The organism is Gemmata sp. SH-PL17 (assembly GCF_001610855.1).
GTDB classification, from domain to species: Bacteria; Planctomycetota; Planctomycetia; order Gemmatales; family Gemmataceae; genus Gemmata; species Gemmata massiliana.
Genome location: NZ_CP011271.1, coordinates 461,372 through 518,347, shown reverse-complemented (window position 1 = coordinate 518,347; position 56,976 = coordinate 461,372). Strand labels below are relative to the sequence as shown.

General features: G+C 63.7%; 53 protein-coding genes (2 of these 53 only partly in view). 30 read left to right on the top strand and 23 right to left on the bottom strand.

All coding sequences use genetic code 11. From position 1 onward, the window contains the following. Positions 1-147: the 3' portion of a hypothetical protein gene (locus tag VT84_RS37950; protein WP_157469100.1), read on the top strand. Its footprint begins 570 nt before the window's first position; 147 of the gene's 717 nt are visible here — the last part of the coding sequence; the start codon falls outside the window, past its left edge; its stop codon occupies positions 145-147. Positions 148-353: 206 nt separating this feature from the next. Here VT84_RS37950 and VT84_RS02070 read toward each other — a convergent pair whose 3' ends face one another. Continuing rightward, the gene (locus VT84_RS02070) at positions 354-1,115 is read right to left on the bottom strand and encodes a class I SAM-dependent methyltransferase (protein ID WP_082838316.1); all 762 of its coding nucleotides are present in this window, start codon (positions 1,113-1,115) and stop codon (positions 354-356) included. A gap of 186 nt (positions 1,116-1,301) precedes the next feature. Here VT84_RS02070 and VT84_RS02065 point away from each other — a divergent pair, with 186 nt between their 5' ends. From VT84_RS02065 to VT84_RS02025, 8 genes are all read left to right on the top strand, one after another. Then, complete coding sequence (locus tag VT84_RS02065) at positions 1,302-1,601, top strand: hypothetical protein (RefSeq protein WP_052561108.1); 300 nt, start codon at positions 1,302-1,304, stop codon at positions 1,599-1,601. An 83-nt stretch (positions 1,602-1,684) separates the two neighbouring features. Next, positions 1,685-2,239 carry a hypothetical protein gene (locus VT84_RS02060; protein WP_157469098.1) on the top strand — a complete coding sequence of 185 codons (555 nt, stop codon included), beginning with the start codon at positions 1,685-1,687 and terminating at the stop codon, positions 2,237-2,239. 124 nt (positions 2,240-2,363) lie between these two features. Further along, entirely contained in the window at positions 2,364-3,329 is a 966-nt protein-coding gene (locus tag VT84_RS02055; RefSeq protein WP_082838314.1) for a DUF1559 domain-containing protein, read from the top strand. A 179-nt stretch (positions 3,330-3,508) separates the two neighbouring features. After that, entirely contained in the window at positions 3,509-4,105 is a 597-nt protein-coding gene (locus VT84_RS02050; protein ID WP_052561105.1) for an RNA polymerase sigma factor, read from the top strand. A 22-nt stretch (positions 4,106-4,127) separates the two neighbouring features. Continuing rightward, on the top strand, positions 4,128-4,934 hold the full coding sequence (locus VT84_RS02045) for a hypothetical protein (RefSeq protein ID WP_082838313.1): 807 nt from the start codon (positions 4,128-4,130) through the stop codon (positions 4,932-4,934). 1 nt (position 4,935) lies between these two features. Continuing rightward, a complete protein-coding gene (locus VT84_RS02040; RefSeq protein ID WP_082838312.1) occupies positions 4,936-5,472 on the top strand; it encodes a hypothetical protein in 537 nt (178 codons plus the stop codon). 118 nt (positions 5,473-5,590) lie between these two features. Continuing rightward, positions 5,591-6,760 (top strand): hypothetical protein, encoded by a 1,170-nt coding sequence (locus VT84_RS40415; protein WP_239465413.1) that lies wholly within the window; start codon positions 5,591-5,593, stop codon positions 6,758-6,760. 214 nt (positions 6,761-6,974) lie between these two features. After that, positions 6,975-7,514, top strand: a complete 540-nt coding sequence (locus VT84_RS02025) for a TIGR03067 domain-containing protein (protein ID WP_082838311.1) — start codon at positions 6,975-6,977, stop codon at positions 7,512-7,514. Between the two features lie 160 nt (positions 7,515-7,674). On the opposite strand, the gene VT84_RS02020 is transcribed toward VT84_RS02025, so the two are convergent. Together VT84_RS02020 and VT84_RS02015 are read right to left on the bottom strand one after the other, a co-directional pair. After that, the gene (locus tag VT84_RS02020; RefSeq protein ID WP_082838310.1) at positions 7,675-9,687 is read right to left on the bottom strand and encodes a preprotein translocase subunit SecA; all 2,013 of its coding nucleotides are present in this window, start codon (positions 9,685-9,687) and stop codon (positions 7,675-7,677) included. 624 nt (positions 9,688-10,311) lie between these two features. Beyond that, positions 10,312-10,812, bottom strand: coding sequence for a DUF2203 domain-containing protein (locus tag VT84_RS02015; RefSeq protein WP_052561100.1), 501 nt, complete (start codon positions 10,810-10,812; stop codon positions 10,312-10,314). Positions 10,813-11,371: 559 nt separating this feature from the next. Between VT84_RS02015 and VT84_RS02010 the strand changes: the two genes are divergently transcribed. Both VT84_RS02010 and VT84_RS02005 read left to right on the top strand, forming a co-directional pair. Continuing rightward, entirely contained in the window at positions 11,372-11,839 is a 468-nt protein-coding gene (locus VT84_RS02010; protein WP_052561099.1) for a PRC-barrel domain-containing protein, read from the top strand. Positions 11,840-12,115: 276 nt separating this feature from the next. After that, on the top strand, positions 12,116-13,951 hold the full coding sequence (locus tag VT84_RS02005; RefSeq protein ID WP_162271562.1) for a DUF4394 domain-containing protein: 1,836 nt from the start codon (positions 12,116-12,118) through the stop codon (positions 13,949-13,951). A gap of 133 nt (positions 13,952-14,084) precedes the next feature. On the opposite strand, the gene VT84_RS02000 is transcribed toward VT84_RS02005, so the two are convergent. Together VT84_RS02000 and VT84_RS01995 are read right to left on the bottom strand one after the other, a co-directional pair. Next, a complete protein-coding gene (locus tag VT84_RS02000) occupies positions 14,085-14,699 on the bottom strand; it encodes a metallophosphoesterase family protein (protein WP_082838308.1) in 615 nt (204 codons plus the stop codon). 249 nt (positions 14,700-14,948) lie between these two features. Then, positions 14,949-16,268, bottom strand: a complete 1,320-nt coding sequence (locus VT84_RS01995) for a hypothetical protein (RefSeq protein WP_082838307.1) — start codon at positions 16,266-16,268, stop codon at positions 14,949-14,951. Positions 16,269-16,427: 159 nt separating this feature from the next. Between VT84_RS01995 and VT84_RS01990 the strand changes: the two genes are divergently transcribed. After that, on the top strand, positions 16,428-17,354 hold the full coding sequence (locus VT84_RS01990) for a sugar phosphate isomerase/epimerase family protein (protein WP_082838306.1): 927 nt from the start codon (positions 16,428-16,430) through the stop codon (positions 17,352-17,354). A gap of 112 nt (positions 17,355-17,466) precedes the next feature. Here the strand turns inward: VT84_RS01990 and VT84_RS01985 are convergent, their stop codons facing one another. Together VT84_RS01985 and VT84_RS01980 are read right to left on the bottom strand one after the other, a co-directional pair. Further along, a complete protein-coding gene (locus VT84_RS01985; protein WP_052561095.1) occupies positions 17,467-17,757 on the bottom strand; it encodes a YciI family protein in 291 nt (96 codons plus the stop codon). Further along, positions 17,754-18,383, bottom strand: coding sequence for a DUF6580 family putative transport protein (locus tag VT84_RS01980; protein ID WP_082838305.1), 630 nt, complete (start codon positions 18,381-18,383; stop codon positions 17,754-17,756). The genes VT84_RS01985 and VT84_RS01980 overlap by 4 nt, the downstream gene beginning before the upstream one ends. 124 nt (positions 18,384-18,507) lie before the next feature. Between VT84_RS01980 and VT84_RS01975 the strand changes: the two genes are divergently transcribed. The 3 genes from VT84_RS01975 to VT84_RS01965 are packed head-to-tail and all read left to right on the top strand — an operon-like array spanning position 18,508 to position 21,874. Further along, positions 18,508-19,731, top strand: coding sequence for a DUF697 domain-containing protein (locus VT84_RS01975; protein ID WP_082838304.1), 1,224 nt, complete (start codon positions 18,508-18,510; stop codon positions 19,729-19,731). Between the two features lie 47 nt (positions 19,732-19,778). Beyond that, positions 19,779-21,128 carry an AAA family ATPase gene (locus VT84_RS01970; protein ID WP_082838303.1) on the top strand — a complete coding sequence of 450 codons (1,350 nt, stop codon included), beginning with the start codon at positions 19,779-19,781 and terminating at the stop codon, positions 21,126-21,128. After that, positions 21,125-21,874, top strand: a complete 750-nt coding sequence (locus tag VT84_RS01965) for a hypothetical protein (RefSeq protein ID WP_082838302.1) — start codon at positions 21,125-21,127, stop codon at positions 21,872-21,874. The genes VT84_RS01970 and VT84_RS01965 overlap by 4 nt, the downstream gene beginning before the upstream one ends. A 2-nt stretch (positions 21,875-21,876) precedes the next feature. Here the strand turns inward: VT84_RS01965 and VT84_RS40410 are convergent, their stop codons facing one another. From VT84_RS40410 to VT84_RS01945, 3 genes are all read right to left on the bottom strand, one after another. Beyond that, complete coding sequence (locus VT84_RS40410; RefSeq protein ID WP_239465642.1) at positions 21,877-23,046, bottom strand: hypothetical protein; 1,170 nt, start codon at positions 23,044-23,046, stop codon at positions 21,877-21,879. An 81-nt stretch (positions 23,047-23,127) separates the two neighbouring features. Next, entirely contained in the window at positions 23,128-23,676 is a 549-nt protein-coding gene (gene pyrE, locus VT84_RS01950; RefSeq protein WP_082838301.1) for an orotate phosphoribosyltransferase, read from the bottom strand. Between the two features lie 26 nt (positions 23,677-23,702). Next, entirely contained in the window at positions 23,703-24,050 is a 348-nt protein-coding gene (locus tag VT84_RS01945) for a 4a-hydroxytetrahydrobiopterin dehydratase (protein ID WP_082838300.1), read from the bottom strand. Between the two features lie 82 nt (positions 24,051-24,132). Between VT84_RS01945 and VT84_RS01940 the strand changes: the two genes are divergently transcribed. Both VT84_RS01940 and VT84_RS01935 read left to right on the top strand, forming a co-directional pair. Further along, entirely contained in the window at positions 24,133-25,338 is a 1,206-nt protein-coding gene (locus VT84_RS01940) for a DUF6807 family protein (RefSeq protein WP_082838299.1), read from the top strand. Between the two features lie 105 nt (positions 25,339-25,443). Then, positions 25,444-26,127, top strand: a complete 684-nt coding sequence (locus VT84_RS01935; protein ID WP_082843202.1) for a 5-oxoprolinase subunit B family protein — start codon at positions 25,444-25,446, stop codon at positions 26,125-26,127. Between the two features lie 55 nt (positions 26,128-26,182). On the opposite strand, the gene VT84_RS01930 is transcribed toward VT84_RS01935, so the two are convergent. Next, complete coding sequence (locus VT84_RS01930; protein ID WP_082838298.1) at positions 26,183-27,586, bottom strand: ABC transporter permease; 1,404 nt, start codon at positions 27,584-27,586, stop codon at positions 26,183-26,185. Between the two features lie 3 nt (positions 27,587-27,589). Further along, entirely contained in the window at positions 27,590-28,561 is a 972-nt protein-coding gene (locus VT84_RS01925; protein WP_082838297.1) for an ABC transporter ATP-binding protein, read from the bottom strand. A 138-nt stretch (positions 28,562-28,699) separates the two neighbouring features. On the opposite strand from VT84_RS01925, the gene VT84_RS01920 reads away from it, so the two are divergent. The 6 genes from VT84_RS01920 to VT84_RS01900 all read left to right on the top strand — a co-directional run bounded on the left by VT84_RS01920 (position 28,700) and on the right by VT84_RS01900 (position 32,525). Then, complete coding sequence (locus VT84_RS01920) at positions 28,700-29,056, top strand: 2Fe-2S iron-sulfur cluster-binding protein (protein ID WP_052561086.1); 357 nt, start codon at positions 28,700-28,702, stop codon at positions 29,054-29,056. 221 nt (positions 29,057-29,277) lie between these two features. After that, positions 29,278-29,730 carry an IS200/IS605 family transposase gene (gene tnpA / locus VT84_RS01915; protein WP_082838296.1) on the top strand — a complete coding sequence of 151 codons (453 nt, stop codon included), beginning with the start codon at positions 29,278-29,280 and terminating at the stop codon, positions 29,728-29,730. A 313-nt stretch (positions 29,731-30,043) separates the two neighbouring features. Beyond that, the gene (locus VT84_RS01910) at positions 30,044-31,048 is read left to right on the top strand and encodes an ABC transporter ATP-binding protein (protein WP_052561085.1); all 1,005 of its coding nucleotides are present in this window, start codon (positions 30,044-30,046) and stop codon (positions 31,046-31,048) included. A gap of 129 nt (positions 31,049-31,177) precedes the next feature. After that, positions 31,178-31,963 (top strand): ABC transporter permease, encoded by a 786-nt coding sequence (locus VT84_RS01905; protein ID WP_232069918.1) that lies wholly within the window; start codon positions 31,178-31,180, stop codon positions 31,961-31,963. Positions 31,964-31,975: 12 nt separating this feature from the next. Then, a complete protein-coding gene (locus VT84_RS39420) occupies positions 31,976-32,197 on the top strand; it encodes a hypothetical protein (protein WP_162271561.1) in 222 nt (73 codons plus the stop codon). Further along, positions 32,184-32,525 (top strand): type II toxin-antitoxin system PemK/MazF family toxin, encoded by a 342-nt coding sequence (locus tag VT84_RS01900; RefSeq protein ID WP_162271560.1) that lies wholly within the window; start codon positions 32,184-32,186, stop codon positions 32,523-32,525. Before VT84_RS39420 ends, VT84_RS01900 begins: the two co-directional genes overlap by 14 nt. Before the next feature lie 11 nt (positions 32,526-32,536). On the opposite strand, the gene VT84_RS01895 is transcribed toward VT84_RS01900, so the two are convergent. After that, positions 32,537-33,088, bottom strand: coding sequence for a hypothetical protein (locus tag VT84_RS01895; protein WP_052561081.1), 552 nt, complete (start codon positions 33,086-33,088; stop codon positions 32,537-32,539). Positions 33,089-33,243: 155 nt separating this feature from the next. Then, positions 33,244-34,914, bottom strand: a complete 1,671-nt coding sequence (locus tag VT84_RS01890; protein ID WP_082838294.1) for an amidase — start codon at positions 34,912-34,914, stop codon at positions 33,244-33,246. 203 nt (positions 34,915-35,117) lie between these two features. On the opposite strand from VT84_RS01890, the gene VT84_RS01885 reads away from it, so the two are divergent. Continuing rightward, positions 35,118-36,083, top strand: a complete 966-nt coding sequence (locus tag VT84_RS01885) for a hypothetical protein (RefSeq protein WP_157469096.1) — start codon at positions 35,118-35,120, stop codon at positions 36,081-36,083. A 101-nt stretch (positions 36,084-36,184) separates the two neighbouring features. Here VT84_RS01885 and VT84_RS01880 read toward each other — a convergent pair whose 3' ends face one another. After that, on the bottom strand, positions 36,185-37,081 hold the full coding sequence (locus VT84_RS01880; RefSeq protein ID WP_082838292.1) for a DUF1559 domain-containing protein: 897 nt from the start codon (positions 37,079-37,081) through the stop codon (positions 36,185-36,187). A 214-nt stretch (positions 37,082-37,295) separates the two neighbouring features. Between VT84_RS01880 and VT84_RS01875 the strand changes: the two genes are divergently transcribed. Next, a complete protein-coding gene (locus tag VT84_RS01875; RefSeq protein WP_082838291.1) occupies positions 37,296-38,180 on the top strand; it encodes a sugar phosphate isomerase/epimerase family protein in 885 nt (294 codons plus the stop codon). Positions 38,181-38,512: 332 nt separating this feature from the next. Here the strand turns inward: VT84_RS01875 and VT84_RS01870 are convergent, their stop codons facing one another. After that, entirely contained in the window at positions 38,513-39,892 is a 1,380-nt protein-coding gene (locus tag VT84_RS01870; RefSeq protein ID WP_082838290.1) for an alkaline phosphatase family protein, read from the bottom strand. Between the two features lie 57 nt (positions 39,893-39,949). Here VT84_RS01870 and VT84_RS01865 point away from each other — a divergent pair, with 57 nt between their 5' ends. Genes VT84_RS01865 through VT84_RS01850 form a run of 4 tightly spaced genes read left to right on the top strand, consistent with a single transcriptional unit; the run spans position 39,950 to position 43,609 of the window. Further along, a complete protein-coding gene (locus VT84_RS01865; protein WP_052561074.1) occupies positions 39,950-40,912 on the top strand; it encodes an aldo/keto reductase in 963 nt (320 codons plus the stop codon). 17 nt (positions 40,913-40,929) lie between these two features. After that, positions 40,930-41,211, top strand: a complete 282-nt coding sequence (locus VT84_RS01860) for a type II toxin-antitoxin system Phd/YefM family antitoxin (RefSeq protein WP_052561073.1) — start codon at positions 40,930-40,932, stop codon at positions 41,209-41,211. Beyond that, positions 41,208-41,660 (top strand): type II toxin-antitoxin system VapC family toxin, encoded by a 453-nt coding sequence (locus VT84_RS01855; RefSeq protein ID WP_052561072.1) that lies wholly within the window; start codon positions 41,208-41,210, stop codon positions 41,658-41,660. The genes VT84_RS01860 and VT84_RS01855 overlap by 4 nt, the downstream gene beginning before the upstream one ends. A gap of 20 nt (positions 41,661-41,680) precedes the next feature. Beyond that, the gene (locus tag VT84_RS01850) at positions 41,681-43,609 is read left to right on the top strand and encodes a CocE/NonD family hydrolase (RefSeq protein ID WP_052561071.1); all 1,929 of its coding nucleotides are present in this window, start codon (positions 41,681-41,683) and stop codon (positions 43,607-43,609) included. 300 nt (positions 43,610-43,909) lie between these two features. Here the strand turns inward: VT84_RS01850 and VT84_RS01845 are convergent, their stop codons facing one another. The 3 genes from VT84_RS01845 to VT84_RS01835 all read right to left on the bottom strand — a co-directional run bounded on the left by VT84_RS01845 (position 43,910) and on the right by VT84_RS01835 (position 49,475). Continuing rightward, complete coding sequence (locus VT84_RS01845) at positions 43,910-45,316, bottom strand: DUF1501 domain-containing protein (RefSeq protein WP_052561070.1); 1,407 nt, start codon at positions 45,314-45,316, stop codon at positions 43,910-43,912. 218 nt (positions 45,317-45,534) lie between these two features. After that, positions 45,535-48,519 (bottom strand): DUF1553 domain-containing protein, encoded by a 2,985-nt coding sequence (locus VT84_RS01840; RefSeq protein ID WP_082838289.1) that lies wholly within the window; start codon positions 48,517-48,519, stop codon positions 45,535-45,537. Between the two features lie 50 nt (positions 48,520-48,569). Continuing rightward, positions 48,570-49,475, bottom strand: a complete 906-nt coding sequence (locus VT84_RS01835; RefSeq protein ID WP_082838288.1) for a hypothetical protein — start codon at positions 49,473-49,475, stop codon at positions 48,570-48,572. A gap of 245 nt (positions 49,476-49,720) precedes the next feature. On the opposite strand from VT84_RS01835, the gene VT84_RS01830 reads away from it, so the two are divergent. Next, positions 49,721-52,222, top strand: a complete 2,502-nt coding sequence (locus VT84_RS01830; protein ID WP_082838287.1) for a zinc-dependent metalloprotease — start codon at positions 49,721-49,723, stop codon at positions 52,220-52,222. Positions 52,223-52,299: 77 nt separating this feature from the next. Here VT84_RS01830 and VT84_RS01825 read toward each other — a convergent pair whose 3' ends face one another. From VT84_RS01825 to VT84_RS01810, 4 genes are all read right to left on the bottom strand, one after another. Then, positions 52,300-53,529 (bottom strand): serpin family protein, encoded by a 1,230-nt coding sequence (locus VT84_RS01825; protein ID WP_082838286.1) that lies wholly within the window; start codon positions 53,527-53,529, stop codon positions 52,300-52,302. A gap of 108 nt (positions 53,530-53,637) precedes the next feature. After that, positions 53,638-54,807: a hypothetical protein gene (locus tag VT84_RS01820; RefSeq protein ID WP_082838285.1), complete on the bottom strand. Its 1,170-nt coding sequence runs from the start codon at positions 54,805-54,807 to the stop codon at positions 53,638-53,640. Positions 54,808-54,876: 69 nt separating this feature from the next. Continuing rightward, positions 54,877-56,031: a hypothetical protein gene (locus tag VT84_RS01815; RefSeq protein ID WP_082838284.1), complete on the bottom strand. Its 1,155-nt coding sequence runs from the start codon at positions 56,029-56,031 to the stop codon at positions 54,877-54,879. Between the two features lie 24 nt (positions 56,032-56,055). Further along, positions 56,056-56,976, bottom strand: the 3' portion of a protein-coding gene (locus tag VT84_RS01810; protein WP_082838283.1) for a hypothetical protein. The gene runs 381 nt beyond the window's last position; the window shows 921 of its 1,302 coding nt (coding positions 382-1,302); the start codon falls outside the window, past its right edge; its stop codon occupies positions 56,056-56,058.

Here is a 56,976-nt window from a genome sequence, read left to right as displayed (position 1 = left end):
CGATTTGCAACTGACACTGGGTTCTGGCATACCGAAATTGATAAAATATGTGCTGCAAAATTGCAGGCAGATAAAAGCCTTTTACAAAAGGCGCATCAAGATTTAGCGAGCAAGAAAGCTTCAAAAAAGCCCGAGACCCCTCAATGACGCTATTCCTTTTCATTCATGCTTGACTGGTGCGCAGACAAGCTCGCGTCCCAGTCAAGCCTTCCAGCGCCGATGAGAAATTGCGGTTAGTTTCTGCCCGACTGATTACATCTCTCGATTTCTATCCATTTGTTCAAATCCACATCCATCACCTCAAAACCTTATCGTTGATAGCCAGGTACAGCGCATTACCACCGACATCCTGTCTACTTCTTCGGTTCTTTCTTGGTGAAGATCACGACGTGCTGCCACGGCAGCGTGCCCACCGTCTTCGTGTGCGCCATCTCCGGGAACGGGGTCATTTCCTTCAGCACCTGGCGCTCGCTCATCTTGTGGACGAGTTTGATCGCGACCTTGTCGTCTTCCAGCCGGAACTCGACGAACACGAGCCGCCCGCCCGGTTTCAGCGCCTCGACCAGCTTCTCCGCCATCTCGAACGGGTGCTCGAACTCGTGGTACACGTCCACCATCAGGATGAGGTCGACCTTCCCCGCCGGGAGCTTCGGGTCCGTTGCGGTCCCCTTCACCGTCTCGATGTTGGTCACTTTTTGTTTCTTCGCCTTCGCGGTCACCAGGTCGAGCATCTCCTGCTGAATGTCCGACGCGATCACTTTCCCCTTTTCGCCGACGAGCGGGGCGATCATGAACGTGTGATACCCGCTCCCCGCGCCCACGTCCGCGACCACCATGCCCTCTTTGATCTCCAGCGACTTGATGAGCTTCTCCGGGTCTTCTTCCTTGATGCGCTCCTTGCGCTCCAGCCACCCCGCGGCGCCGTACCCCATTACGTGCGCGATCTCGCGCCCCATGTAGAACTTCCCGATCCCGTCCCGGTCGTGCTCCTCGCGGTACTCGTACTTGGGCTTCTCCCGCTTCGGGGCCGCTTTCGGGGGATCTTCGGCCCCGGGTGCCGTGCCCCAGCCGCACGCGAGCGCCACAACGACCCCGACCGCCAGTACGCGCTTCATGTTATGCGCCTCCGGTGAAGTTCACGGACCCCGGACCCATCGTAACCGCCGGGAGAAAAATTCGCGCGAGGGTATTGACAACGCCGCATGTAAACGCATTTTCAATACTGAACAAATAAACAAAATACCAAAGACACCGGGAACGGCCCGGGCGTTAGTGCGGGACGAACTCGGAGGTGACACGCCATGCCACACTGGTCGAGCTACACCTCGTACTCACTGTACTTCGACGGGGGCGATATGACCGAGGACGATACGGAATTCCTGCTCGCGGTCGCGTCGTTCCAGAAGCGGTTCGGGCGCCGGTACCCCACGTGGCTCGAAATCCTACACATCGCCCGGTGCCTGGGCTACCGCAAGGTCGCGGGCGCGATCCCCATCGAGCAACCGCTCCCCTCCAAGAGTGAACCCGACGGACCAAACCGAAAGCGGGTGCATGCGCAGGAAAGTGCGGGAAACTCTGGCGTTGTCGACGGTGCGGCGTAGAATGCGGCTACCTCCCGCCCGCTCAACCCATGCGCGTATTTCGCCAATTCCGGTCACGCTCACTCCGCCACCTGGTGGCGGTCGTGGCCCTTTTAGCGCAATTCGTCGCAGCGGCCGGTGCTCCAGTTCCGTCGAGCCGCGTGCGCGTTAATCAGGGCGCACCGTTCCCCTGTCAGGATCACCCTTGCGGGTGCGCGACCAGCGAACAGTGCTGGGCCGGCGATTGCTGCTGCTTCACGCTCGAACAGAAGCTCGCGTGGGCCGACGCGCGCGAAATCGTCCCACCGGCCCACGTCCGCCCGATGGTCGAAGAGCGCAAGCAAGCGGACAAGGCTTGCTGCACGAAAACGGCAGCAGACCCATGCTGCTCCCACGCGGACACAACATCTAACACGTGCCACGAACACGCGCAGCCCCAAAAGATCGCACCGAGCGTGCGGTGGGTCGCCGGGATGTTCGCTCAGAAATGCCGTGGGGAAGGCCCGGGCGGGTTGCTCAAGCTCGAACTGGTCGTCGTGCCCGAGCAAAACGCCGCGCCGCGTTCCGCGTTCGACCCCGTTGACTCTGTGACGCACTCGAATTCTCGCGTAACAGCCATTTCACTCTGCCCGCCGACTCCCCCTCCACGACTGGTCTGACACTTCTTTACGCACGCCAACCGTACTCCGACTAACGAGAGTTGCGGGCGCGCTCCTACCTAATCACCGTTTCCGCGCTGGCCCGAGCCAGTGTCGATTCACTCACATACTGTGCGAGACACCAATGACCAAGCGCCATGCTTTTACTCTGATTGAATTGCTCGTTGTGATCGCGATCATCGCGATTCTAATCGGGTTACTCCTGCCCGCCGTGCAGAAAGTGCGAGAGGCCGCAGCCCGGATGAAGTGCTCGAACAACCTCAAACAACTCGGACTCGCGATGCACAATCACGAGAGCGCGATGGGGGTGTTCCCACAAGGGCGTAACGCTTATCCGCAGGTCGTATCGGCCCCGGCCCGCCTGCTCGCTTACGTCGAGCAAGAGAACCTCCAGCGGCTCATCGACCCGAACGGCACGCTCGCGGCCGGTAGCCAAAACGACCTCGCGGGGAAGAACCGCGTTGGGCTGCTCGTGTGCCCCAGCGATCCGCAGAACGGCCAGGTGCCCGGTAGCACCTACTTCGGCACCAACTACGTCGCGTGCAACGGGACCGGGGTGACTTTCGACACGGCCGGGAACATCACCGGGTACCTGAAAATCGGCGACGGGAACGGTGTCTTCGCCCAAAGGCCCACGCGGATCGGGGACATCACCGACGGCACCTCGAACACGGTCGCGTTCAGCGAGAGCCTGCTCGGTAACGCCTCGGCGGTGAGCAGCCTCCCGAGCGACCCGCAAACGATCCGATCGGTGGTGCTGGAAGTGTCCGGCGGGGATGACCCGACTCCGGCCAATTGCGACGGCGGGAAGGGCGTGTGGAACCCGCGCCGCAGCGAACAGTGGATCAACGGGCACTACGGCAACACGCTTTACAATCACTACTATCCGCCCAACCCGGTCGGGAAGTGGGATTGCGGCAACGGCAGCCACAACAAGGGTTTGGCGGCCGCACGCAGCAACCACACCGGCGGTGTAAGTACTCTCCTCTGCGATGGTTCCGTGCGATTCGTGCGAGATTCCGTGGCGATCGATACGTGGCGTGCGCTCGCCACGCGCAACGGGGGCGAGATCGTTCCGGGCGATTTCTAGTCGTTCTTCGGTCCAAACGCGAATTCCGCCCGCGGCCGCCAACGGACCGCGGGCGGCGGTGTTATATTCCCTGAACGGGAGTGGCTGTAACGTGCTTCTGGTGCTGGACAACCGGCGGCACGGGCGATTATGGTGGATTCACCGGTCGCCCCACCACCCCGCACTGCCGGACGAGCCGCGTGACCCGTGAACCAGAGCCACCCCTCCCCGACGAGGAGGCCGAATGGATACGGGCCGCCCAAACCGGCGACCGGTCCGCGTTCGCGCGGCTGATCGACTGTTATTGGGACCGCCTGTACCGCTGGCTCTACCACCTGACCCGGGACCGCCACACGGCCGAGGATCTGACGCAGGAAACGTTCCTGCGGGCGCTCGCGGCGGTGAAGTCGTTCCGGCCCGGGAGCAACTTCCGGGCGTGGGTGTTCCGCATCGGTCACAACAACTTTGTGAACCAGAAGCGGGCCGAACGGCGCACCAAGCACCAGCTCCCGGACGACTCGGCGGCGCCGGGGGAGGGGAGCGTGGAGGCCAACACGGAGAACCGCGAGGTTCTGGAAGTGGTGGGCCAGGCCGTCGCCGACCTGCCCTCCGACTTCCGCTCGGCGATCCTGCTCCGCGTTCACGAGGGGTTGTCATTCCGCGAGATCGCGAAGGTGCTCAACACCACGGAAGAAACGGCCCGGTGGCGCGTGTTCAAGGCCCGACAGAAACTGATGAAGGTACTTTCGCCGGAACTGCTCCCGCCCGGCGCGGTTTCAGAGGAAGCAAAAGAGTGACGCTCACTCTCGTGGTGACGAAATGAACTGCCAGGTTGTTCAGAACCAGATCCTCGACTTGCCGAACCCGCGGGAACTGACCGCGGTGATGCTCGCGCACGTCGCGGAGTGCGCCGCGTGCCAGGCGTGGGCACAACGGGCCGCGCGCCTGGAATCACTGATCGAACAACTGCCCGTTCCGCCCGCGCCGGCCGAGAAAAAAGAAGCCCTGATCGGCGAACTCTTGGCCGCGGACCCGGTCATCCGGCCGATGGTGGTGCCCGCGTCGCGCCCCGGTCTCGCCACAATCGCGGGGCAGTTCCTCCTGCGCAACGCGACCTACGTGGGTGGTCTGGCCGCCGCGGTACTGGTTGTCGTGGGTATCGCGTGGTACGCAAATAAGCCGGGTCCGCATGTAGTAGTCGCTACTCCCGAGGAACGACACCCGCTCGTGGAGAAACTGGTCGCCCGCGACATCGCACTCGCTCGCGCCGAAACACCCGCGAAGCGCCTCGAAGCACTCGGGGGCATGGCCGACGATCTGGCGAGCGAAACACGCGGGATGGCCCGGATCGCGTCGTCCGCTGAGTTGAAAGAACTCGCGCGCCAGTACGACCGAGTTGTGAAGGATGGAATGGTGCGGCGCGCACAGGAACTTCCCGCTTTGATGCCTCGGTCTGAGAAACAAAAGCTGTTGGACACACTCGCGACGAAGCTCGAAACGGACGCGAGCGAAGCGGACAAGTTGTCGCGCGAGGCCCCGCAGGACGCCCAACCCACACTCAAGCGGATCGCAGATACGGCCCGCGAAGGCGCGCGCGAACTCGCGCTCGCTCGCGAAGGAAAATGACATGACCCGCTGGGTTTACATCCTGACTGCGTTCTTCGCACTCGCCGCCTGGGTCGGCGCACAGGGGCCGGTGCCCGCACCGGCGCTCTCGCCGGCCGATCAACTGCGGTTGCTCAAAACGAACACGACGCTGATCGACAACCTCGTCGACCACGGGGTCGCCCTGTCCAGCGCCGATACCGTGGACAAGCGGGCCGAGCGGTGCCGCAATGCGTCCAAGGCCCTCGCGAACGCGATTCAGGATGCCGCGGACAAGCAGGAAGCCGAGCGCGTGGCGGTGCTGACCGATCTGTTCCGCGAGGTCGTGCGAGACGGTCTGCTACCGACCCTCAAGGACGGCAAGCAAACCGTTCCGCCCGAATCTCCCGCGGCCAAGAAGTTGCGCGAAGTGCGCGATGCCTCCGCCCAAGACATCGCTGAACTGAAAGCGGCCCTCCCCAAGACAGGTAAAGTCGCCGAGAGCACGCGGATCAAGGATGCGTTCAAGCAACTCGACGAGGTCGCCGAAGTGCTCTACGAGCTGCGTGCAAAACGCTAGTCCCGTTTCAGTTTCCTTGTAGCGAGCCGCGACCGCAACAGTAGTTTCAAGGGTCATGGCAGTGTCGCATGGGAGTTCCTAAGTTCAAGGTTCTCAAGCACTTGAACGGGAAGCTCCCATGCGACGTGGTTATTCTACGATTACCCCGGCGGTGATCCATGCGTTGGCCCGGCGAACGTTGGCCCGGGCACTCGATTGGCCCGACTACAAGCCGTCGATCACGGGCACCCAGTTGGTTGATCTGGTGCTGCGGATCGCGAGCACCACACGAACCCTGTTCGCGGTGGCGACCCGGTACTTCCACTTCTCGCACGAGACCGCGCGACAGGCCGTTCGTGCGAACCTGGGCTCTCGGGACCAACTCACGGCCCGGTTGGTGGATGCGCTCCACCAGGTGGCGACGTTCACCCGTCGGGACCGGAGGCGCCGGTGGACGTGTGCCATCGACGTGCATTACGTGCCGTTCTACGGGGACCGCTCCACCCCGGGGATCATCGGCGGACCCAAGAAGGCCGGAACCTCGTTCTTCCACGCCTACGCCACGTGCGTTCTGATTCATAAGCGCCGGCGGTACACGGTCGGGCTGATGAGCGTGGCGAAAGGAACCAAGCCGCACCAGCAGGTGAGCATCCTTCTGGATCAGGTGGCGGCTCGCGGGCTCCAGGTCCGCGGGGTGGTGCTGGACGCCGGGTTCGACAGCGGGGAAACGCTGCTGCTGTTGCAGCAACGGGATCTGTACTACGCGGTGCCGATCCGCAAGAAGGGGAAAGGCACGAACCGGCGCAACGAGTGCGACGCGCAACCGTCGGGTACGATCGCCACGATGGGATGGGTGACCGAGAAGAGCCGCCGGGCGGTATCGACTCGGGTGCTCGTGTGGCGCCGCCCGGGCGAATCGCACGCCCGGGTGTACGCATTTTCCGGGTGGGGCAAGGGAACGGCCGTGTCCGAGGCGACGCGCGCGTGGCTCGGGCGGCGCCGGTACCGGGAGCGGTTCGGGATCGAAACCAGCTACCGGCAGAAGAACCAGGCCCGCGGGTGGACCACCAGCACCAACCCCGAGTACCGGTTGCTCTTGGAAGGGGTCGCGCTGGTGTTGCGACAGGTGTGGGTGTGCTTGGCACTCCAAATCGCCCGCGCCCGGAAACGGAACCCGAGTGCGTGGGTGCGCGAACTCCCGTTGGTCGAGATGCTCGACTGGCTCACACTACGGATCCGCTCGCGATACCCGCGCACACGATGTATCACACTGACCCACAATACACTTACACGCACGGCTACGCCTTGAAACTACTGGCAAGGGAGCGGGAGGCACCCCCGTTATCGTCGCGGTTCCACACACAGGTAGCCCCGCTCCCTTGCGGTCGCGGCTCGTTTGGTCGCTACGTGGATCTCGAAACGAGACTAACGAACCTGCTTCGGTACCAACCCGCCTGCCGCACTTTTCTGCGCCTGACCGCACGCCGCTCGACCACGTTCCGCGTTCGACACGGAGGCTCGCGATGAAGCTCCGAGTCGTTTGGGCCGCGGCTCTTATTGCGTGTGCGGTAGCTCCTGCCCCAGCCGACGAGAAAGACGACAAAGTCAAAGCGGCGGCGGCAAAAGCAGGAGCGGCCAAAATCGAAGCAGAGAAGCTCGAAGGGACGTGGACCGCAACGGTCGGGACGCGCGACGGTGAGGCACTCACGAAGGACGAACTCGCGAGGCTGTCGCTGGCTCTCGTCGGGCCGAAGGCAAAGCAGTTCATCGGTAACACGACTTCGCTGGCCGCGTATCTTCCTGAAGGCTCAGTGAACGCGGCGAACGTCAACTGGAGCGTCACCCCGGACACATCGCCGCGCGAAATCGACTTCGCGCGGAACTACGGCGCCCGAACGTCGTACTACCCCGGCATCTACGAACTCAAGGCCGACGAACTCACGCTCTGCGTCGACTTCACACCCAGTCCCGACGGCCCACCGAGGCGCAAGCGCCCGACCAAGTTCGAGGCGCCCAAAGGCTCGCCGTACACGCTCCTCACGTTCAAACGCGCGAAACAGTAGCGGCCCAGGCACTTCTGCCTGGGCCACCGGTTGTTGTTGAGAAGCAGCCCAATCCAGTTTCGATGTGAATTACGAGCCGCTACCGGTTCCGGTGATTTCGTCACGCGGATGTTGCGCTTCCCGCTCCCTCGCGGTCGCGGCTCGTTCACGGGCATCTACCCTAATCGACATACGCATCCGCGCCCAAGTCCTGGAGCATCTCCTGGCGCTGTTTGTCGTAGTTCATCAGGTCGAGGCGCTGGCGGTAGTGGCGCGCTTCCAGGCGCCGCTGGGCCTGAGTGAACAGCGGGGCGAACGAGTTCCAGTCGCGGTCGCCGCCGGCCTTACCGAGCGCTTCCAGTTCGCGCTGCTTCGCGTGCCCCAGACCTTCAAGTAGCTGGTCTTCCAGAGAGAGCATGAACTGCGAACTCCCGGGGTCGCCCTGGCGCCCGGCGCGCCCGATGAGCTGACGGTCGATGCGCTCGGCCTCGTGGCGCTCCGTGCCGATCACGTGCAGCCCGCCGTTTGCGGCCACGCCCGCCCCCAACTTGATGTCGGTCCCGCGCCCGGCCATGTTCGTGGCCACCGTGACCATACCCAGTTGCCCGGCGCCCGCGACCACGTCCGCCTCGCGCTCGTTCTGCTCGGCGTTCAGCACCTGGTGCGGTACGGCCGCGGCGGTTAGTTTCGCGCTGAGCTTCTTCGACGCCTCCACCGTCCGCGTACCGATCAGCACCGGGCGCCCGACCGCGAGCATCTCCTGCGTCTTCTTCACCACCGCGTCGAACTTCGCGTCCTCGGTAGGGTACACGGAGTCCGGGAGCACCTCGCGGCGGTTCGGCTTGTTCGTCGGTACCTTCGTCGTCCAGCGCCGGTACACCTTCCGCATCTCCCAGAAGTTCGGGAGCAGCGTCCCGGACATCCCCGCGAGCTTCTCGTACAGCCGGTAGAAGTTTTGGAACGTGACCTGGGCCGCGTGCGAACTGGGCATGTTGATCGCCACCTTCTCCTTCGCCTCGACCGCCTGGTGCAGCCCGTCGCGCCAGTGGCGGTCGGGCATCGGGCGCCCGGTGCCCTCGTCGATGATGACGATCTTGTTCTCGCTGCTCACCATGTAGTGCTGGTCGCGCGCGAAGCGGTGGTAGGCGTGCAGCCCGCGCTCGACGGCCTCGAGCAGCTTGTCCATCGCCTTCGCGTGCTTGCCGGTCGGCGGGTTCGAGTACCGGACGAGGTGCTTGCCCGCGTCGGTCAGTTCGATCTTGTCCTTCTTCGCGTTCATGAGGAAGTGTTCGTCGCGCCGCATGTCGCGCGCGAGTTCGTCGGCCCACTTGAACACCACCTGCTCCTCGGCTTCGGCCAGCCGGGTGGGGTTCGCGATGATGAGCGGCGTTTTCGCCTCGTCCACGAAGATGCTGTCGGCCTCGTCCACGATGGCGTAGTGCAGCCCGCGCTGCACGCGCGGGTCCAGGCGCCCCCCGCCCCCGCCGGTCCACGCGGCCCAGAACGGCGCGGTCGTGGCCTGCCCGCCGCGCAGCTTCAGCCGGTCGCGGAGGAAGTCGAACCCGAACTCGGCCGCGGTTCCGTAAGTCACATCGGCCTTGTACGCGGTAATGCGGTCGTTCTCGTCCATCTTCTGTTGGAGCACGCCGACCGTCATCCCGAGTTTCTGGTACACCGGGCCGATCCACTCCGCGTCGCGCTTGGCGAGGTAGTCGTTGACCGTGGTGACGTGGACGCCCTTCCCCGAAAGCGCGTTAAGATACGCGGGCGCACTGGCGGACACGGTCTTCCCCTCGCCCGTCGCGAGTTCGACGAGGCCGCCGAAGTGCATCACCGTGCCGGCCGCGAGTTGCACGTCGAACGGGCGGATGTTGAGCGTGCGCTGGATCGCGATCGACGCGAGCGCGAACGCTTCCGGTAGCAGCTTGTCGAGATCCCATTTCCCGCGCGCCTTGCCCCGCAGCGCCATGCTCATTTCGACGAGTTGCGTGTCGCTCACGTCCGCGTGAAGTTTCTCGAAGTACCGCACCTTCGGCACGAGGAGCGCGGCCCGCGAGAGCCGGCGCTTCCAGGGCAGCCCGACGCGCGCCACGGTCGTGTTCACGGGCCACGTGCCGAGGCGCCCGGGGGTGTTCTCGATCTTGCGCGGCGCTTCCGCGTGTCCGTGTGCGGCGGGCGGAATAGCGGTACTCATTCTCGGCCCCTCGAGGTCGGAAACGTCCCTAATCACCTTAGCGGGCGGCGCGGCAGAACGCTACCACCGTGGCGCTTGATGTTCGAGCCGGGTTCGGGGCGCGAAGAAGTGACGAAACGAAAATAACGCGGGGCGAGCCGAAGCTCGCCCCGCGTACCAAGCATACTTACGGGTCCCGTCCATCCCTTAGGTAGCCTGGCTGCCTAAACCGTTCCCCCCTCGGAACGGTAAAAGCCAACTTTTAAAGGCCACCGACTCGCACTAAAACTGCGGGTCGGCTGTCTCCGTCGCGTCGTCGTTTCGGGCGGCGTCTCGGAGACAACCAAGTAATAGAGCATGCGCCGAGCCGGTGCAAACGACTGAAGGTAAAAAATACAAAATGTCCGTTGTTCGCGGTGGGCCTGAAAAGCACAACCGCTACCGCACGAAATCGGCACAGGCGCAAAGCCCGAATTGCGCCCGCGACTGAAGTGTAGGACGAAAATCCTGTGCTACAGAAAATGTCCCACCGGGCGAAGATGACAAACACCCTTCCGGCAACCACGGTCCGAGATCCGAGCACGCGGTAAAACGCAAAAAGCCGCGACCAAATGGTCGCGGCTTTTGATGTGCGGGGCTCGCACGTTATGGTTGGCTGCCGCGGTAACGAGTCGTCGTCACGGCGCCCGCTTTATCCCAGTCGGCCGGGATCGGCCGGCGCGATTCTTCGTCGGAGTAGTGCCAGTGGCGAAGGGCCTCTTCGCCCAAGAGCCACGAGAACGCGGCCGTGCGGCCGTTGACCTTCGTTGGGAAATCCACTTCCCCGGCCTCGTCGTCCACGAGCGCGATACCGAGGTTGTTCAGCTCGGAGACGGCGGTGGTCCAGGCTTTTTCGGCCGCGGCGATCTCGTCGATCACCTGGTACCGGCGCTGGCGCTCCTGCCACACGAGGTCACGGCGCTGCCGTTCGAGGCGCTCTTGTTCGGGAACGAGGCGGTTAATCGCGCGGCGGGCGTTTTGAACGTCCGTCACGATGCTCCGGACGAGGGGAAGCATCTGACGAGCGGTCGTGAGGTCCAGGGTGACCTCTTTCTTACGAGGCTTTCCCGCCGATCCGTTGCTCGCGCGGTTGGGCGTGTTGCTCATTGGTGGCTCCCGGAGTGAGTGAGGGGGGAGCGGTCGCCCCTCTGTCACCATTCTAGGAGCGCCCGCGCCGAAATAATGTCGGACGGACGCGGAATTGGGACAGAAGGTTCGACCACACGCCCCTGGTGTTAAGTTCGATGGTCCTGGCCACAAATCGATGCGAAGCCGATGGATTTCTGATTGATACCTTTCCGCGCCCAACAAAAGAAGGTCAGTCGCGTCTCGGGCCGCTCCCAACCTGCCCGGCGCGGCGAACTTCACCGGCTGGGTAAATGGCCCACTGTGGGCCACTCGCATCGGGATAACCGATCGGTGGCGAGGGGATTACCGATCCGTTCGTCAGAGGAAGTGTCTAACCACAGTGCCCTTTGAGGGTTCCGTTGAATCGATGGACTGAGCGCTGCATTTGATTAGCGCGAATCACTTTTCGGGGCACTTCGGCAGCGATCAAAACATTTCCGGGGCACCGGAATTGCAACGGCTGGCGGCACCGAGCGCCACTCGCTCTCGCAAGCGAGCCGCTCGGCCTTCCATTCGCCCGTCACGGAGAGATGCACTCATGATTAAGTACACCATGCGCTCGGCTTTTGCCCTTCTCCTCACCGCCAGCGCTCTGCCCGTTATCGCCGCCGACCCGCCGCGCGTCGTCACCGCGGCCCCGCCCGTGGTCGCAGCCGGCGGCCAGATCCGCGCGAAACAGGTGCTCGGCACGAAGATCCTGATCGCCGGGAACACCGCGATCGGTACCGTGGAGGATCTGGTATTCGACGACGCCGGGAACCTCGAATACTTGGTCGTCTCGACCGATAATAACAAGCTCGTGAGCGTGCCGTGGGACGCCGCGAAGTGGGATCTGGAAAAGAAAGTTGGGACTATTGGGATCACCGTCGAACAGTACAAGACGATCCCGACGTTCACGACCACAACGTACCCCAGTTTCTACACGCCGACGTACCGTACTGAAACGTACAAGTTCTACGGACTGACCCCGCGCGAGCTGCGCCGCATCGAGCGCCGACTCCCGTAATTTCGTGCGGTACCAGCGGACCGGTGCGCGGGGACGAGCACCCGCGTTCCCGGTCCGCGGTCTTTTGTCCACACCTCAACTACCGTCCGTCTCCCGCCCCGCGTTGTGGCGCGACGCTGCAACAGTTCAGAACAAAAACGGATGTCGGATAAATGGGCAGATTGGAACGATTGGGGAAACCTTTTCGTTGACACTGCTTAGGAGACCGGCTATCACGACTGACGGTTCGTCGCCCACCATTCAATGCCTGACACCTTGATTTGGAGTGCCGTACCGATGCTGAAGCGTCTCCTCTCTCGCCTGCGCCGAATTGACGCTCCGAGTCGCCCCGCGCCGAAAGCGTTCACGCGGTGCCTGAATCTCGAAGCCCTGGAAGCGCGCGAAGTGCCCGCGATCCTTTACGGGTTGACCGGGGCCAACACGTTACTGCGGCTCGATAGCGCGACCCCGACCGCGACCACCACGGTCACGATCACCGGGTTGGGAGCCAACCAACAACTCGTCGGCATCGACTTCCGCCCGCGCACCGGCCAACTGTACGGCAGCGCGGTCGTCGACGCGAGCGCCAACAACTCGATCATCTTCACCTACCGCATCAACCCGCTGACCGGGGCCGCGACCCTTGTGGGCCAAACGGCCGCTGCAGTTCCCAACGCCGGTGACGTCGCGGGCGGGTACGACTTCAACCCGACCGTGGACCGCATCCGTTACGTGAACGTGAGCGACGAGAACGCGCGCCTGAACCCGAACAACGGTACCCTCGCGGGGGACGACACCGACCTGACTTCGGGGGGCATGCAAGACATCATCGGTGCGGCCTACGACCGCAACACCGACCGCCAGAACAACGCGGGCGACACGAACACACTGCCCACGACGCTGTTCCTCATCAACCGCGCGACCAGTTCGCTGGCGCGCTTGGGGGACATCAACGGCACCCCCGCCAGCCCCAACGGTGGGGTGGTCACCGACATCGGCGCGCTGGGCGTGACGCTCGACGCCGGGGCCGACGGCGGGTTCGACATTTTTGAGAGCACGCTCAACGGCGGTTTGGGAACGGCGTTCGCCGCCCTGACCGTGAGCGGCGTGACGGGGCTGTACAGCATCGACCTGACCACCGGCGCCGCGACGCTCGTGGGCAACATCGGTACGGGGGCCACGCAGCTCACGAGCCTGGCCGCGGTCCCGGACGGCGTGGTGGTGGTCGGCTCGGGCCTCGGCGCCAACGGCGACGTGCGCATCCTCGACTCCACGACCGGGGCGGTCCGGACCACGATCATCCCGTTCGCCGGGTACCAGGGCGGGGTGCGGGTGGCGACCGGCGACGTGAACCGCGACGGCATTCCGGACGCGGTGGTGAGCGCGGTCGCCCCGCAGGGACACGTGAAGGTGTTCGACGGGGTGACCGGGAACCTGCTGCAGAGCTTCTTCGCGTTCGCCGGCTTCAACGGCACGGTGAACGTCACCACCGGCGACGTGAACCGGGACGGGTACGCCGACATCATCGCGGTCGCCAACGGGGTGAACGGGCACGTGAAGGTGTTCAGCGGGCTCGACGGCTCGCTGCTCGGCAGCTTCCTCGCGTACCAGGGCTTCCTCGGGAACGTGACCGTATCGGCCGCGGACTTCAACAACGACGGGATCGACGAGATCGTGACCGCCGCCGCGGTGAACGGGCACGTGAAGGTGTTCAACGTCGACGGGACCGCGTTCTCCTCGGCAGGTCTGCCGAACTTCGCCAGCAGCTTCTTCGCGTTCACCCCCTACGCGGGTGACGTGAACGTGGCGGCCGGCGACGCGAACGGCGACGGCATCGCCGACATCGTCCTGAGCAGCGGGTCCGGCACGCGCGGCAACGTGCGCGTGTTCAACGGGTCGAACAACACGCTCATCAGCAGCTTCTTCGCCTACGGCAGCGGCGTGACGAGCGGCGCGTTCGTGGCACTGGCCGACGCGAACGGCGACGGGCTGCTCGACATCCGCGTGACGCCGGGCTTCGGTCAACAGGCCAACGTCACGACGTTCGACTCGGTCGGCGCGTCGATCGGGACGACGTTCTCGGCGTTCGCCGGCTTCCTGGGCGGCGCGACGATCGGCGGCGCGCGGTTCTAATCGCCGATTGTGAAGTGGGTTCGGTTAACGCACTCGCCGTCTGCCAATCGCGCGGACGGCGAGTGCCTACAGCGAATGAATCCCGTCTGCGATAAACGGGCAACACATCGGAAGCGAACGCAAAAAAGCCCGCTCAACTCGAAGCGGGCGGCGGGATCGGTGCGTCGGGTAGCACGCTCGGCGGCATAACGATCGAACCGGTGCCGTCGTCGAGGGCCGCGGTCGCCGCGTGCGGTGTGGCGGCGTGGCCGCCCGGCGGTTTCGTCGGGATGATGATGGGTTTGATTTCACCGGTAGCCAAATCCAGTACGATGCACGTCTTCGGGTTCGCGCGGAACAGTGCTCCGGGGTTCGCCACGAGCGTGCGCCCGGTGCGGTGCTGTTCGCGCACGTGGGTGTGACCGTAGAACACGTAATCGAAGTAGTCGGCGTTCTCCAGTTGGCGCAACTGGTGGCGCTCGTGGCTGTGGACCCACGCGATCCGCTTGTCGGTCAGCGTGAGCGCGCCGAACGAATCGTAGTGCGTGCCGCCCGCGTCCTTGATCGCTGCTGCCAGCCTCACCTTGTCCTTGTCCCAGTTGCCGAACACGAAGTGCGTCGGGACGGGCTTGAACGCGCGAACGGTTTCCGGCGACTCGATGTCGCCGCAATGCAGGATCAGTTCGACCTCCTGCTCCAGCAAGAGGCGAACGGCTTCCGCGACCGCCTCCTGGCGGTCGTGGGTGTCACTGACGACCCCGATCCGCATAGTTCCCCCGTTACGCCCCAATTCGACGCCCACCAACTCACATTCACTACCTTAACAAACCGGAAGAGGGTCGGGTATATCGGGTGTGTCGGGTATCGTGAGGTCGGGTGCCGCAAATCGCGGTATTTCGGGATCGGACCAGCAACAATCGTTTGAATTATCGGCCAGCGCACGCGCAATCGTAACCCCGTGCGCCCCTTACGCATTCGCCTCGCCCGATTCACCCGAATCTTCCTTACAACCGGAGCGTCACTTCTTCGGGAGTACGAGCGCGTTGACGAGATCCCGGTCGCGGGCGCCGACGGCCTTCACCTTGTCCGGCTTCATCGCGAACGTGACAGCCACTTGATCGCCCTGCGGACCGGCGACCAGGTGGAAGTTTTGAATCGCGGGCAGCTCTTCCATCTTCCCCTCCGCCGAGATGCGGTACACCCAGCGCCCGTCCGGCGCCGCGGTCTCGGCGTCTTCGAGCACGCGCAACACAGTCCACCCCGGCGAGCTACCTACGGCCTTCTTGAACTCATCGGCCGGGGTATGTTTGCCCGGGTCCGCTTTCTTCCAGACCATGAAGGTAGCTTGCGAGATGAACTCACCTTTATCGAGCAGCCGCATGATGAGGTGGTGCTCGGTTTGACCGGTGACGTGCCAGTCGCGGGGATAAACAAGTTCGTAGCGTTTCTTCGGGTCCGTGTACCGGAGCAGCCCCATTGATGCGGGCACGTCGCCCTTCGGCACGACCGCGAGCGCCGTGTCGCTCAATTCCTTCGGCGCCTCGGCCAGCGCCGCCCGCTTGATGGCAATCGTCGCTTCGACCTGCGAAGCGGGCGCGACCGGCCCCTGCTCCCGGTCGTCCTTCTGCTTCCACGTCAGCGCGGTCACGCACTTGGCGGCGACATCGTATGTACCGTTCGCGGTTATCGTTAGCGTGACCTTCGCGCCGCTCTCGATCCCCTCCGCGGTCCCCTCAATGGTGAACGTCGCCTGCCCGTTCGCGGCGGCCGTGAGCTTCCCGGTCAGGCCGGTCTTGTCGCTCTTGATGAGTCCGTCGAACTGGCACGCGGCCTGAACCGCGGCGGGCGACACGGCCCACGTGTCCCCAACGTTCACGGCCTTGTTCGGGAGCAGCCCGGGAATGCACTGCGGGTTGAAGTGTTCCGTCACGAGGTCGAGTTCGTCGCGCGTGAGTGGCCCGGTCGGACTGAAGCAGAACGCGCCATCGGAGTTGCGCAGCGCCACGACCAGAGCACGATCGTTCGGCAGCGCGCGGTCCGCCTTTTCTCCGCCCACAACGGCAGACGCCGCGGCGCTGTCGTAGTAACGTGCGGACCGGGCCGGCAGCCCGTCGGCGGCCGCGAGCGTCCGTTCCGCGAACAGGTGCCGCGCCTTCGCGTCGAGCCGGACCGCTTCCTTCGCGCCTTCCTGGGTAACGATCAATTTGCCCGTCAGATCGAGTTCGACGGTATACCGGAAGCACTCGCCCGCGGCCGGCGCTTCGCCCAGAGTGACCTGTGCATTGGCGACCGGCGTTATTGCGACAAGGGCAAGCAGTGTAGCGGCGGCGCGACTCATTCGGCGTCTCCGTGTGTATCGGGAGGCAATGAGCGGCGGTGCATACGTTGAGAGGGGCCACACGGTCAAGACGAAGAAGCACCCACTTGCACAATTCGTTTCGCGTAACAAAACTGAGGTCACCTCGATCGCCCGCCTGTTCCCAAACTGGAGCGCTCCATGTTGACCGATCGCCGCCGGTTCCTCGCCGCGTCCGCCGCACTTGCCGTCGTTCCGACCGCCGACGCACGGGCGGCCGAACCCCCAAAGGCCCGGCCCATCCGCATCGGGATCTCGACGTACTCCTTCTGGCAGTTCAAGAACAACAAGCTGCGCGACGTCGAAACGTGTATCGATCTGGCCGGGGAGATGGGGTTCGACGCGGTCGAGGTGTTGCACCGCCAGATGACGGATGAATCGCCCGCCGCGCTCCAGAAAATCAAGCGCCGCGCGTTCCTCAACGGGATGGGGCTGTGCGGGTTCTCGATCCACCAGGGGTTCGTGTACTCGGACAAGGCCGAGCGCCAGAAGAACATCGATCACACGATCAAGTGCCTAGAAATGTGCTACGCGATGGGCATCCCGACGATGCGCTTAAACACCGGGCGCTGGGGGACCACGAAGAGCTTCGACGACCTGATGAAGAACCGCGGCATCGAGCCGAACCTGCCCGGGTTCACCGACGACGACGGGTTCAAGTGGGTGATCGAGTCGATCCAGAGTTGCCTCAAGACCGCGGAGAAGTGCGGGGTGGTGATGGGGTTGGAGAACCACTGGGGACTCGGGCGCACGCCCGAAGGGGTTCTCAAGATCGTGGACGCGGTCAATTCGCCGTGGTTGCAGGTGACGATGGACACGGGGAACTTCCTCGAAGACCCCTACGACCGGCTGGAGAAGATGGCGCCGAAAACGGTTCTGGTGCAGGCGAAGACGTACTACGGCGGCGGGCTGTGGTACACCCTCGATCTCGACAACGAGCGGATCGCCAAGATGCTCCGCAAGCACAAGTACAACGGGTTCGTGTCGCTGGAGTTCGAGGGCAAGGAAGACCCGCACACGGGCGTCCCCAAGAGCCTCGCCGCGCTCCGTAAAGCGTTCGCCGTGTGAGGGACGTCGGGCGCAGTCCCAAACGCGGCCCGGCGGTGCGCTTCTTTCGCGAAGCGCACCGCCGGGCCGCGTGGTGAACAGAAATTGGTAGCTACAATTCGATCTCGCGTTCTCACGCCTTCGGCGCGAGATTCGCGTTGAAGAACACCATCTTCCACGGGCGGACGGTCCACTTCAGGAACACGCCGGCCGCGTGGAACGGGTCGGCCTTCATTAGTGCCTCAACCCCTTCCGGCGAATCGGCTTCGTAAATGATGAGCGCGCCGTACCCGTCTTCCGTCGGGCCGGATGCGAAGAGCTGGTTCTTCTCCATGAGGCTCGTCAGGTACGCCCGGTGTGCGGGACGGTGCGATTCGACGAGCGCCTTGTCCTGGCTGTACTCGATCAGGGCTGCGTATTTCACCAGTTGTTCTCCGTGGCACCAACTTGTTCGGGGGCGGCGTTCACGCGCTCCGCGGGGAAGTACACCCGGCTCAGCACCACGTGGGCGCTGAAGAACGCCACGCTGAACGCGACGTCGCCGACGAACGTGCCGCGATAGAACGGAATCGCCGAAACGTAGCAATCAACGAGTCCGGCGAACGAATGCTCGTAATGGGGCAGCGCTTTTTCCAGCCAGCTCACGAAGTTGCTGGCGAAAAAGAACAGCAGCCCGGACCCGAGCGCCACCGTCACGACGCGGCTGATCGACTCGGACCGGCGGAGGAACGCCCAGCCCATCACCACGTACCCGGTGAAGTACACCCACGAGAGGGGGTACGGTTGCCACCAGGCCGCGGTGAAATAGAGGCACAGGTCTTTGAGTGCGATTGCCAGTGCGGTCACCCCGACGCCGGGCCAGAAGCCCAGGCGCCCCGCAGCGAACAGGGCGAGTGCCCCGATCACCGAGGCGTTCCACATGCTGTATTCCGTGGGCAACTGAGCGAACGTCAGCGTGAGCAGCGCGGTGAGTGCCAGTCCCACCCCGGCGAGCGCGAGCGTCATCGGCTTGAAGTACGGCGAAACGGGTTGCGGGGCGGGCTCGGCCATGTGCGTTCTCCGATACGATTGTCGGCTTCAATGTAGGTACGGCGCGGTTCAGACGCAAGTCGGGTACAATGGCCCCTCGGCGCGAACCGCCCGCGGGCACGGTCATTGAGGGAGGGTTCTGTTCATGACGTCCGATGACGACGACTTCCGGATCGGCGTGCCGGGCTTGGGGCGCGCGGCCGTGGCACCAGCCCTTTCTCCCCCTCCCGCGGTCCGTCAGGAAGCAGATACCGCGGCCCCGGAACTGCGCCCGGGCGAAACGGAACTGGGCCGCCCGCCACAAGTCCCGTCCGACCTCGCGCCGCTCTCAACACACGATCTCGCCGCGCTGAAACTACTCGACGACGAACAGGCCGCACGCGACATCGCGGAAGCCGAACTACTTCTCGCCTCTGACCCGACCGGTCTCGGGTGGCTGGGCTGGTTCGGGTCGCCGCTCGCGTTCGCGTTTCTGCTCGGGATGACCGGCGTGATCGGGATCTTCCTGTTCAACCAAACCGCGTCGCTGCTCCAGGCGCTCGCGGCCCAGCCGGAATGGGCACAGTACGTCGGGTACACCGGCCTCGGACTGTTCGGCGCGTGCGTGCTGTATTCGTTCGTTCGGCTGATGGTACGGTACGTTCGGCTCCGCGAGAACCGCCAACTGCGCGTGAAGGGCATCAAAGAACTCTCGAACCGCACGCGGCTCCGGTGGCTCGCCGCGGCCAAGTCCACGGAAGCACGAAACCAGATCGAGATGTACCTCCAAACGTACCCAATTGATTCTGAAAAAGATCGCCGCGCACTCGCGAAGCTCGGCATCACGGACGAAGCGATAGCTCGACTGAAGTCGGTGCGCACGGAACTGCTCGATCACGACCGGTTCGCGTCCACGGAGCAATGGTTCGCTCGGTTCCGCGATGCCTTTCAGAGCGTGATCGACGAAGCCGCGGACGGGCGCACGAAATACTGGGCGAGCCGCATCTGGGTAGTAACGGCCGTGGCCCCGAACACGGTCATCGACTCGGGCGCGACCCTGTTCTACACGTTCTCGATGCTCTCGGACCTGTGCCAGCTTTACAACCTGCGCGCCGGGCGTGCGGGTACCGCGGTGCTGATGGGGCGCACGTTCTTCAATGCGTACTTGGCGGGCCAGGGGACCGAGTGGGAGAAGCTCGCGGAAGACCAATACGACCAACTGTTCAATGAAGCGATGAACGCGGTCGGCGTGGGCGTGAGTGCGAACGTGGTCGGGAAGATCGTGGGCAAGGTCGGCGCGAAGGTGACGACGGGCTACCTGAACCGCGTGCTGCTCATCCGCCTTGGCCGCTACGCGACGCGGCTCCTGCGCCCGGTGACGAAGGATTAACACAAACAGCGTGGTACAATGCGGGCTGACCCGATCCGGAGCGCACTGTGTACCTGAAGAAGATCCGCCTCCAGAACATCAAGTGTTTCGAGGACGTGACGCTGGAGTTCCCGCACACCGATGGGGACTACAGCGGATGGAACGTCATTTTGGGTGAGAACGGGTTTGGGAAAAGTAGCATCGTGCGCACGATTGCAGAAATGGCGATGAGCCTGCACGCAACAAGTTGGCTGTACGACGATGAGTGGGTTGCTCACTTGAGCGACCACGGGAAAATGAAAGCCACGTTTCGAGAAACACGGTTCGACGATCCCGATTTGCGAGGCGCGGGATCTGAACGACATCCTGGACATCCTACGGGGGAGCACAAGCAGCTCTGGATGGATGTCGCAATCGAACGCTTGAAAGCTGAATTGGATTTAACCACGCGCCGAGCAAAGAAACACAACACACCCGGATGGTTAGTATGCGGATACGGGCCATTTCGTAGGCTCGAACGGCAACCGCAGACGTTTCAGGTGAAGCCTTACCAGCTTCCGTTCGTCACAATGCTCAGCGACGCAGCCGGTATCACGGAACCGATTTCGTGGCTGAAAACTGTTTACGCTCGTTCACTTGATAGGAAGATTGCCGGAAGCGAAGCATTGCAGGTGGCGTTGCCTCTTTTCGAGAGGGTCATCAATCAGTTGCTCCCGCAAGGTGTTCGGCTCAAAGACATCTCTACCGAAAAAGTTCTCTTCGAGACGACCGAAGGCGTTGAACTCGAAGCCATTCAATTGAGTGACGGGTTTCGCAGCTTTCTCGCTCTCGTGCTCGATCTGCTTATGCACGTTTACAACGCGACGTCTCGCTTCCTCGATTACGTCACCGAGGATAAAAAAACTAGCACCATCAGCATCTTGGCCGAAGGTATCGTGTTGATCGACGAGGCCGATGCGCACCTGCACCCGAGTTGGCAACGGGAACTTGGTGAGCGATTGCGGCAGGTGTTCCCCAAGATTCAGTTCATCGTGACAACGCACAGTCCGTTCATCGCACAGGAAGCAACGGACGGCGGGTTGTTCGTACTGCGGCGGAATGAGAAAGGAACCGTTGACGTTGAACCGTTCCCCGAGTCCGTTCGCGGGTGGACCGCAACTCAGATTCTGACCAGCCCACTCTTCGGGTTGCACAGCACGCGCTCGGTCGAGATGGAGGGACTCGTTCAGCGCAACACCGAACTACTCAGCAAGCAAAAATTAACGGCGGCCGAGAAACGAGAACTGAACGAGATCAAAGCTGCGCTGGAAACGCGCCTCTCCGCACCGGGCGAAACGTATGAAGAAATGCAGCGCCAGCAGGATATGGCAAAATACGTTGACGAAACGCTTCACCGTCTCCAGAACGGCAAGAAATGATTCGAGTCAATCGCCCACCGATCACGCAGCACCTGACTGCCCCAAATCGGACCCAACTCGGGTTGAAACACACAGAAACGAACGGATTCACGCAAAGCGACGCCCGAATTGAACCGGTGTGGAACAATTTTCGGCGCACGAACGCGGGCAGAGCTGTTCTCGTTGCACTTCAAACTGTGTTTCGCTTCAAGTGTGCCTTCTGCGAGCGCGTCAACGCAAAAGCGGTCGACCACTTCTACCCGAAAGAACGTTATCCGAAGCGAATGTTCAAATGGAACAATTTTCTCCTCTGCTGTGCCGAGTGTAATCAGGCGAAAGGAAGCTTCTTTCCTGTCCGGAAGGATCAGCGACTCCTCGATCCGACACATGAGGAGCCGCTCGACTATTTCACCTGGGATTTTCGGACCGGCGCGATGGTTGAGGTCACTAACGCTGCTCGCGCTCGCCGCGCTAGTACGACAAGGGAACGCCTAAAACTTGACGAAGGACCACTCCGAGACGAGCGCCGCGTTCAGTTCAACCGCGTCCTCAAACTATTGGCGGATGTCTGTAACGAACATCCTAACATCCGCCTTGAGACACGGCAGCGACTCGAAGAAGAATTGCACCCGAACCGGCCCTATCTCGGAATCATTCGTTTTCTGTTCCGCAAACCGAACATATACCGCCCAATCGTGGACGATGCCCGCGCCAAGTTGCCCGACATCGACACGTGGATTGCCGCGTGGCCGCGACCGCAACAGTAGTTTCAATGCATTGGAGCGGCTGTAAGTATTTTGTGGGTCAGGGTGATACATCGCGTGCGTGGGTACCGTGAGCGGATGCGTTGTGTGAGCCAGTCGAGCATCTCGACCAACGGGAGTTCGTGCACCCACGCCTTCGGGTTCCGGTTCCGGGCGCGAGCGATCCGGAGGGTCAAGCACACCCACACTTGTCGCAACACCAGCGCCACCCCTTCCAAGAGCAACCGGTATTCGGGGCTGGTACTGGTGGTCCACCCGCGGGCCTGGTTCTTCTGCCGGTAACTGGTCTCGATCCCGAACCGCTCCCGGTACCGGCGCCGTCCCAGCCACGCGCGCGTGGCCTCGGACACCGCCCCCGCATCGCCCCAACCCGAGAACGCGTACACCCGCGCGTGCGATTCACCCGGGCGGCGCCACACGAGTACCCGGGTGGACACGGACCGGCGCGTCTTCTCGGTCACCCATTCCATCGTGGCGATCGTACCCGACGGTTGCGCGTCGCACGCGTTGCGCCGGTTCGTGCCGGAACCCTTCTTGCGCATCGGGACCGCGTAGCTGAGGTTCCGTTCCTGCAACAGTAACAGCGTCTCCCCACGATCGAACCCGGCGTCCAGAACCACCCCACCAACGGTCAGCCCGCGCGCGGCCACGTGGTCCAGAAGGGTGTGCACCTGCTGGTGCGGCTTGGTCCCCTTGTGGACCGCCAGCAATCCGACCGTGTACCGCCGGTGCTTGTGGATCAGGACTGCGGTGGCGTAGGCGTGGAAGAATGAGGTGCCGGCCTTCTTGGGTCCGCCGATGATGCCCGGAGTAGCGCGGTCCCCGTAGAACGGGACGTAGTGCACGTCGATGGCGCACGTCCACCGGCGCCTCCGGTCCCGGCGCGTGAACCGGGCCACGTCGTGAAGGGCGTTGACCAACCGGGCCGTGAGTTGGTCCCCGGAGCCCAAGTTGGCACGAACCGCTTGTCGTGCGGCCTCGTGCGAGAACTGGAAGTACCGGGTCGCCACGGCGAACAGGGTTCGTGTGGTGCTCGCGACCCGCAGTACCAGGTCGAGCAACTGGGCGCCGGTGACGGACCGCTTGTAGTCGGTCCAACCGAGGGTCCGTTCCAAGGTCCGGCGCGTCAGGGCGTGGACCACCGCCGGGGTGATCGTAGAGTAACCACGTCGCATGGGAGGTTCCCGTTCAAGTGCCTGAGAACCTTGAACTTAGGAACTCCCATGCGGCACTGCCAAATCTCTTGAAACTACTGATTACGCCTTCGGCGGTTCGATACCGAAGTCGCGGATAGTGAACAGCGGGCGGAAGTCGTACTTCGCGAGCGCCTCTCTCGCGCCCTGGAGCCGATCACAGATGCACACCACGCGAGCGACCGTCGCACCTTTCGCTTCGACCGCCTCGATCGCCTGAACCACGCTCCCACCGGTGGTCAGCACGTCGTCGATAACGACCACCTTGTCGCCCGCGTTGACCTGCCCTTCGAGCTGTTCCTTCCCGCCGTGCTCCTTCACCTTCTTGCGGACGAAAAAGCCCTCCAGGTGCCGGCCGTTGCGGTGGAACGCCGTCAGCGCCGCCGCCGCCATCGGGATCGCGCCGACCTCCAGCCCGCCGATGGCCTGGAAGTCGAGGTCGCGTGTCGCGTCGAACAGGAGGTCGCCTAAAAGCGTGATCGCTTCCGCGTGGAACAGCACCTTCTTCGAGTTCACGTAGTAGGTGCTCTTCTTCCCGGACGCGAGCGTGAAGTCGCCGAACTGGAGGGCGCGTTCGCGGAACAGGTGCTGCAATCGATCGCGGGCAGACATGTGCGGGCCTCAATTAATGGAATCACTCACACCGGCAGTTTGTCGATCTTCGCGGCCACGATGAAGTCGTTCGCGGACAGCCCGCCGATGGCGTGCGTGCTGAGTTCGATCGCGACGTTCTTGTACCCGGTCAGGTGTAGGTCCGGGTGGTGCTCTTCCTCTTCGGCCAGCACCGCGACCTTCTGCAGGAACGCCATCGCGGTCACGAAGTCTTTGAATTTATACTTGCGGCGGATCAGTTTGCCGTCGTCGGCGAGTTTCCACTCCGGCACCGCGGTCAGGTGCTCGGTGATTTGATCTTTGGTAAAGGCCGGGGTATCGCCCTCGCACGCGGTACACTTCTTGGCGGTCAACTCGGCGGCGGATACGCTCATTGGTGTTCCCTCCCGTAATTGGGGCGAGGCCGGTTCTATCTTACGCAAGAAACGTTCCGCGCCCCCTTCCCCGAGTGCCAACATGATTCGCACGCTGCCCGCACTCGCCCTGCTGCTCACGCTCGCTGCCCCCGCGCCTGCCCAGAAGATTGCCGTGACCGGCGGCAAACTGGACGACACGAACGTGGTCGTTACCGCGAAACTCCCGGCCGGAGCCACCGCGCCGAACGCGGTCACGCTGCCGGACGGGTTACACACCACGGCCCAAGTTACCGACGATGGCAAGGCACTCGTGTTCGTGCTGCCGAAGCTCAAAGCCGGTGAAACGATCGAAGTCCGACCGACGACACTGAACTACGTCAAAGCTCCCCCGCAGTTCAAGTTCTCCGAAGAGAAGACCGGCACGACGCTGCTCGCGTTCGACGGCCGGAAAGTGCTCCAGTACTTCAATCTGCCGCACGACCCGAAGGACCACTACTACACGTTCAAACCGTTCCACAACGTCTACGACCCGGCAACGGGCGGGACGATGCTCACGAGCACGTCAGCGAAGACCGACAAGGACGGCCAGTTCCCGCACCACCGCGGGCTGTTCTTCGGCTTCAACAAGGTCACCTACGGCGACAAGCAGTCCGCCGACATCTGGCACGGCACGAACAACGTGTTCTCCCAACACGACAAGATGCTCGCGACCGAAGCGGGCGAAGTGTTCGGCCGGCACCGGTCCGCGATCTCGTGGCACGGCAAGGACGGGGCCACGATCGCGAACGAGGAACGAGAAGTGACCGTCTACGCAACCACCGGCGGCACGCTCATCGACTGGAGCACGGTACTTTCCACGAAGCTCGATAAAGTCAAGCTCGACGGCGACCCGCAGCACGCGGGGTTCCACTTCCGCGCGAACCAGGAGGTCTCCAAGAACGGCAAGGAGAACACCTACTACCTGCGGCCGGACGGTCAGGGGAAGATCGGTGAAACGCGGAACTGGGAGCCCAAGAGCAAGGACGAAAAAACGATCAACCTGCCGTGGAACGCTTGCAGTTTCGTGACGGGCGGGAAGCGCTACACGGTCGTCCGCGTTAACCACCCGGACAACCCGAAAGAGACCCGCGGGAGCGAGCGCGAATACGGCCGGTTCGGGGATTATTTCGAGTACGAACTGACGCCCACGAAGCCGCTGAAGCTGAAGTACCGCGTGTGGGTGCAGGAAGGCGAAATGACGGTGGCCGGTTGCAAGTCACTGGCCGATGCGTTCGTGAACCCGCCCGAGACGAAAGCCACCAAGTAAGCCCTGTCAGCGCTGATTCTGGCTACTCATAGTGTCGCGTGCGAAGTGCTTGTGGACCGCACGCGACACCAACGGTTCATTTCCACTTCCGCGAAGCGAAGCCGGATGAAACTCGCGCCCCTCGGTGACCAAGCGGTGTTGGCGTACCACGCGGACGAACCGACCGCGGTCGAGTTCGCGAACCGCGTGCGTGCGGCGAACCCGGCGTGGCTGTTCGATGTGGTGCCGGCCTACGCCAGCGTCGGCATCTTCTTCGACGCGGACAGAACCGGCACAGCGGACGTCATCGCGTGGCTGGAAGCACTGGTTCATGCCACGCCCGCGCCTTCCGATCAGCCCCCGGCACTCGCGCCCCGGCACTTTGCGATTCCCGTCTGTTACGAGATGCAGCTCGACTTGGCGCGCGTGTCCGAGCACACCGGGTTGCCCCCGGACGAGGTTATCCGACTGCACACCGCGACCACCTACACCGTGTACGCGATCGGGTTCGTGCCGGGGTTCCCGTACCTGGGTTATTTGCCGCGAGAGTTGTGTGGCGTGGGGCGATTGCCGAGTCCGCGTGTCCGCGTGGAACCCAGAAGCGTGGGTCTGACGGCGCGGCAGACGGGCATTTACCCGCTCGCGCGGCCCGGGGGCTGGAACCTCATCGGGCGCACGCCGCTCACGATCGTGGACGTCGCGAGCGGCTTCTTCCCGCTCCGCGTGGGCGACACGGTGCGGTTCGAGCGAATTGATGAACAACACTACCACGAACTGGAAGGCGAGCGGCTTTCGGCAGAGACGAAATGAGTGCGGGCGCCGGGAGCCATTTGTGCTCCCGGCGCCCGCACTCATTTCCCACCGATTAGTAATCCCGGCGGCTCAGGCGCCAGCACGACAGCGTCAGCATCAGTACGATGAAGGCCAGCGATACTCCAAAAGTGCTGCCCCACGAAGGGTAGTCGATCAAATCGAGCGCCCGCATGCGCAGCTCGGCCGGCGTGAGCGTGCCTTCCGAGAGCACCTTGGTTGTGAGTTTGTCCAAATCCTTGTAGCGCGGCAGGATGTTGTTCAGCGTATCGACGAGCGTGAACGACCACTCCGGAAGCTCGTTCTTGGTTTTCTCGTCGGTTTTGATCGCATCGAAGATGGACTTCACTTGTCCGACGACGTACAAGAAAAACGCGAACCCGACCGAGAGCAGAATGGAAACGATCGCGCTGCGCGTGAACACGGCGGCAAACGTGGACACGGCGTACAGGATGGCGAACGTGAACGTTAGCACGGGGATGACGACGAGGAACTTCGGATCCCACACCCCGCTCCGCAGCGCGAGGACGAGCCACACGCCGCCGACCGTGAACGTCGTAACCAGGAACATGAACGTCAGCCCGCCAATGTACTTGTAGACGAGCAACTGGCTGCGCCCGATGGGCTTGGAAATCAGCAAGTCGATGCTCCCCTTGCGGAGCATGTTCGGGATGAAGAACGCGGTGATGACGATGCTGATGAGCAGCGCGAGTACCGCACCGAGGCCGTTCACCAGCCGGTCCTGAATCCAGAACAGCGTCGAGCCCAGATTGAACGGGACGGGCAGCGTCCAGGCGCCGAAGAACAGGCTGACCTTGTGCGGCCACCCGCGGACGGCGCTGCCACCGGTGGTGGTGACATCGAACTCGTACCGCGGCTCCTCCACCCCGGTCGCCGCGCGCGTAACGGTCGCGCTCATGCCCGCGTGGATCGCGAACTGGTTCTTGATAAAGTCACATAGCAAATCGTCAGGAACCGCGCGCTGGTCCGCAATCGAGGTGCTCCCCGGTTGGGCCAACTGGATCTTTTGCCCCTTTGCCTCCACGTCCTTCACGCGCTCCGCGGGCCGGCTCCACAAGAGAACGGTTTCGCGGAACGAGTCGCCCGCGGGCTTGTCGGACTTGCCACCGGCCATCTCCACCGGATCGTCCTTCACCCCCTTGCGCTGTGCGCTGACGGCCACGCGCAACTTGTACCCGCCCGCGGCCGGTTGAACGTCGGCGGCGCTGAAGGAGTTCTCGAACGACGGGGTGATCGCCCGGCTGAACCCCTTGTCCGGGAACACCAGGGGGAACTGCTTGACGATCTGATCGAGCGCCTCTTTGGGCGGCTCCGGGGTGAAGGAGATGCTCCCCAAAAGGGCGATGACCAGGGCGGACATCACGAGCATCGCGTAAATGACGAACCCGTCCACCGCTTCGCGGAACGAGTCCTTCAGGATGGCGATAAATTGCAACACGGCTCAGTCCCTCCCCCCGACCGGGCGGGCGGCCCCGCGCCGCGGCTTGCGATCGACACCGGGTTCGGCCCCTTCCACGGTCGTCATGAACACGTCTTCGAGCGACTGTTTCTTCTCGACGACGTGCGTCGGAGTCAGCCCGCGCTCGAACAGTTGCCTCATTACAGGTTCGATCGTCTGCCCGTCGGACAGCGTGACCTCGGACAGCCCCGGTTGGTCCGGGAGCGGGCGGACGGCGAACCCGAGCTTAATGACCGCGTCCGCGGGGAACGCCTGCCCGGGCATCAGCCCGATGACGAACGTGCCCTTCGTCTTGGTCAGCTCCGCGATCGTGCCCTCGCGAACCAGTTTCCCCTGTTGCAGGATCGCGACGCGGTCGCACACCAGTTCTACTTCGCCGAGGAGGTGCGAGTTCAAGAAGATGGTGTGCCCGCGCTCCTTGAGCTGCGCCATGACCTCGCGGATCTCGCGCCGGCCCATCGGGTCCACGCCGTCGGTCGGCTCGTCGAGGATAATCAAGTCCGGATCGTGCATCATCGCGCAAGCGATACCGAGCCGCTGTTTCATGCCCTTCGAGTACGCCTTGATCTTGGAGTGCATGCGCCCCGCGATCCCGACCAGCTCGAGCGTCTCGGGGATGCGCTTCTTCCGCTCCGAGGCCGCCATCCCGTAGAGGCTGCCGTAGAATTCCATCAGCGAGTAGCCGGTGTGGTACCCGGGGAACGCATGGTCTTCCGGTAGGTACCCGACCCTCCGGCGCGCGGACGCGGCCCCGGCCGGTGCGCCGAGCAGCGACGCCTCACCGTCGGTGAGCCGCACGATGCCGAGCAGAATTTTGATAAGGGTGGTCTTCCCGGCACCGTTCTGGCCCAGCAGACCGTAAATCTGACCCTTCTCGACGCGGATCGAAACGCCCTTGAGGGCCTCGAACCGGCCGTAAGACTTGCGAAGCTCCACCGTCTCGATCACCGACACGGTCGCCTCCGGGCTAGGGTAATAGGGAGCCTGTCAGAATCGGATTCGCTGTCCCGCAGAAGATATTGACAATTACCGTGGGAGCAATGGATTGGGGAGATACGAATCGTCCCTTCGTTCTAATCGGAGTAACTGACCATGTCCAAACTGACCGTTGAAGGAGCCGGAACGTTCGAGGTGCCCGCGGGGAAGCGCCTCGTGCTCGCGCTCGTGGACGAAGCCGGCATCGACCAGTTGCACGCCTGCGGCGGCCGGGCTGCGTGTACGACGTGCCGGGTCGAGTTCGTGGCCGGCGAACCGGACCTGATGACGGAGGCCGAAAAGACGGTCCTGGCCGCGAAGGGGCTGACCGGCGTGCGCCTGAGTTGCCAGATCACCTGCGACGCGGACGTGACCGTGCGGTGCGTGAGCCGGTTCGCGGGCAGCGGGCGGAAGAACTCCGGCCCGCGCCCCGCGGACGCCATCGAGCCGCCCCCGGTGTGGAGAGCGAAATGAGATCAAAGCCCCGGGGTTGAAACCCCGGGCTATTTCCGGTGACCCCATTCGGGGTCCAAAAACCACAAACCGGGGTGTATTTGCGGCCCCAACGGGGCCACCGGGAATAGCCCGGGGTTTCAACCCCGGGTACCCGAGCGCCCCCCCCCCCCGGAATAGCCCGGGGTTTCAACCCGGGTCTTTGGTAGCATTGGTGCTCTCATTACCCCCGCGAGACGCCCATGCCCCAATCGCTCGCCAGCGTGTACCTACACGTCGTGTTCAGCACGAAGAATCGTGCCCCTCAAATCACACCGGAAATCGCCCCGCGGTTGTACCAGTACCTCGCAGCCACAGCACTCGGCAACGAGACGAAGTTACTCGACATCGGTGGAATGCCGGACCACGTTCACCTGCTCCTTTCGTTCGGTCGAACGGTGACGGTTGCCGACACGGTGAAAACCCTCAAGGGCGGCTCGTCGCGCTGGGTCCACGACACCTTCGGTGATTCGTACCAATTCATGTGGCAAACCGGGTACGGGGTCTTTTCGATCGGGTACCCCGAACTCGGTGCGGTGAGAACCTACATCGCGAATCAGGCCGAGCACCACCGCGAGACGACCTACCAAGACGAATTCCGCGCCATGCTCACTCAACACGGCAAGAAATGGGACGAACGTTTCGTGTGGGATTGAGATCACATTTGGGTTGCGCTCGGGCACCCGGGGTTGAAACCCCGGGCTATTCCCGGTGGCCCCGTTGGGGCCGCAAACGCACCCCGGTTTGTGGTTTTTGGACCCCGAATGGGGTCACCGGTAATAGCCCGGGGTTTCAACCCCGGGTCTTTGTCTCGCGCTCCCCACAATCCCTCCTGTCGCTACTTTCGCACCACTCCGTCGGCACAGTTTACCAACTCGCGTTTGTCGCTTTTACAACTGCCCTGGATTCGTTAAAGCCCCGCGGTTATACGCGCTATATGGGTGCGAATGTCTTTGTGGGGAGGCGGCCGTGGCCGACGATGCGACCGAACTGGTGGTCGAGACGCAACACCTGACGAAGATCTACCAGAACCGGCAGATCGCACTGAACGACGTGTCCCTGTCGATCGAGCCGGGGTGCGTACTCGGTCTGCTCGGCCCCAACGGGGCGGGCAAGACGACGTTCCTGCGCCTGATCCTCGGGCTGCACCGCCCGACGGCGGGCTGGGCGAAGGTCTTCAAACAGACGATGTCGCCGAACGCGGCCGACCTGCGCCGCCGGATCGGGTACATCCCCACGAACCCGCAGTTCCCCAAGGGGATGACGCCGATCGTCTACCTGGACTACATCGCGCGCCTCTTCGGGCTGCCCGCGGACGTGCGCAAGCCCCGGCTCGCCACACTCATTCGCGCGGTGGACCTGCTGCCGCACTCCGGTGATTCCATCGCGCACTTCACGCCGGGGATGACGGCCCGGCTCGCGGTCGCGGCCAGCCTCATCAACGAGCCCGATCTCCTGATCTGGGACGAACCGACCCACGGTCTCGACATCGAGGCCCGGCGCTCGATGCTGGAACTCATCAAGTCGCTCGCAGCGGAAAAGACGCTCATCATCAGCAGCCACAATTTGAGCGACGTCGACGAGGTGTGTAATCACGCCTGCGTGCTGAATAAAGGGCAGATGATCTTCCACGGGAGCCTGCAAGATCTCAAAGGGCGCATCCGCAAGAACCACTACGAACTCGACCTGGACGGCGAACAGAAGGCGATCACGAAAAGCGTGCAGGTGATCCGCGCGATGAAGGACGTGACGCACGCCGTTCTGCGGCTCCGGCGGCTGGAAGTCAAACTCGGGGACGAGACGCCCAACGCCCTCGTCCTGGCCCAAATCTTCCAGACGCTCGCGGACCACAAGATCACGCTCATTACGGTGCGCAGCGTCGGAATGCAAACGGAACAGGCTTACTTGGACCTGGTCGAGCGAGAGGAAAGTCGCGGGTTCGCGCGCTTGTACAAGGACGTAGAAGCGGCGTAATCAGGGTTACCGGTCGTTGGTCACGAGCCTTTTGTCGGGGAGTTTTGCAGTCCCTTTACCATGTTCGGCACCAAATGACTCACGACGAAAGACCGGTGGCCAATGTCGAAGGATAAAGGACGAAAGAAGATGGACGCGCCACCGCCGGTCGTCACGGTGCGGTTCAACAAGTTCCTGCCGTACTGGGCCGTGTTCCAAACGGATTTGCGGCAAACCGCACGCAGTTGGATCTACCGCTTGTGGGTGATGATGACCGTGCTCGCGGCGGCGGGGCTGTTACTGTACCGCGTCGGGCTTCACAAAGAAGCCGGCATGTTCCAGAGTGCCGCGGCCCAAACCGGCGACCTGTTCCGCCTCATGATCCTGGGGAGCCTCGCGCTCGTGGTGGTGCTGGCGGTGTCGAGCATCAGCTCCGAGCGCGGAACGGTGGCCGATTCGGTGCTGAGTCGCGGGATCAGCCGGTACCAGTATTTCCTGGCGAAGTGGCACGCGCGATTAGTGGTGGTCACGGCCACGTTCGCGGCGTTGGCGTTCGGCGTGGTGCTCGCGAGTTACTTCCTGTTCAAAGACGACGCACAGACCGATCTCTCGTTCGCCGGCTCGTTCGCCGCGGTGCTGGTCGTGTGCGCGATCCTCGCGGTGATCGTGTCGTGGGGCGTGACCATTGGGGCACTCGCGAACAGCACGATGCTCGGCATCACCGTGTTCTGGCTCGTGCTGTACGGCGCGGGGTTCCTGCTCTCGCTGATGCCCGAACCGTGGCCGTCCCCGGACCGCCAATTGGCCCGCTTAAAGTTCGTGCTCCAGGGGCAGTACAACCCGGCGATCCTGACGCAACTCCTCACGGCATCCGCTGTGTTGTGCGCGGGCGCCGCCACCGTGGGCTTGTTCGGCTTCAGCAAGCGCGACGTGTGAGGAGGACCGATCGTGGCATCTCAAAACGAATTGCACGCGCTCCAACAGCAAATCAGCCGGCTATCGCTGGGCGACCAACTCCGTCTGATTGAAATGGTTCTCGCCGATGTGCGTCACGCGCACTTCACGGACCACGACGCGGCCCGACAGGAGATCAGCGCGCTCGAGGAATGGCACTCCATGCAACAAAGGCTCACCGGGCGCGTGGGGGGAGCCGAGCGTGAAGCAGGGTGAAATTTACCTCGTGAACCTCGACCCGATTATCGGGCTGGAGCTCGGCGGCGCACAGTTCGTAATCATCGTTTCAAACGACATTATCAACGCGAGCTTTCTCCCGGTGACCGTTGTGCCCGCCCGAGACGCAGCGGATGGCCCCGTACCGCGAGTGACCGGAGTTTACGTTCCGAGTGTGGAATCCGGACTGGCTATCGATGTTGTTGCGGACTGCCTCCAACTGCGTGCCCTGGACCGGAGCCGCTTCGTTGATCCGCCAGTCGGAACGCTCTCACCAACCAAGCTCAAGGACGTCGAACGGGCGATTCATTTCGCCGTCCGTGTCTGAGTCATCGCGATTCACTTTCGCGCATCGAGGGTGAAGAACATCTTCTGTTGGGCCGGCTTGCCTTTGTACATCAGTCCGAGGTACAGCCCCGGTTCGACTTCCCGTAACTCGTCGCGCACATCGGGCCAGAGCTTCGAGCGCGAGTAGTCTAGGATCAGCGACGGCTGCCCGTCGAGCAGGCTCTCGCCCTCGTACACGTCGGCCGGGATCGCCCGCGCGCCGCCGAGGACGCGGTTAATCATGGTGCCGTCGTTGCGGAAGATTTTCCCCTGCCAGGCGAGGCGCGTGGCGCGCGAGTTGGCGACGGTGAAACGCGACCCAGGCGCTTTGATCGCCCTCCCGGGAACGAACCCGCTCGGCGGTGTGGCTGAAGGAGAAGCGAGGTACAGCGCTTCGAGTTCGCTCTTGGGCATACGCACCAAGTCGCTCATCTCGCGCCGCGGAGCGGTAGCGGTGACTGGGGCGTCGCTGGCGGCCGCGACCGGCATCGCGACCAACACACCCGCCAACACAGCCACACCCGCGAAACCGAGCACGGTCGCCCGGTGGAAGCTCCAAGCCATTGCCGTATCTCCCCGTTGACACACTCAGATGTGTCAACGGGATCGACACCTTTTACGCGCCTTATCCAGTTTTCGCATTCGGCTCTACCGAGCACACGTGAGCGGCGCTGTCGAAGTCAATTCAATCGCGAAAATCCAACCAGGCGATACCGACCTCACTCCTTCTTGTCCTTCTTCTCGGCCACCCAAGAATCTTGCGGCGGGCGCTTGAGGTGATAGCCGGTCGCGTCCTGGTAGGCTTTCGCGACCGCGAGCAGCGTGCTTTCACCAAATAGCCGACCCGTGAAGGTGAGAGCCGTGGGCGAGTTACCGCGGAAACCGTTCGGCAAACAAACGGTCGGGTGGCCGGTCAGATTGGTGATCGACAAGTCGTTCCCACCGACGTACAGATCGACCTTCTCCATCACCTTCGCCATCTCGTTCATCAAGAGGGTGCGGGCGCGCTGAGCTTTCAGATAATCGACGGCCGATACGAAGCGCCCGCGGCGGAACGTGCTCGGCCACAGCCCGATACCCTCTTTCACACCCTCTCGCGTGATGTCATCGAACGCGGCCGCCGCTTCCACGTCCAAAATCATGCCCACGATCTGTCCCGCCGTCTGCTGCGGTAACTTGATCGGCACCGTCTTCACGCCCAGCTCTTTGAGCACCTTCTGGTCCGTTTCGGACAAATTGCCCTCAATGAAGCCCACGTTCAGTTCCTTCAGGTTCACTTGGGCAGGCCAGTGGAACGGTCGATCCTGTGCGGTCGCATCCTTACCGTCGAAGCCGTGGATCGCTCCGAATACGAGCGCGCAGTCCTCAGCGCTGCGGCACATCGGGCCGATCTTGTCGAGCGACCAGCACAGTGCCATGCACCCGTGCCGGCTCACGCGCCCGAAGGTCGGGCGCAACCCGGTCACGCCGCACCGCGTGCTCGGCGAAACGATGCTGCCGAGTGTTTCGCTGCCCAACCCGAACCCGACCAGTCCGGCCGCGACACTCGACGCGGTCCCCGCGGACGACCCGCTACTCCCCTGTTTGATGTTCCACGGGTTGCGCGTGGTGCCACCGAACCAGATGTCCCCCCACGCGAGTGAGCCGAGCGTCGACTTACACGCCAGCACCGCGCCCGCATCATCGAGGCGCGCGGCCACGGTCGCCTTCTCGCTGAGTTTCTGCTCCTTGAAGTGCCCCGCGCCCCACGTGGTCGGATACCCGGGGTACGCGATCAAATCCTTCGCGGCCCACGGGATGCCATGAAGCGGACCGCGGTACTTCCCCGCGGCGATTTCTTTGTCTGCTTCGGCCGCTTGTTTCAGGGCAAGTTCTTCCGTGAGCGACACAACACACAAGAGCGCCGGATCGTACTTCTTCAGCCGCGCGAGATAGACCTTCGTGAGATCGGTGGACGTGATCTGTTTCAGGCGAATGAGTTCCGCGAGTACCGCCAGCGGCTGAAACGCGAGATCGTCGTCGGTATCGGGCTTCTTTGGTGCGCCCGGCTGCGGGCGAAGCTCCGTCTTCCCGCGCCCGTCTTTGTTCGGTGCCTCCCCCGGAACCGCGTTGAAGTACACCGCGGGCGGGACCGCGTTACCCAGATCGAGCTTGTTGAACGCGGCGCCGCTCCGAAGCGTGCTGGTGAGCGCCCCGGCCACCGTCTTGCGTTCCGCGTCCGTCAGCGTGATCCCGGCGACCCATTCCGCGCCCTGCACCATTTCCGCGGTGACCGCTTCGACCTTCGGCTGAGCGGCGGTCGCCGCAACCGCGCGCTGAAACGTCGCGTTACCGACACCGACCGCGGCAACGGCAGCGAAGAGATCGCGGCGCGAAACATCGGGTGACATCGAGGTGCCTTTCCTTGATTTGGTGGCGCAAAGAACGAATGGTATTCGCCTGACGATTCTACCCACTGTTGCGAGTCGAGTATGCTGCGGATTCCCGCGATTGCAGCGCGTCCACAACCGCCGGACACGTGACCGCCCCCTGAACCCAGTTGCCCGACCGCGTGTCCGGTGTTCACCGCACGAAACCAGACCGGGACACGTCGATGGGCGCTTCACACGAAGAGGGTTGGTGTACCACAACGAACCCGCGGTACCTCCTGAAGCTGTCACGCATCCGGCCGAACGGCCGCAAGTACCTGCTTCTTGTGTGTGCTGCGGTTCGTCATCTGGTACCCGGTTCACAGACCGGGATCGCGGACCGGGTTCTCACAGAAATCGAACGATTCGCGGTCGCACAGCCCCGTAAGGGCGTTCAGACGCACATCTGGCGGGACGTGATTCAGCGCGCGATCCCGCAAATCTCCAGCCCGTCATCACTCTCGGGGCTTTCAGCTAACAGCATGTGGCTGCGCCTACTGGAACACCGGTTGGGCGCGCTATCCCAGATCCGCGCGGCGGACGTGAACGTGGCACTCGACTCGGCATTCTCTCAAATCGAATATCGCATCCGGGCGGATACGGCGACCGAAGTGCGGGCACTGGCCGCGCGCCTCACCCCCGCGCGGCGACTCGCGGTACCCGGCTGGTTCAGGCGATTATTGGGCGCGCTCGTGCCTCCCGAACCGGCCCCAAACCTGTCGGTTCAACAACTCCGGGACGAAATCGTGTCGCGTGTGTCCCCGGAGCGCCAGGAGGCAGTTCGCGCGACGTGGTCCGGGATCACAGACACCACTGCCGCTACAACACAAGCGCACCGTCTCATTGACGAGCACATCCAACAGCAAATGGCCGAAGTGACCGCACGGGCTTGCGATCTGGTGCGCGAAGTGTTCGGCAACCCGTTCCGCCCGCCCGTAATCGATCCCGCGTGGCTCCAGTGGAACCACGGAGCAGTTCACCACATCGCGGAACGGATCTCGGCGAGCGGCGATTTCACCGATCTACCGGTCCTGGGTGACGCGCTCGAAGACGCGGGCTGCGGAAATGAGGAACTGCTGCGCCACTGTCGCGAACCGCACCGGCACGTTCCCGGGTGCTGGGCGCTCGACGCCGTGCGAGGGCGAAATTGAACTCGGTGCTGTGATCGGAAGTCGAAAGGCCGGCGCAACAACGAACCCGGTTGGGGTGACTCGCGAGTCACCCCAACCGGGTTCCGCAGAGAACAGACAGCTTACCAATCGTTGTTCAGAACCTCGCCGCCGGCGCGCGTGCAGGAGTAAGCGAGCGTGACCGGTGACACCGAGGACCGAACGAAGCGCACGCTCCCGTCCGCCAGAACCACGTTCGCGCCGCCCGTGTGGAAGCTGTACATTTCGCTGTCGTTTGTGCAGTTAACGACGCAGGTGCCGGGTGTCTTGTTCGTGCCGCTCGTCACCCCGCTGATGCTGAACCCCGTGTCCGGGTCCGCCCACCCCCACCCGTCGGCCGTGTTGGTCCCTTGGTCCTTGCCCAGGATAAACACGTTCGGGCGCCCGGCGTCTTCCGCGAGCATGATCGTGTTCGACGTCCCGTCGGTGATCGCGGTGATCCGGACCCGCAAGGGGAAGTTCGATGCCGTTTCTTTTTCCAGCACACCGACCGCCGCGCCCGCACCGGGGTACGTCAGCCCGTTGGCGGGCCAGAAGTCGGGCTTCACCTCGTTGACCGAACCGTAGTCCCCCGCCCCAAGCGCGCCGAGGCTCGTGGCGCGGCGGCTGTCCGGGGCCGACGGGCACTTGAACAGCTTGAACGAGGTCTGCGACACAACCGCGTTGGTTCCGCTGTTCCACGCCACGTTCAGATCCCACTGCTTGGCGACATTGTCCTGTTCGACGTAGGGCAGCCCGAGCGTCGTCCACGAGCGCTTGGCCGGAACGGTCGTCCGGCTGGGGGGCAAGAAGCCGTTCGCGCTTTCAAAGTTGTGGATCGCCAACCCGAACTGCTTCAAATTGTTCTGGCAGCTCATGCGGGCCGCGGCCTCGCGCACTTTCTGCACCGCGGGGAGAAGTAACCCAATGAGGATCGCGATGATCGCGATCACGACCAGCAGTTCAATGAGCGTAAAAGCGCGACGCGGGCGCTGGAGCATGAAGCACCTTGTTCGGAAGTCGGGATCGAATGTTTATAGAACTGAAGAGGTGTAGAATTCTTACCGTCGTGGCCAAGAAAGTCTCATTATTATCCGAAGAACATTTTGTGTTGAAAATGTGAAGCCCCGAGACCCGATCGGCACACGTTTCGGGTGCTCCTGGCCCGTCGTGCGTGTAAGCTAGCGGCGCTGCCCACTACTCAGGAGCTTCACAATGTCGCTTTCCCGCCGCCAGTTCCTCGCCGCGTCTGCCACGGTCGCGTCCGCCGGTTTCGGTGCCGCGATCGACCCGATCAAGCGCCCCGGCGACAAGCCGGACCTGAAGCTCGCACTGGCCGCGTACAGCATGCGGCAGTTCCTCGATCTGAAAAAACCGACGATGACACTGTTCGAGTTCATCGACCTCGCGGCCGACCTGCCGCTCGACGCGGTCGAGCTCACGTCGTACTACTGGACCGAAACGACGGATGCTTACGCTGAGAAGCTGAAGGCGCACGCCACCAAAAAGAAGCTCGCGATCTCGGGCGTACCGGTCGGTAACAACTTCTGTGTGCGGGACGAAGCCAAGTACAAACTGGAAATTCAGAAAGTGAAGGATTGGGTCGTGCGCGCGGCGAAAGTGGGGGCCACAACCGTGCGCATTTTCGCCGGTGGGCTCGACAAGGGCGACACTCTGGAGAGCGCACAACAGCGCGTGGTCGCCGCGATCAACGAGTGCTGCGAGGTCGCTGAAAAGCACGGCGTGCTGCTCGCGCTAGAGAACCACGGCGGCATCACCGACACGCCCGAGCACCTACTCGACCTGGTGAAACCAGTGAAGAGCAAGGCCCTGGGCGTGAACATCGATACGGGTAACTTCAAGACCACCGATCCCTACGCGGACATCGCGAAAATCGCCCCCTACGGCGTGGTGTCGCAGGTGAAGACCGAAGTGTATCCCGACGGGAAGATCCAAGACGCAGACCTCGCGCGAGTCGTGAAGATCCTCAAGGACGCGAACTTCCACGGGTTCGTCGCGCTGGAATACGAAGGGAAGGACGACCCGAAAGTCGCCGTGCCGAAGCACGTCAAGGAACTGCGGAAGCTGATTTCGGGCTGAGGACGGAAAAGACGGAAGGAAGAGCCGCAGATCACGCAGATGACGCGGATCAGACAGAAGAGTGATTTTAAGCCCCGATAGGGGCGACAGCAGGTAGCCAGGGGTGAAGCGGTGGCGCAACCCCTGGCGGACCAGGAAGTAACTCAACGTTACGTGCAGTTGTGACGCGGAAGATGTCCGGGGTTCGCGGAAGCCCGCCAGGGGTTGCGCTCGCGTAGCTCGCTCCACCCCTAGCTACTCGCCTACGCCCCCTATCGGGGCTTAAAAATCGCTCTTCTGTCTTCTGCTTTAATCCGCGTGATCCGCGGCTCTTCCTCTTGCCCATTCCACCTTTACTCCAGCCCTAACGCCGTCAGCAGCATGTCCTTCACGTGTGTCATGGGTACGCTCGCAGCGGGCATGGGGCCGTGGCCGATGAGAATGGGGCGGTCGAGCGGGTCGACCGCGGCCAGGCCGTGGCTCCCGCGCACGATCTCTGCGTCCAGCGGAACCACGTCGAACGTCGTGCGGAATCCGAGCTTTTTCTGGAGGAGCCGGCGCGCGCTGTGGAGCTTGGGGAACCACAGCCGCGGGTCGAAGAACAGTTCGCACGGGTCGAAGCCCGGCTTCGCGTGAATGGCGACCGCGCGAGCGTAGTCGGGGCACACCTTGTCGTCGAGCCAGAACGGGTACGCGAACCACGCATCCGGTTCGGACAGGAGCACGATTTCTCCGCTGCGCTGGTGGTTGAGGCCGAGTTCGGCGCGTTCCTCGCCAACATAAAGTTTCGCGACCCCAGGGACCGCAGCGAGAACCGCGCGCACGCGGGCCAGATCTTCAGCATCGCGAACGTAAACGTGCGCGACCTGGTGGTCGACCACCGCGAACGCGCGCGAGCCGTATAAATCGAGTTGCTCGCCGAACGGCCCCTCGCGCACCGTGAGGAACTCGGCTTCGCGCAGCGCGCGGTTCAGGTACACGGGGCGCGTCACGTCGCAGTGCCCGTACTCGCTCACCACCCACACCTGCGCGCCGAGTTGGTTCGCCATATCGAGTATCGGCTCGCAGGCGTCGTCGAGTTCCTTCACGCACTTCGCCATGTCGCAGCCGCTCGGCCCGAACCGCTGCGGGTCGTAGTCGAGGTGCGGGAGGTACACGAGGGTGAGGGTCGGCTTCTCGAACTGCATCACGTTGGCCGCGGCCTTGGCGATCCACTGCGTGCATTTCAGCCCGGCCATCGGTCCCCAGAACGACGGGAACGGGAACTTACCGTGTACCCGCTCCAGTCCCTCGGCGATTTCCGGCGGCGAACCGGTGATACCGAACGCCTTGTTACCGTTCACCGCGTAGTGCGGTTTCGGCGTCACGGAGATGTCCACCGCGGCGCCCTGGTTGAACCACCAGAACAGTTTCGCGCTCTTGAACTCCTTGTTGCGTTCCTTCGCGCGCTGCCGGGCCGTTTCGTACACGGGCACGGCCTGAATGAGCCGGTTGGACTGCTGCCAGAACCGGACCTCGTTCGTGCTGTGGAACCGCCACCCGTTCGCAACCACCCCGTGCTTGTTCGGCATCACGCCCGTGAGGATCGTGGCCTGCGCGGTACAGGTGACGGCCGGGATCACTTCCGGCATGTCGATGTACCAGCCGGTCGCCGCGAGCGCCTTGAGGCGCGGGGCGTGTTCGAGGAGCCGGGGCGTAAGGCCGACCGCGTTGATTAGTACGATTGGTTGCATACGAACACGGTATCGAGGCGAAGCCCGTCCGTCAGGACAATAGCGAGGAGTGACAAAATGCAGACGCGGCGACTCGGCAATTCGGACCTGAATATCACTACGATCGGTTTCGGGGCGTGGGCCATCGGCGGCGGGGACTGGGCGTTCGGCTGGGGACCGCAGGACGACGCGGACAGCGTCGCCACGATCCGCGGCGCGCTGGACCTTGGTATCAACTGGATCGATACCGCCGCGGTGTACGGCCTGGGGCACTCGGAAGAGGTGGTTGCGAAGGCGCTTGAAGGCGTGAAGAATCGGCCTTACGTGTTCACGAAATGCGCTCGCATCTGGGACCAGAACCGGCAGATCGGGAAGAGCCTGAAGGCCGCAAGCATCCGCGCGGAGTGCGAGGCCAGCCTTAAGCGCTTGAAAGTGGACGTGATCGACCTCTACCAGATCCACTGGCCCGAGCCGCCGGAAGACATCGACGAGGGCTGGCAGACCGTCGTGAAGCTCAAGGAGGAGGGCAAGATCCGCTGGGCCGGGGTGTCGAACTTCAGCGCGGAGCAGATGGCGCAGGTGTCGAAGTTCGGGCCGATCACTTCGCTCCAGCCGCCGTACTCGATGATCCGGCCCGAGGTTGAAGCGAGCGTGCTGCCGTACTGCCTCGCAAACAACATCGGGGTGATCGCGTACTCACCGATGGCGAGCGGGCTGTTGACCGGCGCGATGACGCGCGAACGCATCGCGGCGATGCCCGCGGACGACTGGCGCAAGGAGAAGAACAGGCATTACCAGGAACCGCTGCTAACGCGGAACCTGAACCTCGTCGAACTACTCAAAGCAATCGGCACACGACACGGACGGACGCCGGGCGAAGTCGCGATCGCGTGGGCACTGCGCCACCCGGCCGTGACCGGAGCTATTGTGGGCGCCCGCAAGCCGGGTCAACTGAAGGAACTGGTCGGCGCGGCCGATTGGCGGTTGACGCCGGCCGAGATCGGTGAGATAGATGGGTACTTGAAAGCGAACCCGGCGTGAGCGCAGGAGGCAAAACGATGACCACTGTCACCCTGGCCGATGCGTGCCTTCGGTTACCGGAACTAATCAGCCTCGTTGCCCGTGGCGAGCACGTGGTGATCGTCCAGAACGGCGTCGCACTCGCCGCACTCACGCCCCCCGCGTTCGCGCCCCCGACACCGGAAACAGAAGCCGCACGTCAGGAGCAAATCGGCACACTGTCTCGCCTGATCGCGCAGTGGCACGAAGAAGACGGTGTCCCGTTCCCGCCCGCCGGCGCGCCGGGGGAACGGGCGCAACCGGAGTCGCCCGCCGCATGATCTTCCCGACGTTCGCCCCGCCGACCACGCGCTCGCCGTCTTTTGTGCTGGACGCTTCGGTCGTCGCGACGTGGGGCATCCCGCGTCGGTACGTCGTTTACACGCACCGCGTTCGGTCTCAACTCGCGTCGGGTGTTGCACTGACCACCGCCACGTGGCCGTTCGACGTGGCGGAGCAACTCCTGACGGCAGTGCAGCGCGGCGAAACAACCCGGCCCCGCGCGGACGCCCTCCTCACCGGCTTATCCGGGTTCCGTCTTTACATCGACGACGAAGGGCCGTTCCGGGTGTGGCCCACAATGCTGGACCTGGCACGCGCGCATGACATTTCTGTGCGCGATGCTGCGTATCTCGAACTCGCACTACGAACGGCTCTCCCTCTCGCCACAATTGATGCCACTCTCACCCGCGCCGCGGTTGCAGCACGGGTTACGATTTTTGCCCCGTAATCTTGTTCCGAGGTGGACTCATGTTGCGCTGGTTGATGTTCGCCGCATTTGCGCTCGGCGCGTTCGCGCCGCCAGTATTCGCACAGCCCGGCCCTACTGTCGCGCTGAAGCCGCTCGCAGGGGCGGAACTCAAAGAATACATTCGCGCGAACTACACGAAGTACGAATACCAGATCCCGATGCGCGACGGCGTGAAGCTGTTCACGGCCGTGTACGTTCCGAAGGACGACGCGCAGACGTACCCCATGATGCTGACCCGCACGCCGTACAGCGTCGCCCCCTACGGTGCGGACAAGTACCCGGACGCGCTGCGCCCGAGCGCGCAGTTCGTGAAGAGCGGGTACATCTTCGTGCACCAAGACGTGCGCGGGCGGTGGATGTCGGAGGGGGAGTTCGTGAACGTCCGCCCGCACAACCCCGCGAAGAAGGGAAAGGAAATCGACGAGAGCAGCGACACCTACGACACCGTGGAGTGGCTCATCAAGAACGTGAAGGGCCACAACGGAAAGGTCGGGATCACGGGCATCTCGTACCCCGGCTTCTACACGGTGTGCGGCATGATCGACGCACACCCCGCGGTCAAAGCGGTTTCCCCGCAAGCGCCCGTGAGCGAATGGTTCATCGGCGACGACTTCCACCACAACGGCTGCCTGTTCCTGCCGCACTGCTTCAACTTCATGTACGGGTTCGGCAAGAACCGCCCGGAACCGACCAAGAAAGGCTCGCGCGACCGCTTCGAGCACGACACCCCCGACGGCTACAAGTTCTTCCTCGAAATGGGGCCGATCAAGAACGCGGACGCGAAATACTACAAGGGCGAGATCGCGTTCTGGAAAGAGGTGATGGAGCACGGCACCTACGACGATTTCTGGAAGGCCCGCAACATCCGGCAGCACGTCAAGAACATCAAGCCGGCCGTGCTCACCGTGGGCGGGTGGTTCGACGCAGAGAACCTGTTCGGCGCGCTCGAAATCTACAAGCACGCGGAGGCGAACGCCCCGCCCCAATTCAACCATCTCGTGATGGGTCCGTGGGTCCACGGCGGGTGGAGCCGCGGGGAGGGCGATCACCTCGGCGACGTCAACTTCAACGCGAAGACGTCCGAATTCTACCGCGAGACGATCGAGTTCCCGTTCTTCGAGTACCACTTGAAGGGGGTGGGCGAGAGTAAGCACCCGAAGGCATGGGTGTTCGAGACCGGCACGAACGTGTGGCGCAAGCACGATGCGTGGCCGCCGAAAACGGCCAAAGCCACGAGCTTCTACCCTCACCCCGGCGGCGTTCTATGGGGGAACGCACATCTCGGAAAAGATGCAGTCGATTCAGCGTCCCCACCGCCCGCGTTCGATGAGTTCGTATCCGACCCCGCGAAGCCGGTGCCGTTCATCAACAAGACGGACATCGGGATGGTGAAGGAGTACATGACCGCCGACCAGCGGTTCGCGTCCGCGCGGCCGGACGTGCTGGTGTATCAGGGCGAAGTGCTGAAGAGCGACCTCACCATCGCGGGGCCGATCGAAGTGGAACTGTACGTCTCCACCACCGGCACCGACGCGGACTGGGTCGTGAAGGTGATCGACGTGTACCCCGACGACTTGGCGGACCCGGACCCGAACCCGACCGGCGTGAAGATGGGCGGTTACCAGCAGCTCATCCGCGGGGAGCCGTTCCGCGGGAAGTTCCGCAACAGCTTCGAGAAGCCGGAACCGTTCAAGCCGAGTGAAGTGACGAAGGTGAAGTTCACCATGCCGGACGTGTTCCACACGCTGCGCCCGGGGCACCGGTTGATGGTGCAGGTGCAGTCGACGTGGTTCCCGCTGGTCGACCGCAACCCGCAAACGTTCTGCGACATCTACAAGGCGGACGCGAGCGACTTCAAGAAGCAGACGCACAAGGTGTATCGGGACGCGGAGCACCCGTCGCGCATCACCGTTGGCGTAATCAAGTGAGGAACGCAGCGGGAGAAATACAGCCGCGGATAAACGCAGATCACGCGGATTAAAGCAGAAGGACGATTTTAAGCCCCGATAGGGGCGGAGGCGGGTAGCCAGGGGTGAAGCGATAGTCACAACTGCACGTAACGTTGAGTTACTTCCTGGTCCGCCAGGGGTTGCGCTCGCGTCGCTTGCTCCACCCCTGGCTACTCGCTGACGCCCCTATCGGGGCTTAAAATCGTCCTTCTGCTTTAATCCGTGTGATCTGCGTTTATCCGCGGCTCAGCCTTCTGCCTTCTGCCTTTTCTGCCCTGCTCACGCCAGCACGCCCTTCACCACTTCACCGTGGACGTTAGTCAGCCGGCGCTTGATGCCATTGTGGTAGTACGTCAGTTTCTCGTGGTCGATGCCAAGTAGGTGTAGCACGGTGGCGTGAAAGTCGTACCACGGCACCGGGTGCTCGGCCACCTTCCAGCCGATATCGTCCGTGCTCCCGAACGCGATACCGGGCTTGCACCCCGCGCCGGCCAGCCAGCACGAGAACCCGTACTTGTTGTGGTCGCGGCCCGTACCCACCACGTTCCCGGCGCTCTGCGTGAACGGTGTGCGCCCGAACTCCGTGGTGAAAATCACCAGCGTGTCCTTCAGCATATCTTTCTGCTTCAGGTCTTGGAGCAGGGTCGCAATAGGTCGGTCGATGCGCCCGGCCTCCGCAGAGTGGTTCTCCAGCACGTTCTCGTGCGCGTCCCAGCTCGTGCGCGGCGTCCCGGCGATCGGCCCGCCGCTATAAATCTGCACGAAGCGCACGCCCTTTTCGAGCAGGCGCCGGGCGAGCAGGCACCGGCGCCCGCAGTCCGCGGTCTTCGGGTCATCGAGCCCGTACTGGATCTTTAGTTTTGCCGGCTCTTTCGAGAGGTCGGCGACCGCGGGGACCGCGAGCTGCATCTTCGCCGCGAGCGAATAGCTGTTGATGCGGGCCGCGAGATCTCCCTCGCCGCCGCTGCGTTCCAGGTGCATCGCGTTGAGCCGGTCGAGCGCAGTGCGCGAGTCCTTCTCTTCGTTCGCGGGAATCGCCTTTTCTGGGAAGAGATCGCGCACGGGGGCGTCGCCACCGCGGAACACGACGCCCTGGTGCTGCGCCGGGAGGAACCCGCTCGACCAGTTCGACGCCGCACCGTTCGCTTCCCCGCGGCCGTCCGGCAGCACGACGAACGCCGGGAGGTCGTCGGCTTCGGTCCCCAGCCCGTAACTGAGCCACGAGCCGAGCGCCGGGTAGCCGTTAAACTGGAACCCGCTGTTCAGCACGAACAGCGCCGGCGTGTGGTTCGCACTGTCCGCAGTCATCGAGTTAATGACCGTGAGTTCGTCCGCGACCCCGGCGATGTGCGGGAACAGGTCCGACACCCACAAGCCGGATTTCCCGCGCTGCTTGAACGCCCAGTCCGGCTTGCGCAGTAACCCGACCTGCCCGAAGAACACGTCCGGCTTGCTGTCGCTCCCGAGCGGTTTGCCGTGGAGCTTCGTCAATTCTGGCTTGTAGTCGAACGAATCGAGGTGGCTCATCCCGCCGACGAGTGAAATCTGAATCGCGCGCTTGGCCTTCGGAGCGTGGTGCGGCTTCGCGCCCACAACGCCGTCATTCGCGAGTAGGTGCAGCGCAGCCGCGGACGCGAGACCGTTCGCGGACCAGGAGAAGAAATCGCGTCGGGAGAGGGCCGTCATATGAGGTCCGTGTTGTGGCTTGTGGTGCTCTGCAATCGCCCGATGTTAGTTTGTTCGACTACACCCGCGCCCACCCGCTCGTTAACACTCGCGGTTCGCCAAGAGGCCCAGGCGAACGGCCAGTGTCAGCCGGCTGGTGGTAGATTAAGTTCTTGGCGAACCGCGAGTGTTAACGAGCGGGTGGGGCACTCCACACCCGCTCAACGACTCCAGTCGCGTCACTCCACGATCACGAACTCGTTGCTGTTGAACAGCACGCGGCCCAGCGCTTTGAGTCCGTGGTCGTTGACCAGCTTCACGGCGAGTTTCAGTTCGTCCCCGCTCGGCGGGCGCTGGTACGCGAGCAGCCAGGCGCGCGTGACTTGCTTCTCAACCCCATCGGCTTCTTTCGCGACGCGGGCGGCGAGGGCATCGGCCGTGCGGAGCGCGAAGCCGTTGTTCCACAGCGCGAGTGCCTGGAGTGGCGTCGTGGTGACCGCGCGCCGCGGAGCTGCCGCTGCGGGGTCCGGGCAGTCGAACGCATCGAGTAACCCTTGGTTCGCGCCGCGCGGGGTGAACCGGTACACGCTCCGCCGGTGGAACTCCGGCCCGACCGGATCGAACGGGTCGAAGTACGCGGTACCGTTGAAGTCGCGCATCTTGTAGTCGCTGAACCCCTTCCCGCCGACCTCGCGGTTCAACAAGCCCGACGCCGTCAGCATCAGGTCGCGCACCACCTCACCCTCCAACCGGTGCGGCTTGTACCGCCACAGGAGGCGGTTGTCGGCGTCCTTCGCGCTCGCGTCCTTTCGGGGGGCGGACGCCTGCCGGTACGCCGCCGAGGTCACGATGAGCTTGTGGAGTGATTTGAGGCTGTACTTGCGGTCCGCGAACTCGGTCGCGAGCCAGTCGAGCAGTTCGGGGTGCGACGGGCGCCCGCCGTTGAAGCCGAAGTCGTTCGGCGTCTCGACGATTCCCGTACCGAAGTGGTAGTGCCACACGCGGTTCACAATCACGCGACCGAACAGCGGGTTGTTTGGCGCGGTGATCCACTCCGCGAGCTTTTTGCGCCGGTCCGCGTCGGTCGCGTTCGGGGCGAGTCCGAAATCCGCCTTCGGACCCGTCAGTGCCGACAACCCCGCGGGCGCAACAACCGCCGCGGGAGTCGCGAGGTCACCGCGAATGAGTACCCGCGTGACTCCCGGCGCTTGGGGGACGTTCGCGTAGATTTTCGCGTTCGCCGCGAGCTGGCGCAGCGTTCCGAGCCGCGCAGCGAGTGTTTCGTGCTGCATGCGAAGCGCGGTCCGCGTCGCACGGTCTTCAGGCCCGAGTTTCGCAGCAAGTTCGGCCTCACTCACGAAGCCGCCACCGGACCGGAACGAGGCTTCGATCTCTTCGTGCGAGAGCGCCTTGTCGTACAGGCGTGCTGCGCTCACGGTGCCGGCGAGCATCCTGTTCCCGCCGGCCGGTTCGTGCCGGCACCCGAACACAACGACCGCCTTTTCCGCCTGGAACCCGAGTGCTCCTCTGGGCGCATAGCCAGCGCCATAGCGCTCGCCGTTGCGGTACCCGGTGATGGTGCCATCAGCGCTGAACGTAATGGCGAAGTGAACGAACTCGTTCGTGGCCCCCTTTTCTTCCGAGCCGCCGAACGACTTGTATCGCACGAATCCGTTACTCCCGGCCATCCACCGGGCCGGCTCGTTTTCACCGAACACGATCGCATCAAACTCGTTCCCGTCGGGCGTCTGCACGGAGATGATGCCGCCGCCGCGTTGCGAGAGAGAATCGAGTTTCACCCAGGCTTCGAGCGTCTTCGCCTTCAGGTCGAAGGGTAATGCGGACGTGCGTAAGAGCGCGGTTTTGCCGTCGAGTACCGCACCCTCGGACGTGAGTTTTGCGCCCCCCACGAGTTTGACGTGCAGCTTACCAATGAGGTCGTCGCTCCCTCGCCGGAAGTCCCACGCAGCAATCGGAGCGGGGGCGAGTTTGTCCGTTTTCCCCATCCCCTTCTCGGTCAGAACCGCCTTGCGTGCGGGATCTTCGAGGGCCGCGAGTTTTTTGGTGACGGCGCCCAACTCCTTGACGAGCTTCGCGATTTCGCTCGTCGTTTTGGCGTCGGGCGCGGGGCGCTCGCCGAACCCGACGCCACCGAGCGCGGACGCGAGCCGGTAAAAATCGGCCTGGGAGATGGGATCGAACTTGTGGTCGTGGCACCGGGCACAGTTCGCGGTCAGCCCGAGGAACGTTTGCGCCACGCCGCCGACGATGTCTTCGAGTTCGTCCTGCCGCGCGATCGCCCGCATCTGGTCGTTGCCGAGCACCGTGTTGTGAACTCCGGCCACCAGGAAGCCCGTCGCGCGGGTGGCATCGGGATCACCGGGCTGGAACACGTCCCCCGCGAGTTGCAGCCGCACGAATTCGGTGTACGGCACGTCCGCGTTGAGTGCCCGAATCACCCAGTCGCGGTAGTGCCACGAATTCTCACGCGGCGTGTTCCGCTCGAAGCCGTCCGTTTCGCCGTAACGCACCACGTCGAGCCAGTGGCGCGCCCACCGCTCGCCGTAGTGCGGCGACGCGAGCAACCGGTCGACCACTTTCTCGTAAGCGGTCGCGTCCGTGTCCCGCACGAACGCATCCACCTCTTCCGGCGACGGAGGTAGGCCGGTGAGGTCGAAGTGCACGCGGCGAATCAGCGTGCGCCGGTCCGCTTCCGGGGAGAGCGATAGCCCCCTGTCGCTCAGTTTCGCCACGATGAAGCGATCGATCGTATTGAAGGCGCGCGGCTTTGCGTCCGGGACTTCGGGCACCTTCGGGCGCGTGACGGGCTGAATCGCCCACCAGTCGTACCCGGCGCGAGCGTCTGTCGTGAAACGGAACGGGTCGATCGGGTCCGTGCCCCACTTCGCCCCGCTCTCGATCCACTCCTTGAGCAGCTTCTGTTCGGCTTCCGGCAACGGCTTCTTCGGCGGCATTTCACCCGCGACGACGCGCTCCCACAACGAGCTACTCGCGGGCTTACCCGGCACGACGGCCGGGGCGTCCGTGGCGAACACGCCCGCTTTGCGCGAGAGATCGAGTTTGCCCTTCGGCTTCGGTCCGCTGTGGCAATCGACGCACCGCGCGGCGAGCAGCGGGGCGATTTGTTTGTCGAAGTCGGGCGGTGCGGCCGTGGCGCTGGAAGCGAACAGGAACGCGATGAGTGAGAGAGCTGTGCGCGGCATGATGGACTCGGCGCGACCACGAGGCGGGAGGTCGCGCCATTGTCACCGATTTACCGCTTCGGTTCAACCGTTGACTCGCAGGGCGCGTTCGTCCCGTTTGTCCAGCTCGTCCACCGTGCGGGCGGGTTCCATGCGGGGGCGAGTTTGAGGTGCTTGCTCAGGTACGGGTTGAGCGAGTGGTCCATGAACAGGTCGCGCGGGTAGGTCGCGGACGGGCGCGTCGTGCGAGCATCCAGGAGCCCCGCATACACGCATGCCTCGGCCACGAGTTCGCTGCAAAAGTAGCTGCCGTGATCGATCCCGTGCGGCTTCCCGATGAACGCGGTGCGAATGGGACCGCGTGTGCGGAAGATCGTGAGCTGTGCGGCCAGGCGCCGGATCGCGAACTCCCGCTCGTTGGTCGCCAGCGCGAACTCGGTGAGCCGCGCGGACTGTTCCGGCGTCAGGGGGCACGCCCGCGCCCGCACCCACACGCGCCCCTCGGCCTCGTAAGAGAACATGTGCGGCAGCGTGTCGAGCACGCGACACTTCATCGTGTCGTGCGGCCCGCCCTCGAGGATGCCCATTTTCCCGTCGGGCATCGCGAACACGATCATCGAGTGCGTCGGGTGGCTGGTCCCCGCGAGGTTGTGCATCACCTTCCAGAAGATCGATCCGTCCGCGCTCAGCACAATGTCGCCCGGTTGCGGCACATACGGGCGCGCCGGTCCGCGCAGAAGGTGATCTTCCTTAAAGATCGGCTGCCACAAGTACGAACCGGGCGGTTCGGGCTTACCGGAACCCGGGAACGCGAGGTTCGCCACCTTCTCGCGGATGCGGGTCTCAATGGGCTTCAAGTAGAACGGCACGCGCCGCTCTTTCGCCAACGGCGGGGTGAGGGGCGGTTGACTCGGGTAGGGGTACGGCGCGGGATCACTGCCGACGGCACACAGGGCTACCAGACAGAGCGGCGTCATGCCGGGAACTCCGTTGCGGGCGCAGAACCACGGTCGGTTCTATTTATCGAGCGCCAGCGCCCCCGGTGTTCCGCGTGCCTCATGCGACAGGGCGCCGACCGGCACAGAACGGAACCAAGAGTTCCGATTGTAGCGGCTGGGTGCGGATAACTTTTCAATCCGGACTGTCACTATTCTTTACCCAAACGGTAAGATATTCCCAGCCATCCCAACCTGACGGCCCTCCGAATCGTTCGAGGCACCTCATGCGCACCCGTTTGCTGCTGGGCGCCGGCCTGATTGCCGCGCTCGCGATCCTGTCATCACACTCCGCGCCGGCCAGCGCGAAACAACCGCCCTCCAAGACCGTACCGAAGGCCGGCGATCTGAAGAAATATGACGACGTCATCACGAAGGACTTCACCACGACGACGGGCGTCTTCGCGGTCCACCGGCACGACGACAAACTGTACTTCGAGGTTCCCCAGGACAAGCAGGGGCGCCTGTTCCTGTGGCAAGCCGAGGTCGCGAAGGGGCCGGGCGGCGGCATGTTCGGTAGTTGGGGCGGTGCGGCCCTCGGTTCCGCGGTGCTGAAGTTCGAGCGCCGGGCCAACAAGCTCTACTTGTGGAAGGTCGGGTTCGCGAAGCGGTCCGATGGGAAGGCGGTACAAGCCTCCATCGACGCGAGCGCGACGGACTCCATCGTCGGCGTGTTCAACGTCGAGTGCGAGGGCAAGGATCGGTCCACGGTCATCAACGTGTCGGACACGTTCATCTTCGGGATCAGCGACCTGCCCATCACCCGCGCCGCGGGGGCCGCGGGCGCGAGCGTGGACTCGGGGCGGTCGTACCTCTCCGAAGTGAAAGCGTTCCCGAGCAATATCGAGGTCCGGGCACTGATTACCTTCCGCGCGAGCGGCGGCTTCGGCGGCCCGGCGGGACCGGGCGGGCTGGGCGGACTGGGTGGGGCCAAGAGCGTGACGGCGCTCGTCCACCACAGCCTCGCGATCCTGCCGGAAACGCCGATGCAGGGCCGGCTCGCCGACCCGCGCGTGGGGTACTTCACCGAAGAGTTCGTGGACTACTCGCACCCGAAGCAGTGGGCCGTAGCGCGCGAGTTCATCACCCGGTTCCGCCTGGAGAAGAAAGACCCGTCCGCGGCGGTCAGCGAAGTGGTGAAGCCGATCACGTTCTACCTGTCGAAAGAGATCCCCGAAAAGTGGCGCCCGTTCATGAAGCAGGGCGTTGAGGACTGGGCACCGGCGTTCGAGAAGGCCGGGTTCAAGAACGCGATCATCTGCCGCGACGCGCCGACGCGCTCCGAAGACCCGAACTGGGATCCGGAAGACGCGCGCCACTCGGTCATCCGGTGGGTGGCCGAGCCGGTGCAGAACGCGATGGGGCCGCACGTCCACGACCCGCGCTCGGGGGAAGTGATCTCCGCGCACATCATCTTCTGGCACGACATGGTGAAGACCGCGCAGACGTGGTACTTCGTGCAGTGTTCCGCGGTGGACCAGAAGGCCCGCAAGTTCCCGCTCCCGGACGACACCACCGGCGCGATGATCCGCTACGTGTGCGCGCACGAAGTGGGCCACACGCTCGGGCTGCGCCACAATCACCGCGCGAGCCAGGCGTTCTCCGTGAGCCAGTTACGCGACCCGAAATTCTGCGCCGAGTACGGCAGCGTCGCGTCGATCATGTCCTACGGCCGGTGCAACTACGTCGCGCAGCCGGAAGACAAGGTGGACCCGAAGAACCTGCTGCCGAAGATCGCCCCGTATGACAACTTCGCCATCGAGTGGGGCTACAAGCCGGTCGCGAGCGCGAAGACCCCCGACGAGGAGCGCAAGACGCTCGACGAGTGGGCCGCGAAGCAACTGGACAACCCGTTCCTGCGGTTCGGCGGCGAAGACGGCCCGTCGATGGTGGACCCGACCGTGCTCACCGAGAACATCGGGAGCGACCCGATCCAGGTCACCGCGTGCGGGCTGAAGAACCTCGACCGCGTGCTCGAACACATGCTCGCCGCGACGACCGAAAAGGGCGAGGACTACGCGCTGCTCGAAGAGGTGTACGAAGAACTCCTCAACGCGCGCATGGGCTGGTTCATGGCCGTGGCGAAGCAGGTGGGCGGCGTGGTGGAGAACCGCACGCTCGGCGGGCGCGGCGGCGAGGCGTTCGTCCGCGTGTCGAAGGACAAGCAGAAGGAAGCCGTGAAGTTCCTGCTGGAAAACGCCTTCACCACACCGACGAAATTGCTCAACCCGGGCCTCGTGAACCAGTTCAAATTCTCGGGCACGGGCAGCGACATCGCGGGCCAACAGCGGCTCATGCTCCGCAGCCTGTTGAGCGCGGGTCGGCTCGCCCGACTCGCCGATGCGGAATTGCTCGCGCCGGACAAGACTTACACCGCCGTGGAGTTAGTAAACGACGTTCAGACCGGGCTGTTCTCGGAACTGAAGTCTGATGCACCGAAGATCGATCCGCTCCGGCGGCAACTCCAGCGCGGGTACGTCGATCTGCTGAAGGCGGAGTTCCAACCGGCCCCGGCGGTGACGGCACCGGTCGGGCCGCAAGGTGCTGGCGCAGCGGCGGGGGCGCGCGGGGCGAGTGAACTTCGCGCTGTCGGCCGCCAGGCGCTCGGTACGCTGGCCGGTCAACTCGAAGCGGCCAAAGGCAAGGCGAAAGACCCGCTGACGGTCGCTCACATCGACGACCTGCACAGTGAGATCACGGCCATCCTCGCGGCCGACAAGAAGAAGTAAGGTTGTAACGTTGCGCGGCGCGGACCAAAAGGTCCGCGCCGCTCGATCAATTCGGGCACATCACCAAATCACGGCCATCACTTCGCCGGTTCAGATAGCCGACCCATGAACAGCACGCTGCCGGTCTTGTGATCGCGAATCAGGTACAGGAACGGGCGGTCGGCCCGGAAGTATTTCGGCATCGGCGGCGGGGCCGCGCTCGTGGTGACAATCACGACACCAGTCGCTGCTGCCGCCTCGGTGCCCTCTTCGTTCACGTCCACGAAAGCTTTATGCAGCACCGCGGAAATCTTCAGATCCTCGCCCCCGTTGTGCATCCCGCTGAAGTCCGCGGCAGTAAATGCCGCCTTCATACCGAGTGCGATCAGGGGATCGTTCAATAGAAACGACTCCTCCACCTTGAACCGCGGCAGGTGAACGTGGACCTCCCGCTCGCGGCGCAAGCCCTTTAGTGCCGCGCCGAGCTTGTCACCGGTCAGCTCCTTCTCGACCGCGGCGAGGCCGTCCGGCTTCTTCGGGAGAATCACGGTCATGCTCACGCGATTACCGGCATACGGTAGGTCGAGTACCTGATAGCCGTCCGCTTCCGCGTAGGAGTACGCGCCGACGCGGTGCATGAGCGGCGCGTCCACCTTCTTGCCGTCGGCGAGCGTGAACGGGAGGTCTTTCGTGTTCTCCTTCTTGAACTTCACGTCCCAATCGCCCTTGAAGTAGATGGCGTTGGTGAGCACAAGGCGCGTACTGCGGGTGACGACGTCCTTCGGGAGCAGTTCCTTGATCTTCTCGCGCGTCTCCTTCTCGACCCACAAATTGATGGTCGCGCGGGCGGCCTCGGGGTCGCTCTTGAAGTCCGTGTCGAACAGCCCGGCGCCGTAGTCGGTGGCGACGCGCTTCTTGTACTCCGGGTTCCACGGGTAGCCGTTCTGTGCCCACAGCGCGTTCGCGGTGGCGAGCGTGAACCCGCGCTTCTTGGCGTCCGGCTCGTCGTTCAGACTCTTCAACACGGCTCCGAACGCCGCGGGCGCGTCGGCGGGCAGGTGAAGAACCTTTTCCATCTCCTCGAAGGTCTTCCCGCGTGCGCCGGCCGCGGTCATGCCCAGCGCCGTGGAAATGCTGAACGGCGAAAAGAACAGGTTCCCGGCCTTGGCTCCGAGTTCGCCGTACAGCGCGCACCCGAACTGCGTGTTACCGGCAACGAGCTTCGCGGTGTCGACCTTGTCCGCTGCGAAGCCGAACCGGGGAACCAGTGTGCCGGCGGCAGCAGCGACGGACGCGGACAGGAACGCGCGCCGAGACAGAATATTCATCGTGATCTCCTCACGGGACGTAACGAACCGAACGTGGCGACACCATTCCGACGCGGGAGCCCGCGCAACGGATTGGGGCTATCGGCCGCGTCCCACGAGGAGGCGCGTTTATTTCACCACGAACGGGCGCTCGGCGATCTTGGTGACCGGCCGCAACGGGATCGGCTTCAGCACGTCCAGCTCGAACGGTTCGCCGACGCGGTTCCCGCACACGTCTTCCAGGCGCGCGTCCACCACGAGCTTGTACTGCCCGCGCGCCCACGGGTTCTTCGGCGCGAACGTGACCACGCGCTCCCCTCCCCCTACGGTGAGCGTTCCCTCCACGTTCTTACCGTCCGCGTCCGTCACCCAGAGCATCCGACCGAGTAGCGCGCGATCGAGCGGCTTCGCCAGTTTGACCACGAGCGGCGCGTCCGAACGCGCACGCGGCGCGACCATCGACCAGTCCTCTGGCCAAACCGGTTGGTCGTCCGGCGCGAGCACGTCGAACGTCTTCTTGTGCGCGGCCGTGAGCGGGCGGCCGTCGAGGTCGAGCCAGTTCGCGTCTACTTCAAAGGTGTACCGCTGCCCCTCTTCGAGAATCGGCCCGTCCTCCTCTCGCGGCTTCAAACCGCGCTTCACGCGCCCCGGATCGAAAAGCAGCGTGAGTCGCAACCCATCTGCGGACCACAACTCCTCGTCGATTTCCAGGAACGGGAACGCGACCCGCGTGCCGTCGGCGCGCACGAGTTTGACGTGCTTGTACACGTCCCCGCGTGCTACTGGACCGGAGAACTGCACGTAAAAGCGCAGCGTGTTCTCGGGCAGCCGATTCCCCGAGGGTGACACCCCCACGACGCTGACGCGCGGACCGGGGGGCGGTTTCGGGATGCTTACCGCGAGCGCGAAGGGCGCGGCCTCAATCTTTGTTCGAGGCGCTGCGGCGAGGTCGCAGAACACGCGGTACTTGGTTCCCGGCACGAGCGGGAACAGAGGATCGAACTTCAGTGCATCACCCGTGACGCTCCACGAACCTGCGACCGGCGGCTTCTTGGCCACTTCGTCCGCCGAACCCTCGTCCACGACCAGGCGCGCCACCTTCGGCCACTCGTCCGCTACCAACTTCGCCGCGGCGAGAGCAGCGAGAGGCGATTTCTCGATACCCACGATTTCGACCGTGGGCGGTGCGCCGGGTTTTGTGGAGACGAGTTTCGCTTGCGGGTCCGCGCCGGGCGCGGAGAGCGCGGAAGTGAGTAGTGAGAGCGTGATGGCGCACGCTCGGAGTACGGTCACAGTCATGGGTGTTTCCGTGCAAATGGGCGGCTGTGCCGGATTGTACCGGGAACGCGCGCCCGATGCACGGAATCACTACAACTGCGGGATCAGCGACTGGAACGGTTCCACGCACGCATCGTCCACCTCGCGTGCGGCCATGAACGCCGGGAAAAGCACGCCGATGAGGATCGCATAGATCCCCATTTTAACGGCGACGATCAGAACGAGCGTGAACAAGTTCACGCCCGCGTTCGTTTCGATGAGCGACGCCACGACCAGGAACATGATGAGCGCGATCAGCCCCGGTCCGCCGGCCGCGACCCCGGCCGTGCGCGTGCATTTGTGGGCCAATTCTTCGTCCAGGGCCGCGCGCGCCAAGCACGAGAGCATCATCATGATGAGCACGGTGCGCGTCATTTCCACGACGCCCGTAATCATCGAAACGATGAACTGCCCCTTCGGGGTGAAGCCCTGCTCCTGGTAGACCGCCATCGTGAGATAGAACATGGTGGCGTCGAGCCGCGTCGGGAGCAGTTCCCAGCGCGACACGTCCGTCGATTCCACCGCGAGAACGCCGACCTCTCTTCCCTGGGCCACAAGGGTGAGAACCAGCACCATGTGAATCAGCGTCGCGACCGCGGCCGCGATCCCGTACCCCCAGTGCCCGGGCGCGCGCGGACCGGAGAGGCACAGCCCGACCCCGACCGCGGCGACGATCCAGTTGATGAGCCCCAGAATGCCCGCGAGCGTGATGTACATCATGCTCGGTGAGATGAACCGGGCCAGCGCGAGCTGGAAGAAGAAGATGATAATCAGCACCATCGACAGCATGAACAGAGCGAACGAGATCCAGATCAGCCGACACCCCCACGCGGCGCGCTCGAACGCCTGGCGCCGGGACGCCTTTTCTTGAGGGCTGAGGGCCTCGTGCGTGCCCGAGCGCCGGGACCGCTTCTTGCGCTCCTCTCCTTCGGGCATCGGGTCGAAATCGCGGTTCTGGCGCTCGTCGTCTCGGTCGCTCCGGCGGTTCGTGCTCGCCCGGCGGCGCGGGCGGTCGTCTTCGTCCTCGTCGTCGTCCCGTACCGGTCGGCGCGCCCGCGTGCGGGGCTCTTCGTGGTCCTCGTCTTCGTCCGGCGCTTGGCCGTCGCCAGGGGTGAAAACCGTCTTGCACGCGGGGCACCGCACCATCGCGGTGGTCCCGTCGGGCACTTCGAGTCCGCTACTGCAATTGGGACAGGTGAGCAACACGTGGGCTTCTCGTGCTCGTGTGGGTTAGGACCGGCGCGCGCACGCATCTTTGGTCTGTAGGGCGGCCAGCGCGGGCGTCAGCATCATGAACGTATACGCGCCGAGGGTCGCGACAATCATCAGCATCCCGAGGTGGGCCATTGTCGAAGGTGCGAATTTCGACTCCGCGAGCAAAACCGTCATGAACAGAATCCCGAGCACGGTCCCGCCGAGAACAAACGCCGAGATCATTATTCCCGTTTGAGACTTTTCTGCCGCACCGTAGTCGCGCGCCGCGGACGCGAGACCTTTCAGTGTAATCAGCACGAAGATCAGGCGCAACACCTCGCAGACCCCGGCCAACAGCGAAACGATGTACTCCCCCCCAATGCTCCGTGATTGGTAAAAGAGCACCGGCAGGAACGCATCCACGGACGGGAGCGCGGACACCATCGACATCCACGCGAACGAACCCACTCCGCCGAGCCCGCGTGCGAACCCGATCCCGCCGCCCCCGTGCAGGTTGCTGAACGTGACTCCCAACAGAATCAGGTGGACGCTCGACAAGACGGTTGAGGTGATTGCCATTCCGCGCCCGCGGTTCGATCCCGCGATGGCGAACGAGCACCCGACCAGCCCCACGATCCAGGCACCCAGCCCGATCAGACCGGGGAGGACAACGAGGATCTCCAGGGCCGATTCCAGCCCGGCCCCGCTGCCACCACCTCCGCTGCTGCTACTTCGCGAAGACGGACTCGAACTGGTCGCGGCGGCCACCCCAACCCACGCGATCAGCGCGTAGAGAGTGAGCAACCCGTAAGCCGCGAGGTTCAACCAAAAAGAGATCGACAGCAACAGCGCGGCAACTTTGCCCTTCGCGAACGCCGCGCGCTTGTTGGAACGCGGCTTTTCGTCTTCGTCGTCATCGTCCCGGCGCTTCTTTTTCTTCCGCGGGCGATCATCGTC

What these genes read in the sequence shown, in the direction of transcription:
- VT84_RS02000 (WP_082838308.1), bottom strand. Translation starts at nt 14,699, where the DNA reads ATGCGGATCGGGGTCGTCAGTGACACCCACGACCGCCAGGAGGCGGTC.
- VT84_RS02055 (WP_082838314.1), top strand. Translation starts at nt 2,364, where the DNA reads ATGACCAAGCGCCATGCTTTTACTCTGATTGAATTGCTCGTTGTGATC.
- VT84_RS01990 (WP_082838306.1), top strand. Translation starts at nt 16,428, where the DNA reads ATGTTGACCGATCGCCGCCGGTTCCTCGCCGCGTCCGCCGCACTTGCC.
- VT84_RS01875 (WP_082838291.1), top strand. Translation starts at nt 37,296, where the DNA reads ATGTCGCTTTCCCGCCGCCAGTTCCTCGCCGCGTCTGCCACGGTCGCG.
- VT84_RS01975 (WP_082838304.1), top strand. Translation starts at nt 18,508, where the DNA reads ATGACGTCCGATGACGACGACTTCCGGATCGGCGTGCCGGGCTTGGGG.
- tnpA (WP_082838296.1), top strand. Translation starts at nt 29,278, where the DNA reads ATGCCCCAATCGCTCGCCAGCGTGTACCTACACGTCGTGTTCAGCACG.
- VT84_RS01870 (WP_082838290.1), bottom strand. Translation starts at nt 39,892, where the DNA reads ATGCAACCAATCGTACTAATCAACGCGGTCGGCCTTACGCCCCGGCTC.
- VT84_RS02045 (WP_082838313.1), top strand. Translation starts at nt 4,128, where the DNA reads ATGAACTGCCAGGTTGTTCAGAACCAGATCCTCGACTTGCCGAACCCG.
- VT84_RS01840 (WP_082838289.1), bottom strand. Translation starts at nt 48,519, where the DNA reads ATGCCGCGCACAGCTCTCTCACTCATCGCGTTCCTGTTCGCTTCCAGC.
- VT84_RS01845 (WP_052561070.1), bottom strand. Translation starts at nt 45,316, where the DNA reads ATGACGGCCCTCTCCCGACGCGATTTCTTCTCCTGGTCCGCGAACGGT.
- VT84_RS01850 (WP_052561071.1), top strand. Translation starts at nt 41,681, where the DNA reads ATGTTGCGCTGGTTGATGTTCGCCGCATTTGCGCTCGGCGCGTTCGCG.
- VT84_RS01905 (WP_232069918.1), top strand. Translation starts at nt 31,178, where the DNA reads ATGGACGCGCCACCGCCGGTCGTCACGGTGCGGTTCAACAAGTTCCTG.
- VT84_RS01920 (WP_052561086.1), top strand. Translation starts at nt 28,700, where the DNA reads ATGTCCAAACTGACCGTTGAAGGAGCCGGAACGTTCGAGGTGCCCGCG.
- VT84_RS01830 (WP_082838287.1), top strand. Translation starts at nt 49,721, where the DNA reads ATGCGCACCCGTTTGCTGCTGGGCGCCGGCCTGATTGCCGCGCTCGCG.
- VT84_RS01860 (WP_052561073.1), top strand. Translation starts at nt 40,930, where the DNA reads ATGACCACTGTCACCCTGGCCGATGCGTGCCTTCGGTTACCGGAACTA.
- VT84_RS02015 (WP_052561100.1), bottom strand. Translation starts at nt 10,812, where the DNA reads ATGAGCAACACGCCCAACCGCGCGAGCAACGGATCGGCGGGAAAGCCT.
- VT84_RS01865 (WP_052561074.1), top strand. Translation starts at nt 39,950, where the DNA reads ATGCAGACGCGGCGACTCGGCAATTCGGACCTGAATATCACTACGATC.
- VT84_RS01935 (WP_082843202.1), top strand. Translation starts at nt 25,444, where the DNA reads ATGAAACTCGCGCCCCTCGGTGACCAAGCGGTGTTGGCGTACCACGCG.
- VT84_RS01965 (WP_082838302.1), top strand. Translation starts at nt 21,125, where the DNA reads ATGATTCGAGTCAATCGCCCACCGATCACGCAGCACCTGACTGCCCCA.
- VT84_RS01820 (WP_082838285.1), bottom strand. Translation starts at nt 54,807, where the DNA reads ATGACTGTGACCGTACTCCGAGCGTGCGCCATCACGCTCTCACTACTC.
- VT84_RS02065 (WP_052561108.1), top strand. Translation starts at nt 1,302, where the DNA reads ATGCCACACTGGTCGAGCTACACCTCGTACTCACTGTACTTCGACGGG.
- VT84_RS40415 (WP_239465413.1), top strand. Translation starts at nt 5,591, where the DNA reads ATGCGACGTGGTTATTCTACGATTACCCCGGCGGTGATCCATGCGTTG.
- VT84_RS02010 (WP_052561099.1), top strand. Translation starts at nt 11,372, where the DNA reads ATGATTAAGTACACCATGCGCTCGGCTTTTGCCCTTCTCCTCACCGCC.
- VT84_RS02020 (WP_082838310.1), bottom strand. Translation starts at nt 9,687, where the DNA reads ATGAGTACCGCTATTCCGCCCGCCGCACACGGACACGCGGAAGCGCCG.
- VT84_RS02070 (WP_082838316.1), bottom strand. Translation starts at nt 1,115, where the DNA reads ATGAAGCGCGTACTGGCGGTCGGGGTCGTTGTGGCGCTCGCGTGCGGC.
- VT84_RS02005 (WP_162271562.1), top strand. Translation starts at nt 12,116, where the DNA reads ATGCTGAAGCGTCTCCTCTCTCGCCTGCGCCGAATTGACGCTCCGAGT.
- VT84_RS40410 (WP_239465642.1), bottom strand. Translation starts at nt 23,046, where the DNA reads ATGCGACGTGGTTACTCTACGATCACCCCGGCGGTGGTCCACGCCCTG.
- VT84_RS01940 (WP_082838299.1), top strand. Translation starts at nt 24,133, where the DNA reads ATGATTCGCACGCTGCCCGCACTCGCCCTGCTGCTCACGCTCGCTGCC.
- VT84_RS01835 (WP_082838288.1), bottom strand. Translation starts at nt 49,475, where the DNA reads ATGACGCCGCTCTGTCTGGTAGCCCTGTGTGCCGTCGGCAGTGATCCC.
- VT84_RS02040 (WP_082838312.1), top strand. Translation starts at nt 4,936, where the DNA reads ATGACCCGCTGGGTTTACATCCTGACTGCGTTCTTCGCACTCGCCGCC.
- VT84_RS01825 (WP_082838286.1), bottom strand. Translation starts at nt 53,529, where the DNA reads ATGAATATTCTGTCTCGGCGCGCGTTCCTGTCCGCGTCCGTCGCTGCT.
- VT84_RS02025 (WP_082838311.1), top strand. Translation starts at nt 6,975, where the DNA reads ATGAAGCTCCGAGTCGTTTGGGCCGCGGCTCTTATTGCGTGTGCGGTA.
- VT84_RS01885 (WP_157469096.1), top strand. Translation starts at nt 35,118, where the DNA reads ATGGGCGCTTCACACGAAGAGGGTTGGTGTACCACAACGAACCCGCGG.
- pyrE (WP_082838301.1), bottom strand. Translation starts at nt 23,676, where the DNA reads ATGTCTGCCCGCGATCGATTGCAGCACCTGTTCCGCGAACGCGCCCTC.
- VT84_RS01945 (WP_082838300.1), bottom strand. Translation starts at nt 24,050, where the DNA reads ATGAGCGTATCCGCCGCCGAGTTGACCGCCAAGAAGTGTACCGCGTGC.
- VT84_RS01855 (WP_052561072.1), top strand. Translation starts at nt 41,208, where the DNA reads ATGATCTTCCCGACGTTCGCCCCGCCGACCACGCGCTCGCCGTCTTTT.
- VT84_RS01880 (WP_082838292.1), bottom strand. Translation starts at nt 37,081, where the DNA reads ATGCTCCAGCGCCCGCGTCGCGCTTTTACGCTCATTGAACTGCTGGTC.
- VT84_RS01995 (WP_082838307.1), bottom strand. Translation starts at nt 16,268, where the DNA reads ATGAGTCGCGCCGCCGCTACACTGCTTGCCCTTGTCGCAATAACGCCG.
- VT84_RS01980 (WP_082838305.1), bottom strand. Translation starts at nt 18,383, where the DNA reads ATGGCCGAGCCCGCCCCGCAACCCGTTTCGCCGTACTTCAAGCCGATG.
- VT84_RS01890 (WP_082838294.1), bottom strand. Translation starts at nt 34,914, where the DNA reads ATGTCACCCGATGTTTCGCGCCGCGATCTCTTCGCTGCCGTTGCCGCG.
- VT84_RS01895 (WP_052561081.1), bottom strand. Translation starts at nt 33,088, where the DNA reads ATGGCTTGGAGCTTCCACCGGGCGACCGTGCTCGGTTTCGCGGGTGTG.